We start from the raw sequence: 57,671 nt of genomic DNA, 5'->3' as shown, positions 1-57,671 counted from the left end.
ACATCCAACTACTGCCATTCACCCAAAAGCAGGAGGGATTACCTTTCGCACGATGGAATTATTTCGAGAATTAGGTTTAGAAAAGGATATTCGTGCTGCTGGAAAGGTGCTGGAGAACTGTCGTGGAAGGATTAGTGTAAATACAATCGCTGAAGCAGACTATGAAGAATTAACAAGGATAAAGATGGTTCAAAATGAAAATGATGAAAGTTTGTCCGAGCTGATTAGAAAGATTAGTCCATCAAAGACGACTGCTTGTTACCAAATTACTTTAGAACCGATGTTACTGCTAGAGGCTAGGCGATTAGGTGGAAAGATGTGGTTTAATCATGAACTTGTTTCTTACAAGCAGGACGAAAAGGGAGTAACGGCTATTGTGCGAAATCATGAGACGGAACAGGAACAAATTATTCATAGTAATTATTTAATTGGAGCAGATGGAGCGAAAAGTTCGATACGTAAACATTCAGGTATTCCAACGACTGGTCGTGGTACGATAGGAGGCCATTATATAAACATCTACTTTAAAGCAGATTTGAGTGATTTCATAAAAGGGGATGCCTTTGGTTTCACGATGATTTCACACCCTGAGGTTTTAGGTGCGCTTATTCCAGTCAATAATGGGGATCGTTGGATTTATCATGTAGCCTATAATCCTTCAAAAGGGAAGACACCTGAAGACTTTTCTATAGAGCATTGCCAACAAATTATTCAAACAGCCATTGGGAAGTCAAATCTTGATGTGAAAATATTAAGTATTTCACCTTGGGAAGCGACAGAAAGTACAGCTGAACGTTTTCAAGATAATCGTGTTTTCTTAGTTGGTGATGCAGCTCATCTTATGCCGCCCACAGGAGGCTATGGTTCAAATACAGGTGTTCAGGATGCTCATAATTTAGCTTGGAAATTAGCGGCTGTTATACATGGTCAAGCGAATCCAAGATTACTGGATACTTATCATGAGGAGAGGCATCCAGTTGTACAATTAACCACGGGTTACGCAAGCAGCATATTACTCCGTGCTATGAATAAACAAGCAGATTTGAATAATAAGGATAGTTTAGCTGTTACTGTAGGGTATAAGTACCGTTCTGCAGCAGTAATAGATCAAGATGGGACTCCACACAGAATGGACATTTTAGAGCTCAAGGGAAGACCGGGAACACGCGCTCCGCATATGTGGGGGACTTATAAAGGAAAGCGAATTTCGATACTTGATTTATTGGGTAGAGGTTTTGTGTTATTTACTGGGTCAGAACATGATTCTTGGTCAAGTGCTGCACGTACGGCTGCATCTCATTTAGGGATCAGCATTGAAGTGTATCGGGTTTCTCAAAAAGGGGATTTTATTGATCAGGATAACACTTTTGTAACACTATATGGAATTAATCCAGAAGGGGCAATATTAGTAAGGCCAGATGGATTTATTGGCTGGCAGACAAAAGAGGTTGTTTTAACACCGGATCTCGTACTTGAAGAGGTATTAAATTGCATACTATGTAACACATCTTTGAATACAAAATAATTTTAAATGCGTATTATACCAATTTTAGCATATATAAAAGGGAAAGATAGATAATGGATCATCTATTTAATACGTTTCATAATTGTAGTAAGGAAGATAAAAATAAATAAGCGGATAGTAACTGATGAGTTGTTATAATTTTCTATCTGTTTTTATTTGTAGTTCATATTAATTACTATAATAGAATATCATTTTATTATAATTAATATAACAAAAAATATTCACAAAGTTTATAAGATTTGTTATGATTAAATCCAGCAAGTTAATAGAAGGCCGGAGATATTTGAGACAAGCCATAAAACTGTTTGTGAATACAAATGTATTCTGAAACGTTTTATGGCTTTTTTGTTGAAGTACGGGAACACAGTAGAGAATGCTTCATAATTGGTTAGTTATACAATGAGGAAGGGAATGACAGATAGAAACATAGATTACATTTTATTTGTAAGATTGCAATTTTATTAGAGGCTTATAATAATATTTAGGGTATTCTTCTATTTCGTGTAAATCTCATTAACTTGTTGAAATTTACAACTCGGGAGAAGGATTTAAAATCATGAAAAAGATAATAAGTTTCTTGTTTATTTTCTTTACAGTAGGTAGTTTTTTTTACGGGGGAACAGTTGATGCGAAAACAGAAAAGAAGCATGAATTCAATACGAATAAGTTTTTTAATATTGCTCATCGAGGAGCAAGTGGACATGCTCCTGAGCATACTTTTGCTTCGTATGATCTTGTGAAAAAAATGAAAGCGGATTATTTAGAATTAGATATCCAATTAACAAAAGATGGTCAATTGATTGCAATGCATGATACTTCAGTCGACCGAACTACAAATGGGACAGGTGAAGTGCGGGACAAAACGTTAAGTGAGATAAAAAGTTTAGATGCGGGATCTTGGTTCAATGAGGCTTACCCCGAGAAGGCGAAGCAAGAATATGTAGGACAAAAAGTTCCAACACTTGAAGAAATATTTCAAAAGTATGGAAGAAGTATGAAATATTATATTGAAACAAAATCTCCCGATGTGTATCCGGGAATGGAAGAAAAACTATTAGGATTGCTTGAAAAATATAATTTAGTTGGTCAAAATATGTCTTCAAGTCGTGTTATGATTCAATCATTTAGTCAAGAAAGTTTAAAAAAGATTCATAGTATGAATCAAAATATTCCATTAGTGCAACTGCTTTGGTATTATCCAAATGAAAACAATGAGATTATTGAATGGTCAGGGGTTACTCATGCTCCTAAAAGCGTAACAAATCAAGATTTCCAAACTATTAAAGAGTACGCGATTGGTATTGGACCAAATTTACGTAATGATAATGGAGAATTAATTATTAATGAACCGTATATGAAAAAGGCGAGGGAGAATGGTTTGTTAATCCATCCTTATACAATCAATGAGAAAGAAGATATGAGACTTTTAATTGGATGGGGCGCTACAGGCATGTTTACAAATTATCCAGATCGATTACATAGTGTTCTAAAAGAAAAATAAAGAGAAATATGATTAAAAGGTATACCATTTATTTGGTATACCTTTTATCTTTATATTGGTTATTAAATTTGAGAAATGTATTAGGCTGAATTTTATTGATACTATTATATTCTTCCTTCTATCTACCTATCTCATAAAATAAAGATTTAGATTCACTATGTTCAATAAAAAATCCATCGAGCATCAATAATAGTCTTAAATCTAAAGGCAGTTTTGCTATAAAATCATCTATAGGATCTATATCTACAATAATTATAAAACATATCTAATCACTTCAATGCTGCAACTTGTTTATATACTGTTGTTTTTATCATTTTTTTCTGGTCCATTACTTATTCTGTTCTCATCCCTTTAGAACGTCTTAATTCACTACGCCTTTGTATAATGACTAAGAAGAGATTCCTAACTTTATCTTTCTTCTCTAGAACAAATATGGTAACGAAAAGGGGTACTGTTACTCCTACAATTGTATAGATTACATTTCCATAATCTATAAATTGAAGAAGAATTTTATTAACTCCTATGTGCATATACATGATAGCCATGCTTTTATTATTAATAAGAGAAAAAAGCGATAGAATTTTTTCGGATTTCATCAGCTGAAATATCCCGCAATATGCAAAAGTCATTACTAGTGGAATCACTATATCCAAACCATAGTGTTCATATGATACATATTTCATACTTAAATGATAATCCATCAGATTCAGTTCCTGAATCGTAATAAATCCAATTATCAATAGGATACAGAGCCCTGTAAGTGCAGAAGGAATTTGTTTTATATACGGTTTAACATAATAACCAATACTATAATATACAAGGGCAAGCATAGACACATCCATATTCCAAGGAATCCATACATGTAGAGAAGGCTCTAAGCCGCCTAATGTGTAGATATAACTTCCTTCAATATGTGACACTATATATAAGAAGATAATGAATAACAAGCGGGTTTTTGTTCTTTTAAAAATAAGAAATATAATAAGGAATAATACTTGTGTAAAGAACAGACAAGTTATAAACCAAAATACTCCGTAATAACTTGTAATAAATCTTCCGCCAAATAGTACCTTTCCAATGTCTTCTATATACCAACTTAAAGAAATATTCCCTTGGATTAGCTCTTCTGCATAGCGAATGATTGTGAAGAGACCTAAGTACGTTATATAAGGAATGAGAAGACCATGCGCTCTTCTTTTTAGATAAGGTCCAACTTGTGACCATTGTTCTGCCGGCTTAGATACATAACCGCTAAACAAAAAAAAGGCAGGCATATGAAACCAATAGATATAGGTTATAAGGCTATTATGATTGTAAGCATGTCCAGCAACAACAAGGATTAGCGCAAATCCTTTTGCTGAATCAAGCCACAATTCACGTTTTTTATCTATCATGTTTTCACCCCCTGGTTGTAATAACAATATCTATTTTAGAAGGAACGAAAGTGAATTTTCCAATATGTTATTAGGCTTTAAAACATTAGTAAAGAAATAGAAATACTAGTAATAATACAATTATTTTGTAATGAAATAGAAAGAGAAAAATGTACATGTATCGTGTTATACATTCAATGAAATAAAATGTGATTTTCTAATGGAATGATACACTTTATATGTGTCGTTCATATGTTCAAGAGGTGAATTAGATTTCATTACCAGTCGAGGAAGAAGAAGGAATAGATATGTATCAATCTAAATGATATCAGTAAACTCTAACTTTATACTTTCACCTTCTAACAAACAAAAAGGGAACCAAATCATCACCCCTCTTTTCTAGTTAACAGAATCGCGAATGGAAGAAATAGGTAAAAGGAGTACCTGTTTCAAGAAGTGTAAAATAAATTCAAATAAAAGGGAAAAAAGTATACGGTACAATTTTGGAGGCGTTTTTTCACTAGCTTGATGGATATATGATAGGAATCCTAGTAGTAGGATAAGCTCCCACTATAGTATTCTAGTATGTTTGCAAAGAATAAGGATAAGAGTTGATTAGAATCAAGTGAAATTAAATTATTTAAAAGTTGAAAATTAACAAGGTAAATTATAGATAGATGTAGAATATAAAATAAACTTTAAAGATTTATGCATATGGAGATTCATAACCTAAAAAATCCCAAAAAGGAGAGGATAGACATGTCAAAGTTCAAGTTAATCCCTTACAAATTGGAAGAGGTTAAGGATCGTACAAAAGAAGTTCCTCCCGGGGTCCGCTTAATCGAAGCTGAGTCTATTTGGGCAAAAGGGTATCAGGGGGAAGAGGTGGTTGTTGCAGTTATTGATACTGGCTGCCAAACTGACCACCCGGATTTACAAGAACGGATTATTGGAGGTTATAACTTTACAGAAGACTATGGGGGAGATCCTCATGTGTTCTTAGATAACAATGGTCATGGAACGCATGTCTGCGGTACGATTGCTGCCGCTGAAGATGATAAGGGTGTGGTAGGAGTCGCACCTAAAGCGAAATTACTTGTTCTGAAAGTACTGACTGGTACAGGGGAAGGAACCATAGAATCTATTACACAGGCCATTCAATATGCAACAACATGGAAAGGGGCTAAAGGAGAAAGTGTTCGAGTGATTTCTATGTCATTGGGAGGTCCAGAGGATAATCCCGAGTTGCATAAAGCCATTCAAAAGGCGGTTGAGAAGAATATTGTTGTAGTATGTGCAGCCGGAAATGAAGGAGATGGGGATGGTGGGACAAGTGAATATAGCTATCCCGGTGCTTATCAAGAGGTGGTAGAGGTTGGTTCGATAAATCTTGAAAAACGCTTATCCCGTTTTAGTAATACAAATGATGCCATTGATTTGTTAGCTCCAGGGGAAAAGATTCTTTCTACGTACCCGACAAATCAGTATGCTGTACTGTCCGGTACGTCTATGGCGGCACCACATGTATCCGGATCCATTGCTTTATTAATTCAACAATATGAAGCTGAGAATAATCAGACAATTACCGAGCCAGAATTATTTGAAGTTTTAATACAGCATACTGTGTCGCTGGGATACAGCAGACTAGAAGAAGGACATGGGCTATTGCAACTCGGAATGACAGTATCCCAAAAGGTTGAATCTAACTGACCTTGTAGCAAAGAACAGGAAGAAGTTCCTTAGAGGATACAACATATTGCTATCAAGCAAAAAAATAAATATCTCACAATGAGAAAAAACGCTATCCTTTCTGTAGAATTATAGGAAAGGATGGCGTTTTTATATATTTATTTCTGTAATTGATGAATTGCAACTATTTGCTTAAGAAATTCAAAGTTTCTTAGCCAAAAATATTAGGGGAGATTTTGCTATAGATGTTGTTTTTGTACAACAAAAGAGCAGCTAGCAAAAGCTAACTGCTCGGCTTTAAACTCCAAGGGGGCTGGAGAAAGATTATTGTATCTATAGTATTGACGGAATATTGAGATGTTTTTACAATATTAGTGATTAGTTTTGCCATTGGAAAAGCAGGTTAGTGATGATTAATATAAAAAATAGCTGAAAACTCAGCTGTTTTTCAGACTTTATCATTCTATGAAAACTAGTTTTGTCTGTAACAATGATTTGCCTACTTAAACCTTCTCGATAAGTTTGTAAAGAAGCCTTTTAGTTTCCGAGGTGGGCTGCAAGTAACAGCTTCATTAACCTTGCTAATCATCAGTGAGAAAAGGAAAAAATTCCTGTACGGATGGAAGGGTTATTTTATTATGTATGACGTACTTGCTATCATGTCGATGAGCTTGCGTAAGGCTCCTGAATAAAAAATATCTTTTTGGACGATAAAAGTAGTAGGGACTTTTGAAAAGCTTTTGGGTAAAGGAGTTAATACTAAGGAGTGTTCGTGATCTTGTACGATAGACTTTATCATGATCGCAGTACCCATACCTGACTTTACACAAGCAAGTATAGCTTCAATTGTTCCAAATTCTAATATTCGCTTTGGATAAATTCCTTTTTCATGAAGCCATTTTTCTAATAAGCTACGATAGTAACAGCCTTGGCTAAAGGCCAATAAATTCATTTTTCCTAAATCATCGAAAGAAGATAGAGGTAGTTTACTAATGAGTACTAATTCTTCCTCTTGAAACAAGATGGAATTGAGGTCAGGATGATGAATATTGCCAGCTATGAACGCACCTTCAAGCCTTCGTTCTAAAACAAGTTCAATTAATTTTTCTGTTGAATGAGTTTCTAAAATGAATTCTACTTCAGGATACATTTCATAATACGATGTCAGTATAGAAGGGAGACGGATTGCAGTTGTAGATTCTGTAGAGCCGATCTTTAATGTCCCCATTGGCTGTGCCCCGTTGTTTTGGACAGCTTTAATAGATTGTTCCATTAAATATATGATCTGTTTCGCATTAGTTAATAAAATTTCCCCATTTGAAGTTAAAGAAACACCTTTTCCGTTTCGGTAAAATAATGGTGCCCCTAGTTCGTTTTCTAATTGCTTAATCCGCATTGTCACGTTAGATTGTACATAATTTAAGTTTTGAGCCGCGCGCGAGATATTTCCTTCTTTAGCTACTTCATGAAAAACAGTTAGATCTTTTATATCCATCCGATTTCCTCCTAAAGATATCAATTATTTTGATGTCTTTTATCATTAATACTCATTTTACTTGATATCTGAATCTTCGTACAATAAAAATGTATGGAGGGGATGAAAATGTTAAGTCAAGAAGAAGTCATGAAGTGTAGTAGTTCGTATAAATGGATTGTGCTTATGCTAGCAACAGCAGTGCAAGCAAGTGCAACGCTAATAACATATGGAGTAGGACCTTTAGCATTTTTTTGGAAGGAGATATATCATCTTACTGATATGCAAATGGGATTGTTGTTAACCGCTGTTAATATTGGTCCGCTTTTTTGTATGCTTTTTGTAGGGAGATTGCTTGATCAATATAATGAAAGGTTACTAATCGGAGTTAGTTCTATATTGCTCGGTGGATCTCTTTTATTTATTCATGTAGTAGAAGGATTTACTGGATTGTTATTTGTGCTTGCAATAGTTGGAGTTTTTTATAGTACCGCACAACCAGGGGGGAGTAAGGTGATTTTAAAATGGTTCCCGAAAGAAAATCGTGGATTAGCTATGGGAATTAGGCAAGCTGGCATTCCTATAGGCGGTGCAGTGGCGGGAGCTCTGATTCCGATTCTTTCTGTAAAGTTTAGTTTGTCATTCGCGATATATATTCTTTCAAGTATATGCATTGCGGGAGGAGTACTGTTTTTAGTTCTTTATAGGGAGCCTGTTGTTCATCATGAACCTGCATTAAATAATAAAGGAATTTCTTTTTGGAAACAGTTAAAAGAGGTAATGAGTAACAAGGAATTATATCCTGTTTTATTTACAGGAGTTTGTATGATTTCATTACAAATGGTGTTGATTGGACATTTTATAAACTTTTTGATTACTGCTAAATCTATATCTTCTGTTTTGGCTGGAAAGATATTTGCGGTCACTTTATTTTTGGGGATGCTGGGGCGAATTGTCTTAGCTGCAGTCAGTGATTCTTTTTATAAAGGTAACCGCCAGAAACCACTATTTATTTCTGTAGTTGCTTCGTTTATTTTAATTTTTATTTTGATATTGAACATATATAATTTTTCGGTATGGGGATTGTTTTTGTTCAGTGGTTTATTAGGGTTCTTCGGCATTGGATGGTTTAGTCTTTTCATGGTTGAAGTTGCCGAAAAATCGAGGAATGGGTCAGCGGGAATTACGGTTAGCTTTGCACTTACGCTAAATCAAATTGCAATCATTTTAGCCCCGCCTATTTTTGGATTCATTGTGGATGTAAAAGGGTATATGTGGGCGTGGGGGAGTATGATAGTATTACTATTTGTTTTAGTAATAAGTTTATTGAAAAATTTTTTAAAAAAGAAATGTAAATGACAATTTTTTTCAAATATGATGTATAATGAGATGTGTTTTAGAAGAATGGTATTATGACATATAAATGAATTCAATACTTATCATTATTTTTCATTCGCTCATTTCCTCTTTTGAAATTTCCTGTTATCTTGGCCATAATGAGTTGTCTCTCTTTTTCATTGTCTGTTTGATGTACTTTACTTAAAAATTTTTCCGCTTCTTTCCCTTTTAAAATCATAATTTGTTTTCCGTAATATTTAATAAAAACTATGTTGTTTTTATTTGTTCGATAACTGAACATTTCGAGATCTGGTCGATTTCGTTTGTCAATATTTCCTAATAAATTTCCTCCTTTATATGCTAATCGTAATGAATGTTACATAAAAAAACGAAATTATAGTTAGACGAATCAGATTGTAGGTTGGAAATTTTATAAGAAAGTAAATACAATAAAAAGTGGTCAAAAATTCGAATATGGAAAGCTTTCCTTGAATAACTTTCCTATTGTGTAGACTTTGTAGGAAGATAGAAATTTCGTATGATGAACATGTAGATAGATATGCTTAAAATATATGCTAATTTCCAGTAATAAAATTAGTCCATCAATAGAATTAAGCAAAAATTAAGGTCTTCTTTTAGATGAATAGAGGTAGAATAACGACGAGAATGATAATCAATATAAAATGAATAAAAAGAGGGCTCCTGTATGTTTAAGAGATGTTTAATCGTTTGCTTTATTATCGCAATTTTTTGCTTAAGTGTATATATGTTAATGCAGACAAATAAAAATAAGACACAGACATTAAAAGCATTTTCAAATTCTAATAGTAAAATAGAAAATGATAAGCCAAAAGTAAATATAGAGCAGCGCACCCGTTATGAGGTTGCGGCAGAAAAATTAGACCAATATTTAAAAGAAAAAGGATTTAATGGAACGGTACTTGTGACGGATCAAAATCATGTGATTTTGCGAAAAGGGTATGGCTATGCAAATATGAAGGATAAAGTCTTAGCGACGCCAAGGACAAAATATCGTATTGGTTCGATTACAAAGACAGTGGTAGCGGTCTCTATATTGCAGTTAAAAGAAAAAGGGAAATTAAATATAGAAGATAATGTGAATAAATATATTCCTTCATTCCCAGCGGATAAGAATATTACTTTGAGGCACTTATTGACGCATACATCCGGACTACCAGAGCAAGGGAAAGGAAAGGTGGATGCGGCATCACACCAAAAATTAGTTACATGGATTGGTTCACAAAATCTTGAATTTCCTGCAGGGACAGGTTGGAAATATACAGACTATAATTATATGGTACTTGCTTATATTGTAGAACAAATCTCGAAGCAACCATTAGCTGAATATGTAAAAGAACATATTTTCACTCCAGTTGGAATGCATGAATCTGGTATGGGTGCAAAATTACCTGGAGATATATTTTTCGCAGAAGGTTATACAAAGAAAGATAGTGAATTCATATCTGCTCCTAAGTTAAGAATGAACTGGTTATACGGTTGTGGTGAAATGTATACAACTGTGGAAGATATGAAGAGATTAGATGAGGGGATTATGGATGGTAAGCTTCTTTCTAAACAAAGTTTATCAGATATGTTCACTGTATCACCTGTAAGGAAATATGGATTTAGTTTTTATATTTATCCAGATTATTACCACAATCACGGTGTATTAGCTGGATGGAATGTATTTAATAATTTCAATTGGGATAAGCGAATCTTTGTCATTCTTTTCTCGAATGTCCAAAACGGAATGACCGATGCCTTTAATCAGGAATTTCGGAAGATGGCAAAAGATTTATTGGAAGGAAAATGAATTTGAAAAAGCCTCTAGCGTGAGAGGCTTTTTTTATTACAGTGCCGAAAATTCTTCAACCAATTTACTGAAACGATCTAATGCACTTTCAATAGGTTGTGGTGTTGTTAAATCCACACCAGTTTTCTTTAAAAGATTGAGTGGATAATCTGAACTTCCGCCTTTTAAGAATTCGATATAATTTTGTTGAGCAATAGGATCGCCGCTTAACAGTTGTTCTGCAATTTGAATTGCGGAAGCAAACCCAGTAGCGTATTTGTAAACGTAAAATGGTCGGTAAAAATGAGGAATCCTAGCCCATCCATATTTTACTTCTTCATCGAATACGAGTGTATCCCCATTGTATTCTCTAAATAATTTTTCATAAACATCATTGAAGGCTTGGGCATTTAGCGGCTTACCCTGATGCGCCATTTCATGCGTAATCTTTTCAAATTCAGCAAACATAACTTGTGTAAAGAAAGTTCCTTTAAATTGATCAATAAAGTGATTGATTAAATGTTTGCGTACGTCTATATCTTTTGCTTCTTTTAATAGATGATGGATTAAGAGTATCTCATTCACTGTAGAAGCGACTTCTGCTACGAAGATTGAATAATGAGCAGAGATTCTCGGCTGAAACTTATGTGAATAATATGTATGCATACCATGCCCACACTCATGAGTAAGTGTAAAGAGACTATTTAAGTCGTCATTATGATTTAACAGGATAAAAGGGTGAACACCATATACGCCGAAATTATAAGCACCAGAACGTTTTCCAGGTAATTCTCTTACATCTATATAGCGTTTTTCTTTAAAATCTCGAAGCGTTTGAAGATATTCTTCACCGAGTGGAGAAAGGGAAGTAAGCATGATTTCAAATGCTTCATCATAGGGAATCTCTTGCTTTACACCTTTTACTAAATCAACATTTAGATCATATTGTCTTAATTCATCTAATTGTAATTTCTTTTTTCGTAAATGATTATATGTATGTAGAGATGCAATGTTCTTTTTAGTTGTATGAATTAAATTATCATATACTTCTTTTGGAACCATATCACCAAATAGAGATTTTTCTAAAGCTGATGGGTAATTTCTAATTTTTGAAATGGTAACATTGTTTTTTATAGCCGCTGCTAAAGTAGAAGCGATGGAGTTTTTTAGTTGCACATATGGTTGATAGTATGCTTTGTAAGCCTCTTTTCTCTTATCTCTGTTTTCATCTTTTATTAATTTTGAGTACATACCGCGTGTTAAATTTACTTTATTTCCATTATCGGTTGTAACTTCTCCAAATGTAATATCTGCGTTATTGAGCATTCCATATGTATGTTGAGGAGAAGAGAGGGCCTCACCCATTTGAGATAAGATTTCTTCTTTATCCTTATTTAAAACATGTTTCTTATATCGATATAATTCAAATAAGTCTTCTTTATAATATTGTAAGCCTTCATTCTCTTCTATATAAGAATGTAATGTTTTCTCGTCTACGCTAAGTAAAAAGGGTGAGAAGAAGGAACGAGCAGCACTTATTTTAACATGTAACTGCGACGCTTTATCTACAAGGGACTGAGCTTCTGTATCACGTGTATCAAGGTCTGATTGAAGTCTTGCATAAGCGTATACTAAATTAAACAAACTTGATATTTCTTCACTTTTCGTAAGATAGGCAAGTAGGCTTTGACCATCATGGATAGTCCCATTAAATTTTTTTAAATCCTCTGTTAATGTTTCGATTTTTTGATAATCGAGTTCCCAGTTTTCAATCGTTTTATAAATATCCGTTAAATCCCACTTTTCTTGATCAGGTATATCTGATCTATTTTTAAATTCTGTCATAATCATTTCCTTCCTAGATATGTATTTTATATATTCTCTATATAACTATGAAATACAACAAATTGCAAAGAATCCCTGCTACACGAAAAATAAAAAAGAGAGCATAGATGTAGTTACATAATATGTATTTCGTGAACTACACACCACTTAACACCCTTATGGGTTGTTTGAAGTGGGTGCTTCTTGGGAATTAGATACTTTTGTTAGCTATCTATATTTACCAAGCTATAAGGGTAGTCCCTACCCCTAAGGAAAATACCAATTACATGGATAATTTTAGTAAGTTGATACTTGCATTTACATCTCTGTCATGGTGGACGTGACACGCTGGACAAGTCCACTCACGAAGATTGAGGTTTTTGACTTTTTTGTTTCGGTAGCCACAACAGGAACATAATTGACTACTTGCATAATTCTTTGGTGCGATTATCAAATCACGACCTCTCCATATTGCTTTGTAGTTAAGGTATTCTCTGAATTTAGCCCAAGAAACTTCACTGATTGCTTTGGCTAACTTGTGGTTCTTTTGCATGTTCTTCACTTTCAAGTCCTCAATCACAATGACTTGGTTTTCGTTTGTGATTTCATTACTTATTTTGTGAAGAAAGTCATTCCGTTGATTCGCAATCTTTTCGTGAAGTTTAGCTACTTGTAGTCTGATTTTGTTTCTGTTGTTTGACCCTTTCTTTTTGCGTGACAAAGAACGTTGCAAAAAAGCTAGTCTTTTTTCAGCTTTTCTCAACCATTTCGGATTTTCGTATTTCGTACCATTAGATAATATTGCAAAGTCCTTCAAGCCCACATCAATACCTACTCTTGTATCAAGTTTTGGAAATGAGTGTTCTTTTTCCTCTACTAAAACAGAAGCAAAATATTTGTTGGTTGGTGTTTAGGAAATTGTCACAGACTTAATCAAGCCAGAAAATTGTCTATGTTGCTTCATGCGTACGAGTGTCTTTAATTTGGGTAGTTTGATATAGCCGTTCTCAATGTAGACTGTTCCCTTTTGATTATTCGTTGTATAACTACGGTAATTGTCCTTTTTACTTTTGAACTTAGGAAATCCAACAGATTTATCACGAAAAAAATTAGCGTATGCTTTATTTAGATTCATTTGTGCATTAACCAATGCAAGGCTATCCACTTCTTTTAGAAATAGGAATTCAGCTTTATACTGTGCAGGAGTAGGATACTCGATGGACTTATCAATGGTCTTTTGGGATTCTTGATAAGAATGGATTCTGTCAGCAAGCATCTTGTTATATACAAAACGTACACATCCAAATGTTTTCGCGAAAAACAACCGTTGTTCGTCGGTGGGATAGATACGATATTTGTATGCTTTCAACATTGTCTACACCTACTTTCTGCCTTGTTTTTCAATATACTGTTTGACTGTTTCAATTGAAGCACCACCAGTTGTAATCAAACAAAAGCTTCTTGACCAAAACAGTTCTTTCCAAAGTTTCTGACGAACAATAGGGAAATCACGTTTTATCAAGCGAGAACTGGCACTTTTATACGCATTTAGAAATTTTGACAATTCACTATTAGGATGTGCTTTGAACATTACATGTACATGGTCTTTGTCATGATTCCAGTCTTCAAGTGTAATGTTATATGACTGTCCTATTCTCACAAAAATGTCTTTTGCATAATTAGATATGTCATCATCAAATACTTGTCTGCGGTATTTTACTACCAGTACAAGATGATAATGCAGAAGAAAGACTGAATGTTTATTACTATCTAATTTCATTGTGTTATCAACCTTTCTATGTGTATAGACTGATTTTAACGAATTATCAGATAAATGCAAACACTTTGGCTTACGCCAACCGAAAATTCATCTCCCACTTATCGTTGAGCTACGCCCTTCACACGATTGAAGTGAGAGAATTCTTTTCGGAACCTAGTTAAATTCGAATATTTGTAAAGGGGATAGTGCATGTAATTATAAGAGAAAAATATATTTAATTAAGGAGGTGGAGGTATATTGATTCTAATTCCATTCATTATGTTAGGTTTACCGCTTGCGATTATAGTGTTCGTTTTCTTAGCAATTATGAAATGGAAAAAAGAGGGGGAGGAAGAAGTGTTTAGACAATTATATGTACATTTAGTATTATTTGCGACCCTGATGTTATCTATTGGAGGAGGAATCGGTATATTTATGGGACTATCAGATTATATCAGTCCACCTCCTTACTATGAATCTTATGATTCATTTAAAAAGATGAAATTAGTGGAAGAGAAAAATTCACAACAAACGGTAAGTGAAGAGCAAATTCGTGCAGAATATGATCGGAATGTAGAAGATAGAAAAGAAACAGTTAAGCAGGAAGCGAAAAATACAATGATTAAAAGCTTAGGTTTTATCGTTATTCCGCTGCCTATCTTTCTGTATTTTAACAATGGTAGAATTCGAGATAAAAAATCCGTGTGAACAGAATAAAATAAAGAGTCTTGCCACCAGTGGCAAGACTTTTTATCGTGTAGATTATAATTGTATACCAAATGTTTCCTGCAATAGGTCTACATATTGCTCTTTTGTAATCTCTTCTTTTCTCTTTTTCCCTTGCTTTGTTACTGTAAAACTATCTTTTGTTAAGGAAGCATGCCCGTCAGAAGTTAGTTTTACAATAAGGGGTACTTTATTAAAAGGAGAGTCTTTATGTTCTACAATTATCTTTTGAGCTGCATTTAATGTTCTTTCATCAACTTCTTCAAGATAAAATGCATAGCCTAATGTCCACTCTTCAGATGAAGCAACATCTGGAAATTCATTATTTTTTTTCATCTCTAACATATAGTTTCCTTTTGCAGTTGTTTCTTTTCGGATACGATAGTCTCCGGTAACAGAGTGAACAGTTTTATCTGAGAAAGGAATGGGGGAAAGGGACAGGGTTCCACATTACTGCAAGCCCGATATATGTAATAATAAAATAGAAACAAGCTTTCAGTACTGAGAGCTTGTTTCTATTTTTACGATTGTGAAAATAAGAATTCAGGAAATTTATCTGAGTTAGGTGAATTTCTTAAATGTTTTTGTATAGCGCCAACTGCTTTAAGAAAATAATAATTTGCACCTTCACCTTTAGCCGGTTCTAATTCTACAGATCTTTTTTCTAGTTTATTAAATTGAATTTTTCCTGCTTTTTTTTCATCTTCACAAGGAAAAAAACGATAAACGACTTCCTCTTTATTTTCATATTCTTTAAATAGGTCCACACATACTCCCATTTTATCAATCTCCTTACTAGTTAAAATTATTAATTAGGGGATGCGATACAGATCCTCGTCCGGAGGGTGCCAAGGTCTTCTTTACATTGTTTTTTATGAGCAGTCATAGTATCAGTTCCACTCATTGCTACTTTGGCAATTATTAAGCTCATGCTTAGGAATAATGATTTTAATGCGTTTTTATAATCTTTTATACAGTTGGAAACCTAAAATATGTGAAATTAAGTTAAACCTACTTTCTATGTAAAATTGGGTGTTTATATACCGAGTAATTTTTTTATTGGCATTAACTTCTTTTTATATGCAGTTCGATAAAAAAGTACTGTAGATTCCTCGATTGTTGGTAAACGTGTTGTTTGTAAGGTGGACAGTCTACGTTCTGTGATTATCCAGCGTGGTAGGATAAAGATATTGCCGGAACTGTAGATGCAGGATTAGGATTTACAATCGATGCGAAGGTTATGTTGGATGGTTCACCGCAATACAAAGTACATAACAGTAAAGGCAAAACATGCTATGTAATAGCCAATAAAGTCTATGTATATGTAAAGGTAATAGGAAAGCCGGTCGGTCCCTATTACAGAAGCCGACTTATACATTTGTTCATTTTATTATGCTTCATAAGTCATGCTATCAGGAAAGTCTTCTTTCCTTTTAATACATCGTACAATCCTAGTACATGCACAATTAAAATAATGTTTTCTCATTGTTTCTGAGTTTACTGGAGCTTGCTCTAAATCATAAAACATTCTTTCTTTTTTATTATAATACATTTTGCCTATTTTATCGGGTGATTCAGAAGGATAGTATTGATAAACAACAATCTCTTCATCTTCAAATTTTTTAGTCATTAATAAACATAGTGCCATATATAAAGGCCTCCTTATTTATTCTTCATCTATTTTTTGGAAATCCCATGGTTAACCAGATTTCACAGTGGCATCATGTACTTCTCTATACAGTGTTTGAAATATTTTTTAGATTTTTGTTACTCTCCACATATTGAATTCGTAATGATATTCAGTTCTTTCAATACATACCCCGAATTCTAAATCGTCACCAATTAATATAAAATTTAAGCAAATGAAATGTGATTTGGAAGATCAATATTTTTAAAATTTTTCATTCCACCATCATTTTCAATTTGTTTATGTATTTTAATAATACACTTATAGAACAATGAAATATGTTTTTTAGGTATGTCATCAAGTAAAACATAACCTTCTTCGACAGTAAGCTTATCTTTTAAGAGCTTAAAACGCCATCTTTCATACATTTCCGGATATTCATTACACATTTCAATGCTAGGGCCAAAACTATAAATGGCATAATCACTATTATCTGGCTCATTTATTATTACAATCGCAGGATATCTTCCCATTCCAATACACTCCTTGATTAATTAAATACTTTATCTAAAGGGATTTTTAAATGTTCATCAAGCGGACTCAAAGGTTTTGTATCAGGGGCATCCTAAAATCTTATCTTTTCTATATTTTTATGAACATAGTAAGAGGATTGAGTCACAAATATGTAAACTTCTTATCCTACTGTTCCATGTAGAATCGCCTCCTAAAAATATATTGCGAGTTTAATTATAACAGTGAATGGATAAATTCCCCTCGAAAAAGTACGGTATACGCCGTATATGTTTCTCGTAGTTTTCAACAGGCTAACAAGAGATAATGAGATATAGCGTAGAGATAAAGAAGGGAAAGGGGTATAATGGAAAAAATGTTAACAAGTTTGCGAACGAAATTGCTAGCACCTATACAAACTAGATATAAAATATCGCTGATTTATCTATACTAAAGCAGTTATGTTCTAGTAAAATAGCACAAAAATGAAACTAATAATAAACCATTAATACAATTTTGTATGATATATTTTTTATTGTTTGTTTAATCACTTTATCAAAGTCGTTATGTTTATTTACCCAGAAAGCTTGAAAGGTATCTAGCCCATAAAGGTTATCAAAAAATTATTCAAAGTCTTCAAACCAACAAGTGAAAAATCGTACTTTGTCATAAAAAAACACTGTACCTTCATTATTGATAGTAGAGCTAGCAGAAATTTCCCCCTTATCCCACAACCATTTATTTGATATCTTTTCAAGTATTTTTTCTGCTTCCTCAATATCAAGAATGCTTCTTGACGTTTCTATATTACACACAATCTTAAACCAACCGTCAAATTTCCAATAAGGTTCATTTGAGCTTACATCATGTGAAGTAATAATAGTGTCTATTTTTTTAAATAATTCATGCAATATTGTCAATGCTTCGTTCTTATTCTGACATTCTACAAATAAACTAAGTTGGAACATAGTACTCCTCCTAATCTGTTAGTGTGAAATTGTCCCATCGCTTAAATCCTTTCTATATTTTTATGAACGTACTAGAAGGGGGGGAGTGACAAGTATGTAATCTTATCTTACTGTTCCTCATAGACTCCTTTCTGAAGAAATACTTCGAATCTAATTATAACAATTAATGAATAAAATTTCCTTGAAAAAGTATAGTTTACATTGTACATGTTTCTCGTAGTTTTCAACAGGCTGACAAGAGATAATAGAGGTAAAGAGGGAGAAGAATATAATAGAAAAATAAAAAAGTGCTAACAAGTTTGCAAACGAACTTGCTAACACAGATACGGAATAGATATAAATTATCGCTGATTTGCCCTTTCATATATTGCTCTTTTTAATTTGTAGCTTATAATTGTATACCGAATGTCGAGTGTAATAGGTCTACATATTGCTCTTTAGTAATCTCTTCCTTACTCTTTTTTCCTTGCTTTGTTACTGTAAAACTATCTTTTGTTAAGGAAGCATGCCCGTCAGAAGTTAGTTTTACAATAAGGGGTACTTTATTAAAAGGAGAGTCTGTATGTTCTACAATTATCTTTTGAGTTGCATTTAATGTTCTTTCATCAACTTCTTCAAGATAAAATGCATAGCCTAATGTCCACTCTTCAGATGAAGCAACATCTAGAAATTCATTATTTTTTTTCATCTCTAACATATAGTTTCCTTTTGCAGTTGTTTCTTTTCGGATACGATAGTCTCCGGTAACAGAGTGAACAGTTTCACCAGAGAAAGGAACAGGTGAAAGGGGCAGGTATGAACCGAAGCCAACTTCAATTAAATAAAGTTCATTATTATGTTTTAAAACAGTTGCTACATGTCCTGAATCAACAGCCCAAGTATTAGAAGCGGCATTATAAACCGTTCCTGATACTAAGTCAACATCAAAACCGCAATCTTTAAGGAAGTAATACATCGTTGGATTTAATTCATAGCAAAGACCACCGCGATTATGAACTAAGATTTTTTCTTGGAGATGTTCTTTTGATATTTCTTTCACTGTACCTTGAATAATATCCAAATTCTCAAATGGAACTGCTTGAGCCATCGCATGAAGGATTTCGTTTAAATCTTCAAATGAAATGGACTCTCTTTCTTGTATATTTAATCTGGAGAAGAATTGCTTTTGTAGTTCTGTCATGTGAATCGCTCCTTATCCACTTTACTTATATATAATTGTATCGGATGTTGAATAAGAAAACATCCGTAATACGTTGAATTCGCAATCCATATATATACTTACGACTAAAGTATTAAAGGATGGCACCTTTACTTCTTTTAAAACATATAGTATGATGATTTCAATAAATTAGATTTCAATGAACATAATTATAAATTAATGAGAGGTGCTTTTTGTGAGTGCGGTAGGTTCTAAATAGGAAAAATTGAATGAAATAAATCTGATGAGAACAGGGGATTTTTATATAATTCATACCCCTAATTTTGTCATGGATTTATTTCAAATACCTATGAAGATACCTACAATACTTTATAAAGCGTGTAATGATTATGGGATAGCCATGTGTTTTTTGAGATGGCTTTATTTCCTTATATCATGCACAGGCCTTGTAAATGTAAAAAGCTGCGGTGTCTCCGCAGCTTTTTTGTGTTTATTTTTATCACGTGAAAATTATATTTATTTAAAGCTCATTGAAATCTAATGGGTAGGTATCTTCATATATGATGTGAGTAAATCATAGTGAGGAGAATAGAAATTGAATAAAATGACTTTTGAAAAGTTGCAATATAACGAGTTGAAGGAAATAGTTAAATCGTATTGTGTGAGTGGATTAGGAAAACAATTGTTAGATAAATTGGAGCCAAGCGCAAGTATCAAAGTAGTGAAAAATCGTTTGAATGAAACAACGGAAGCACGAGCTATATTAGATGCAGAAGGACATGTACCTTTTTTCGGAATTTCTAATATCGATAGTACAATTCAAAAACTGGAAAAGGGGATGATTCTAGATCCAACTGAGCTAGTTAGTGTATCAGACTTTTTACGAGGGTGCCGAAAAATTAAAAAGTTTATGCTGGATAAAGAGTTTTTTGCACCAGTATTAGCGTCTTATGCAAATTCAATGTCTGAGTTCAAAAGTGTGGAAGAAGAGATTAACTTTTCAATCAAAGGGAATAGTGTTGATTCAGCTGCAAGTAAAGAATTAAAAAGAATTCGAAATAGTATCGATTCAGTAGATGGAAAAATTAAAGAACGTTTAAATAAATTTTTAAATAGTAGTGTAAATAAGAAATATATTCAAGAGTTCTTTATTAGTAAAAAAGACGATCGATATACGATTCCAGTAAAATCTTCTTATAAAAATCAAGTTGCTGGAACAATTGTTGAAGTTTCTTCTAAAGGCTCTACCGTTTTTATAGAGCCAAATACAGTTACAAAATTAAACGTGGAACTAGCAAGTTTAAAAGCTGAAGAAGCGATGGAAGAATATCAAATATTAGCTACTTTATCAGGAATGATTTTAGAGGACATTTATAACATTAAGATTAATATGGAGTTGATTAGTCAATATGATATGGTGTTTGCAAAAGCGAAATTTAGTAAACATATTGGCGGGATAGAGCCGAAATTAAATGATTTTGGGTATGTAAAGTTAGTTCATTGCAAGCATCCGCTTTTATCAGGAAAAGTTGTACCGCTTAACTTTGAAGTCGGGCAAAATTATCGGGGCTTAATTATTACAGGACCAAATGCTGGTGGGAAAACGATTGTTCTCAAAACAATAGGTTTAGTAACATTAGCGACAATGTCAGGGTTTCATATTGCAGCAGATAAGGAAACGGAGATTGCTGTTTTTGAAAATATCTTTGTAGATATTGGTGATAATCAAAGTATAGAAAATGCATTGAGTACATTTTCATCTCATATGAAAAACCTTTCAGAAATTATGAGAGTATCAAATAATAACACGCTTCTATTATTTGATGAAATAGGAAGTGGTACGGAACCGAATGAAGGAGCAGCACTTGCGATTTCTATTTTAGAAGAGTTTTATCATATGGGTTGTATAACTGTTGCGACTACTCACTATGGTGAAATTAAACGCTTTTCAGAAATGCATAGTGACTTTATGAATGCAGCGATGCAGTTTAATAGTGAAACATTGGAACCGATGTATAAGTTAATGATAGGGAAATCGGGGGAGAGTAACGCCCTATGGATTTCTAGAAAAATGAACGTGCGAGAAAACGTACTACAAAGAGCGAAAGGCTATATGGAAAATAAAGAGTACCGTTTGGAGAGACTGAATGAAAGTAAAATAAGAAAACCTAAGGTTGTGAAAGAGGAAATAGAAGAGAAACATGAATATGAAAAGGGAGATCGTGTGAATTTATTAGACTATGATGATTTTGGAATTGTATATAAAGAAAAAGATAACTTCCAAAACGTTGTTGTGTTTTATTATGGAGAATTTATTGAAGTGAATGTTAAGCGAATTTCTTTAGAGCTAAAAGCAAAGGAACTATATCCAGAAGGGTATGATTTAGACACGTTGTTTGTGGATTATAAAGAGCGGAAAATGCAGCATGATATTGAGCGGGGATCGAAAAAGGCGCTTCGTAAAATTCAAAAAGAGATAAGAAAGAATAGAGGATAAGAGACTATGAATATAAAGATTAGACAAGAACTTGAGAAAGATTATAGCAGGGCAGAGGAGGTTGTAAAACAAGCATTTTTAAATGAAGTATTTAGCGATCAGAAAGAGCACGAACTTGTAAATCGTATCAGAAAATCTGATGCGTTTATTCCAGAGTTATCATTAGTGGCGGTGGATAAAGAAATTATTGGTCACGCCCTTTTATCTAAAGTTAAAATAGTAGATGGTGATAAATCTGTAGATTCGCTAGCACTTGCTCCAGTATCTGTTGCACCAGAATATCAGAAAAAAGGAATTGGAAGCTTGTTGATCTCGAATGTATTAAGAAAAGCAAAAGAGCTCGGATATCATTCTGTAATTGTGCTAGGACATAAAGATTATTATCCGAAATTTGGTTTTAAACCGGCTAGCCTATGGCATATACGTGCACCATTTGATGTACCAGATGAAGTATTTATGGTAATGGAGTTAACGGAAAATGCTCTTCAAAATGTGCAAGGAATTGTTCAATATTCGGAAGCCTTTTCTGAATAACATTGAAAAAAAGGTAACTAGGAGGAATTTTCTAGCCTTATTAAGTGGAGAAATATTTGTTTTACACGCAAGAAGAAATATAAATAATAGATGTTTTGAAAGAAGAGAAGACCGATATTTGTATAAAAAACAAATATCGGTTTTTTTCTATATATGTAAGGAAAGTCGTAATGTTAATTTTTATATGAAGAAACACAAATGTAAATATTTTCTCAAGTTTTCATTTCAAAGTGATAAGTAGAATTCTTCATATATTCCAATAATCTTAAGGTGATTTACATAGTCAAATCTGTTGTATAAGATTCCACTAGAAAGTGTGAAAGGAGGGACCTACATAAGTTTAAATTGTTTTTTTGCAAAAACAAAATGAGGGAGGAATCTAAAATGGTACGTAAATTTCAAAAGTTCATGAAGGTCTGTATGTTAAGTGCAGCTAGTGTGGCTGTGTTGTTTAGTTTTCAAGAGAGTACATTTGCCGCTTCTGATTTAAGTAGTTACTATGACGGAAAAAACCCTACGACAACGAAAGTTTATGGTGGAAGTGCGACATGTGATTCGGATGCATTCAACGCAAAGTCCGCTGCGGTTTATGAGAGCGGTAAGAAAGTTGGGACGGTTTATCTTCGTTATAGCAATAAATGTCATGCAGCATGGTCAAAGCTTGTTCTTGATAATCCTGCTCCATCTGTTTCCGGAGGCGTGTATGCGTATGCGGTTATAAACAAATATAAAAACGGGGTATTCCAAAAATCCGTTGATTCTAATAGTGGAAATGGAACAATTAAAACAGGACAAACAAGTACGTATACAGGAATGGTGTTTGATTTAACTGCTGGATTTGGATATACAGCAGATGCAGAAGGGGTTACGTTTAATAATGGTTATGGGAAAACAGCACGTTACTAATAAAGTATTTCAAAATAATGACTTTACTTGTGAAGGAGCTGAATTCTATGAAGCTTTTAAAGAAAGCTAGAGCCTGTCTTTGTTTAACTTTTCTTATTTTTACCGGCTTGTTTAGTACCTCTAGTATTATGAATAATAAAGCATATGCAGAAAATCATTCCTATGATGGGAAGAGCCCTTACTACAATAGTTGTGATAAATCAGCAGTAACGAAAGAAAAAAAGTGGATTGATTCAAACTCATATGTAGAATTAAAGTTTAGTACAACATGTAAAACAGCATGGGCGAAAGTAACTGTAACTCGTGCAGCTGTTTATAATAATGAAGCAGATGCAAGAATTGTTCGCAAAACAGATGGAAAATCATATACTTGCGGAAGTGCAGGAGGAAATGGTGTTGTGAACAAAGGGCAAACTTCTTGCTATACGCCTATGGTATATGACTTAGATCCAAGGAAAGCACAAGCTCAAGGAAAACATGCGATTCCAAATAGTGATGCCTATAATTATGCGGAGACGATTTGGTATTAGAAATTAGCATTCTTTAATAGAAAAGTAAAATGTAACAAGCCAACTTTCTAAATGGAAGTTGGCTTGTTTTTATGTTCTTTCAAATGTTTAAGCTGAGCGACAATCATGATGCTAATGACAACGAGTAAAAACTAGGAACTAACCTTTCCAATGTGCACAGGGCTCCACGTTTTTTGCTGATTCGGATATTGCCATGCGCCAAAGAGGGTAGCGATGTTTTCAGCAATCCAAATGAAAAATCCAATAAGGACAAACGACAATGAAAGCGGCATTTTGTATGTAACTTTTTGCAAAGAAAATTGAACAAACGTACGAAAGAACACAATAAATAAAAGAACCGTTAAAACCCAGCGAAAGTCATATAAGAAATGGTGTGTAAAAAAATTAAAATAAATTATGGCTCCTAGTGGTATAGTCTATATTGCCTTGGGCCAATTATGCATTTGTAAATGTAATCTTCTCCATGCTTGGAGGGCTTACAAAACCTATGCAAAAGAAAAAGGGATAGAACATTATCGAATTAAATCAAATGATGGGAAGCACGTGATCAAAGGTTTGTATCATATTCAAAATGTTAATGGTCTCCATTCTCGATTGAAGCAATGGATTGACCGTTTTAATGGTGTGGCTACAAAGTATCTAGACAATTATCTTGCTTGGTTCTTGTTTGTAGATAGCAGTAGTAACGAAAGCACTAAACACAATATTAAGGAATTCCTACTATCTTCATTTGTATTTGAAATGACGGATACTTATGATAGTTTAAGATTATCAAAATTCAATTTATGATTATGGAAAGGTGATAAGGATGTCTGATATTGAAAAAGTTGATGAGCAACTACTTGCGTTGATTAAAGAAATGCCAACCCTAAAAGACAACAAACATTTAATAGAAACCTTGCAAAAAGGTTCCCCTTCAATTTTATCTAAATATCAACATTAAAATTTAACAGAGCCAATTTGATAAAAAAGTTTTATCATTTCCCATATTTCTTCTTCAACTAATGCAACCTTTAGTTCAATTTTCGATTTGGCTTTCCATATCTCACTAAAACGTGCCACAATAGTTTTAGTTCCTGAAGCACCTCCTTATAAGTTCCGCGATCGCTCCAAGATACTGGATCGCGTTTCAAGTCCATTACAGCAGATCCAATTATGTTCGCATCGATAAAATTATTTCGTGCAATGTGTCTTGCCAAGGAAGGCATTGTTGAACCTCTAAAATCCGCAGGAACCTCGTCTACCATAAGTACAAAGCCCATGTGCCAATAAAGATCAATGGAATACTTAAGGCACATTTGTTCTAAGGTTCTCCCTACATGAGTGTCCTTGAATGAAGGATCTGCAACAAGCACTTCCACGTCTTCTTTAAGAGAAATATCCCCATGAACCTGGGCTTCAATATAGTGGTTAAGATTACGGTTTGGCTCTTTGTTTGCTAGGTCCGTAAACGGCTTTTCCAGATTAAACAGCAAATGATTAATTAATCTTGCTGGCGTCAGATTTCTTTCACCGATTGCAAAATCTCTTAAGAACGCCTCTTCCAAGAGAGCAGCCAAAATGATGTCAAACTCTTCATAAGTACCCTTTTCTTTTGGGTCTTGATGCGAATCTAAATACGTGTATGTGGAACGATAAGAGACCTTAGGAGATAGAAGAAAATAGCATGATCCAAAACGTGGAGCAGGCCCATCTGGATGTAACATCAAATTTAGTGCTCCATATTTAGGCCGTTGGTTATTGGTTGCGCCCTCTAGTTGATATGCTCCTCCAAAAATTCTCTTCTCCCAAAGGTCGCGTTCACCACCAGGGTAAGCGGATACGCTGCCGTTAGATAAAAATGTTTCAAACTGGCTCTTATATATTCCCTGTTCAAGCAGTGCTTCAGCAACGCTTTTCATAGTCGAATCTAGTCTATCTGGATGAAAATGTAGACCAATCCTTGCGTGAGACTTTAAATTAGCGACAGCATTTTCAAATATTTTATCCGAGATATTAGACATTTTAAGTATATGATTAATTGTTGCTTTAGCCTCATGTTTATGGTTCCTTGCATACTTTGTAATATGCTCTAAAGCAAATAGTTGAGACCTTGATAATTCCATGAACAATCTCTCCTTTCATTAAAATGACCCTAATAATTTCAATTAAAAGTTTGTTTTTTCCTTCTTGCGCAATTAACCTTCGTTGAACAAGAAAAAGGCAAAAATCAACATTGTACTTTAATAGAGCCAATCTTTAAAATAAAAAGTCAATAGTTAATAATATAAGGATAAAGTAGTGAATATTAGTCATACATCCATCCAGGGAGACTAAATAGTTAGTTGAATGAATAATCTGAAATATATATAATGAATGTAATCATATTCAAAGGAGATGTGCCAATGTCATCGCTTATTGTAAATATCTTATTTTTAGTGAAGATTATGGAACGAGGGGATAGATAGGCCTGATAAATTACAGAACTATCCCCATAATTGAAAAGGGGGATTTTTGAAATGAACACGACAGTGAATAATCTTTTTCTAGGTGAAAATATTAAATTATCAGCAATTAGAGCTGAGGACGTTGAAAGAATGGCTATTTGGCAAGAAGATAGTGAGTATTTAAGAAATGTAGATACGGATATAGCAGTTCCACAATCTTTACATGAAATAAAGGAATATGAGCTATTAAAAGGAAGAAAATCAAATGGTGTTTCTTTTATGCTAAGAACAATTCAAGATGATATTTTAATTGGTTTTGTGGCGCTTCATAGCATAGAGTGGAATAATAGAACGGGCTTGCTAGCAATTGGTATAGGTGATAAAAATTATAGAGGTAAGGGGTATGGTACGGAAGGATTACGCCTTATTTTGAAATATGCTTTCCATGAATTAAACTTACATCGTGTAGGACTCGATGTTATTTCATATAATAAACCAGCAATTGAAGTGTATAAAAGGGTTGGATTTAAGGTAGAGGGATGTATGAGAAAAGCTGTCCAGCGAGATGGAAAGAGCTTTGATCGTATCATAATGGGGATATTGCGAAGTGAATGGGTAAAGACTCGAAATTAATTTATATAAATAATAGAGGGTAATCGCCAATAATGTTGTAACATATTAAATTAAAATATGAATATTTATTAAAAGTGAAAACTTTACTATGCGCATATTCAATAATGTATATGTAATTTGCAGGAAAAAGAATAATGACTGGCGAAATTTTACAACATATGAATTGAAATAAGGAGTCATGTCATATGAATTTAGAAAAACCAAAACCAGTAAATGAAGAGATAGTCGAGTTAAAAGAGCTTGTAAAAGAATTGCATGGCAGTGTGCATCAACTACAGAGTGAGGTTCAACAGCTAAGGCATGAAAGGCCAGTTGTTGAAGTTAAAAAAGGCGTTCAATTGTCACCAACAATCGTTGGACAAATTGGTGGCATTATTTTGGGGGCACTTGCGATTATTGGAATATTTTTTCAGTAAAAAAGGTTTGCAGCAATATGCTGCAAACCTTTTTTACATTAAATAACGTAAATATATATAAGCATGTGATAATAATAATGCAATGAGTGTTAACGGTAATCCGATTTTTAAGAAATCGAGATAGGAGAATCCATGTCCTTCTCGGTTTGCAATCCCTGCAACAACTACGTTTGCTGATGCCCCGATTAGTGTTCCGTTTCCTCCTAAGCAAGCACCGAGTGATAAGGCCCACCATAGCACTTCAATTTGAGGAGAATCAACAGAAAGTCCAAGTCCGGATGCTAAATCTTGAATAAGTGGAATCATCGTTGCGACAAATGGAATATTATCAATAGTAGCTGACGCTACCCCTGATACCCATAAGATAAGAATCGCTGCAAAACCGATATCGCCATTTGTTACATCAATTACTTCTTTCGCAAGAGATGAAATAAGTCCAATATCAATTAAACCGCCAACAAGAATAAATAATCCAGCGAAGAAGAATATAGTTACCCATTCTACATGAGCAAATACATCTTCTAATTCATGTTGTTTTACACCAATTAACATGAGAAGTGTGGCACCTGTCATCGCGATAACTGCTGCATCTACATGAATCATCGAATGAAGAACAAACCCGAGAATTGTCAAACCTAAAATGGAAAGGGATTTTAAGAGTAAGCTTCGGTCACGAATATAGTCTTTTTCATTTAGTGCCATCAGCTTGGCGATCTGTTCAGAAGTTGTTTTCAATTTTTTACGATACATAAGATAAATAATGCCTAATGTAACAATAGAAATAATAAGTACAATTGGTGTTAAATTGAGTAAAAAGGCATTAAAATCTAAGTGTTTATTGGCAGATCCAATCATGATGTTGGGAGGATCTCCAATTAACGTTGCGGTACCACCAATATTTGAAAATAATACTTCTGAGATCAAATAGGGAACTGGTTGTACCTTTAAAATTCGAGTAATAGAAAGTGTAACAGGAACGATTAATAAAACGGTTGTTACGTTATCTAAAAATGCAGAACCGACAGCGGTTAATAGCGATAAAAATAATAAAATTCGAATGGGTTTTCCGCCGGCTGCTTTTGCTGCTTTTATGGCTACATATTCGAATACACCAGATTGACTCGTAATATGTACGAGAATCATCATTCCAATTAAAAGGGTAATGGTTTCCCATTGAATATGTGATGTAAAGGCAGTATGTAAATCTACAATTCCAAAAATAATCATAATGGCAGCACCGAACAGTGCAATTACAGCACGGTTCAATTTCTCAGAAATAATAAATCCGTATGTCACTAAAAATACGGCGATTGCAAAATAATATTGCAGGTTTGCTACTTCATGTGCTGAATGTTCCAACATGTCACCTTCTTTAAAATATGTATTAAATTGTCGAAAAATATCCCTCCGCATAAATTCTATTGTAGCAAATTCAAAAAAGAAAGAAAACTATTTACGGCCGGTGAGGGAACAGTGAAACTTCATATATCATATAAAAAATAAAAAACAAAGTGCAAATTATTATGCAAAGTGAACTTTGTCCTCTAATATAGAGATAGCAATTTACATTATTTTTGCGTAAAATGGTTTAAAGAGGTGAATTCCGATGGAAATAGTAAAAGATAGTGCTGTTATTCAACATGAAATTGAACGTTTTGTAAATAAAGATGTATATATTCATTTAGAAACGACAAACGGAGCATACGCTTCACACTTTAATGAAAAAATGATGACAGTCGGAGCATTCATTCGAAATGCAATTATTCGTTTTGAACGCGGGAAAATAACAGGAACAAATCCATACCGAGTTGGTCTTAAAATGGACCATGGATGGGTATATGCAGAAGGTATTACGCATTGGGAAGTAGACGAACAAGATCGTCTATTACTAGCAGGACATGATAATAAAGGGCGCTTAGCGGTCGCGCTTGAGTTGAGCTTAACGCCATTTAAATAAGAAAGAGGGAAAAGTATGGAAAGACATGTGCTCGTTGTATTTCCGCACCCAGATGATGAATCATTTGCAGCGGGAGGAACAATTAGTTTATTAAGACAGCAAGGTGTACCTGTAACATATGCATGCGGAACACTTGGACAAATGGGCCGTAACATGGGGAAAAATGTTTTCGCTAACCGTGAAACGATTCCAAATATCCGTGAAAAAGAATTAAAAGACGCATGTGAAGCGATGGGCGTTGAAGATTTAAGAATGCTTGGTTTCCATGATAAAACATTAGAATTCGAAGATGTAGATTTTGTAGCTGATAAAATTGAAGCTGTTATTCGCGATGTACAGCCATCACGAATTATTACATTCTATCCAGAACATGGCGTTCATCCAGATCACGATGCATTTGGCCGTGCTACAGTTCGCGCTGTATCACGTATGCCAAAAGAAACACGTCCAGTCATTCATGCAGTAGCGATTACGAAAAATCGTGAAGAAGTATTAGGTGAGCCAGACGTTGTGAATAATATAAGTGAAGCATTTGAACAAAAATTGGCAGCTTTACGTGCACATCGTTCACAAACAGAAGCGATGTTAGAAGAGACGGAAGTAAAACTGCAAAACAAAGATGCAGCAACATTAAAATGGTTACAAATTGAACAATTTTGGACTTATAAATGGAAGTAGACTAGAAGGGTTCCTTCTAGTAGTCCTTCTATATAAAAGCGATGTCACATTGTGGCGTCGCTTTTTCTGTTAGATAGGCACTTCTTATATGTACGACACATACACTACAGCAAATCTTGAAAAGAGGGGCAACTTATGTATTATTCCTATGAAGACGTGTTCGGTTATTTTCGAGATGGTTATGAGATAAGTGGTGAAGTGATTGCATTAGTCGATCCATATGTTGTACAAACATTGCAATCTATAGTGGGAAAAAAGATTGTGGTTGAAACAATTCGGGGAAGGGTAAATGGGACATTGCGAAGTGTAAAGCCAGATTATATTGTATTAGAAGAAAAAGAAATACCTACGTTTGTTCGAGTGCAGCAAATTGTATAGTTTACGCCTGAAAAATGAAAGTGTTTTATAGACGAATTGCTAGAGTAAAGCTAAGAACCTACTATTAAATTAGTAGGTTCATTATATACAAAAACTTATAATATATGTTAATCTTTGTAAAGAGAAGTAATAAAAAATAAATGTTAATTCATACCCTCCTATAGGTATTAACATGAAGTAATCGAGGTGTTTTTTGTGTTGTTTTATGATCGAATTTCGATAATGGCCCCTCCAGTTCCGTAGCGAAGGAAAGCTCTAAATATCTGAGATTTTCTAAGTTATAGGAGGGTATTAGAAATGAAAAAAGTCTCAGTACCATCGTTATGGTTAATGATTATTCTTGTGGCATTCCCGCAAATTAGTGAAACAATTTACACACCATCTTTACCGGATATTTCGAAAGCGTTACATGTCAGTAATAATGCTACGCAGCTAACGCTTAGCATTTACTTTGCTGGATTTGCGTTAGGTGTATTCTGCTGGGGATGGTTGTCTGATATAATTGGGCGTCGTCCTGCGATGATTTGGGGAATTGTAACGTATGGTATCGGTAGTTTATTATGCTATTTAGCTAATTCAATTGAATTATTGCTGATCAGTCGTTTTGTACAAGCGTTTGGAGCAAGTACAGGATCAGTGGTTACGCAAACCATTCTTCGTGAAAGTGTAAATGGGCATAAACGGCATGTAATGTTTGCGCAAATTTCAGCAGTCATTGCATTCACACCAGCTATTGGCCCATTAATCGGTGGATGGATGGATCAAATATTTGGATTTAGAAGTGTGTTTCTTACTTTAGTTGTTATGAGTGTTGGGATAGTATTATGTACATTTATAAAATTACCAGAAACTCGAACTAATGTAACAACTAGGATAGACGTCTTTTCTGTTATAAAGCGTATGATTCGCAATCCAAAAGTAATGACATTTGGAGTACTGATTGGAGGAACGAACGGTATATTATTTAGCTATTACGCTGAAGCACCGTTTATCTTCATTGCGTATTTTAAGCTATCACCTGGTGTATTTGGTTTTTTAGGTATAGTAGTAGCCTTTGCTTCCGTAATTGGGGCGCAAATTTCAAAGCGATTACTTTCCATGTATAAACCAGAGAAAATTATTTATATAGGTTGCATTGTCATGACGGGAGGAGCAATTATTTTATTAGTTGTTGCCCTCAGTGGAACGATTGCAAATATGATATATATGATTCTATTTCTTGTAGCTGTATTTGTTTTGCTTTTAGGAATAGGAATTGCTTTGCCGAATTGTTTAAGCCTAGCATTAGTAGATTTTCAAGATGTTATTGGAACAGCAGGTGCCTTATTTAGCTTAGGATATTATATCATCGTTACTGTCACAATTTGGGGAATGAGTCAGCTGCATACAGGCTCTTTACTTGTCATGCCCCTATATTTTCTCATTCTTGTAGTTGTCATGACGGTTCTAAGTCGGATGTTTATTTATAATGCTAAGGTTATAGAATCTGTTTAAGTATATAAAATAAAAAAATATTTTTTATTCGTCTAATAGTTTTTTAGGAAAGTTAAAGGAGGGCTTTGAAACCTCCTTTAACTTTAAGAATGTTAAATAGGAACGCAAATAATAAATCAATTTTATTTGATTTATTATTTGCATTTATAATAAAGCGGCGCATATAATATAAATATCAAAAAAAGTTGATGAAGGGAGGGGAATGCATGAAAGAAAACTTCGGACAGTTTGAAAAGAAATTTAAAGCGCTTGCGGATAAAAAAAGATTAGAGATCATGTATGAATTATGTCAACGTGGGCAGACATGTGTATGTGATTTAACTGAAGTTTTTGGGATTTCGCAGTCTAAACTTTCGTATCACTTAAAAATATTACTTGATGCAAATTTAATTGTAAAAGAAACAAAGGGAACATGGAGTTATTATGACTTAAATGATGAAGAAGTGAATAATTTGTTGTCGGATGAACTTTGTTGTGTGTTCCGAAAAACTGGCAGAGGAAGTTGCTGCTAAGTTTTTTGCACTAAATAAATCAAAAAAATTTGATTAATAAAATTGAGAGGGGAATAAGATATGCAATATGTACATGTTGGGATAAATGTGACGAATCTGGAAAAATCTATCGAGTTTTACAGCAAGGTATTTGGAATGACACCAGTGAAAGTAAAAGAGGATTATGCGAAATTCTTATTAGAAAGTCCAGGACTAAATTTCACTTTAAATGTAAGAGATGAAGTTAAAGGAAACCAGGTAAATCATTTCGGTTTTCAAGTAGAAAATCATGAAGAAATTGTTATGCATAAAGAACGTTTAGAAAAAGAAGGATTCTTTGCTCGTGAGGAAACGGATACGACTTGTTGCTATGCGGTGCAAGATAAGTTTTGGGTGACGGACCCTGATGGGAATGAATGGGAGTTTTTCTATACGAAGGCTGATAGTGAAATTCATAAAGTAGAAACGTCCTGTGTAAGTTCTGATGAAAAGAGTATAAATTCAACTTCATGTTGTTAAAACAAAAAGGAGAAAAAATGAAACGATTATCATTTTTAGATCGATATTTAACCCTTTGGATTTTTCTTGCGATGGCGGTGGGAATTGGAATAGGGTATCTATCACCTGGGTTTGTGGATGGACTGAATCGTTTACAGGTGGGAACAACCTCTATTCCGCTTGCAATTGGTTTAATTCTGATGATGTATCCGCCACTTGCAAAAGTTCGTTATGAAGAGATGGGGCGCGTTTTTACAGATGTAAAAATATTAATAGTATCACTCGTACAAAACTGGATTATTGGACCTGTCCTCATGTTTGCTTTAGCTATTATATTTTTACAGGATAAACCAGAATATATGGTAGGACTAATCATGATCGGCTTAGCACGTTGTATTGCAATGGTTATTGTCTGGAATGACCTTGCAAAAGGTGATACAGAGTATGCAGCGGGATTGGTTGCTTTTAACTCTGTATTTCAAATGTTATTTTTCTCAGTATATGCCTATGTGTTTGTAACAGTTATTCCAGAATGGCTAGGAATTGAAGGGGCTGTCGTTAACATTACAATGATAGAAGTTGCAAAATCAGTCTTTATTTACTTAGGAATTCCGTTCATCGCTGGAATACTAACACGCTTGATCTTTGTAAAAGTAAAAGGGAGAGAGTGGTATGAAAAAGTATTCATTCCAAAGATCAGTCCAATTACATTAATCGCATTATTATTTACAATCATTGTGATGTTCTCGTTAAAAGGAGAGGTCATTGTTAGCGTACCGATGGATGTTGTACGCATTGCGATTCCATTACTCATTTATTTTATAGTGATGTTCTTTGTTTCTTTCTTCATGGGTAAGAAAGTTGGTGCAAGTTATGGGGTAACAACAACATTAGCGTTTACCGCAGGAAGTAACAACTTTGAGTTAGCAATCGCTGTAGCTGTCGGTGTATTTGGAATTCAATCTGGAGCAGCGTTCGCGGCAGTTATTGGGCCTTTAGTTGAGGTACCCGTTATGATAGCACTTGTAAATGTAGCGCTATGGTTTCAGCGTAAATATTTTCAAACAGAACCGAAATAAACATTTATAATAAAAGGTGGAATTTACATGGAAAACAAAAAAATAATTTACTTCTTATGCACAGGAAACTCTTGCCGTAGTCAAATTGCTGAAGGGTTTGGAAAAAAATATTTAGGTAACAAATGGAATGTATATTCTGCAGGAATTGAAGCTCATGGTGTGAATCCAAATGCGATTCAAGCGATGAAAGAAGTAGACATCGATATTACCAATCAAACATCTGATATGATTGATCGCGATATTTTAGATCGTGCAGACCTTGTTGTTACACTTTGTGGTCATGCAAATGATGTATGTCCATCGACACCTCCGCATGTAAAACGTGTTCACTGGGGATTTGATGATCCAGCAGGGCAAGAATGGTCAGTATTCCAACGTGTTCGTGATGAGATTGGTGAACGAATTAAGAAGTTTGCTGAAACGGGGGAATAATCCATATCGTATCAGTATAAAAAAGAGGCTGCTCGAAAAGGTTGTTTTTAAAGACCTTTTCGGGCAGCCTTTTCCTATTTTTTGCTTTTGTTGATGTTTTGTTACACACTACATTTTGAATGATTTTTTTAATAGAACCATAAACCAAACAAGTGTAAGACCAATAAGAGAATGAGAGAGTCCGATTATATAGGTTAATCCCTTGAAATCAGCTCCATTTAGTTGAAGAAGTCCTCGAGTTGCCAGTGAAGAAAGTGTTAAAATTAATCCAATATTATGGACGATGAACCACATATTAAAACCCTTCACTTTATGAAATGAAAATGATTTTGCTAATGCTAAGGCAATTAAAAAAAATAAAAATCCAAGTACTAGCGTATGTGTATGTAAAAGGTTCAGCAGAGTAGATCCTAGAATGCCCTTTGATTTTGCATATTCTCTAGCGAATACACCTGAGAATAAACCGATAACTAAATATACGAACGATGCATAATATAATTTTTTCATCAATATACCTCCTGAAGCAGAATCTGTAATGTTGATTTTTGATTAGTAAATTCTTATTGTATTTTCAAATCATGGTAGTTACATAACAAAAACTCCTAGTTTTCTAGGAGTCATGGTATAACAGATTAAAAATTTAAAAACTCAATCATAATTATAGGATATTTGATTATATAAAACAATTGAAATTTATGTGAACAAAGAGAGTGTGTCAGAGCCTTTTCTCGAAATTCATCACCCACTTCTAAACGTGAAGGTGCGATAGCATCAATGAAAGTGGGTGATGAATTTTTGTTAGACGAAGCCTATTTTTCAAGTGATTTTGGTCATCATGGGCAGCAAGGGTTAGAAAACTACTGGTAGAGTTGCAAGAGAACGGAATTTGCTATAATTATAAACCAGTTGCTCGGGTTTAGTTGCTAGGCGCAGATTAGGTAGACGTTGCAGCAATGTGCCAAATGCAATTTGACCTTCCAGGCGTGCCAATGGAGCACCCAAACAGCGATGGATACCATTGCCGAAAGCTAGATGATCATTTTCCTCGCGTGTAATATCTAATGCTTCGGGATTAGAAAATTTCTGCGGATCAATGTTGGCAGCTGCCAGGGAGAACAGTATCATTTCGCCTTTGTGGATCATTTTGCCATGCATTGTGATATCTTCACCCGCAAAACGGTTACCAATCATGATTGGACCAGCATAGCGTAACAGCTCGTCGACAGCAGAGGAAAGCATGGAAGGATTGTCCCGTAGCAGGTCCATTTGTTTGGGATGTTGCAGTAACGCCAGTACGCCATTACCAATGAGATTAACTGTTGTTTCATGTCCAGCGATAATGAGAAGCCAAATCGTCGAAAGAAGCTCGTTCTTACTCAGCTTGTCTTCTTTCTCTTGTGCTTGGACGAGAGCGCTCATCAGATCATCGCTAGGATTTACGCGCTTTTCGGCTAGTAATGTTTCGATGTAATGAATAAACTTTTCGAGTGTTGCAGTAACTGCAGCCCCCTGACGAGGATCCATAGCAGCGTTCATGAGCGTATGTGTCCAGTCACGAAATTGGTTTCGATCAGCAGTGGGAATCCCAAGCATCTCTGAAATAACAATAATGGGCAGAGGATAGGCAAAATCCGTAATAATATCCATCTTTCCTTTTTCCTTCACAGCATCCAACAATTCGTCGGCAATTTGCTGAATACGGGGACGAAGGTTCTCAATCATACGCGGGGTAAAGGCTTTAGAGACCAACCGGCGTAAGCGGGTATGATCAGGTGGATCGACCGTAAGCATATTCGGCATATTCATCATCCATTCAAATAGCTTGCTCACAGATGTATTTTCCTCAATAAATTCCTGTTTATCTTGGGGCGGTTCGAATTTCCGTAAATCTTTGAGAAAACGAGGATCTTTCAATATGGTAACAACATCGTCATAGCGCAATGCGATCCACGCTCCCCCCATACCGTAAAAGTCATCAATACGAAAGAGGGGCTCTTGTTGTTCGAAGAGAGGCTTATAGAACATAATGGGATCACGCATAGTTTCCGGTGAGTTTAAATCACCAAGAGTAATTTTTTTCATTCGTTTGCTCCTTTCATTATAACTGGTGAGTGAAATGGCTTATACATCCTCTTTATTGGACAATTCCATAATGGGTTATGTTACAAAAAACATTCATCTGATTCTTAGAAGCAATCACATGACGATCTTTCTCTTCAAGAGGAAAGGCAGGAATTCCTTCTTTTTTTATTCAATCTTAAATGGATTGCTCCACATCACCATCAAGCTAGCAAACACAAATGGAACAGTTCCTTCAACTGATGAAACAGAAAAACATCTAAATATAGCGAAACAATTGATATGCCTAAAGGATTCAATGCAATTCCTGTACATGAATGTATTTTGTAAGAAACATCTCCGAAATTTAGGTTGTATGTAAAATAGGATGGAGACTTCTTAGCTAAAGTTAGTTAAAGAAAGGCTGGTAAAAGACCAGCCTTTCTTATATACGTATTTAAACAATTTTGTTTTTTAACAACATTTCTCTTTCATTGCTTTCATCATAGACATAGTAGAATTCATCATTGCATCGCATTCTTGCATTTTATTCATCATAGCTTTATCCATTTCTACATCCATTTGCATCATATTGTTCATCATCATTTTCATACATTTCATTTCACACATCATTTTTTCCATAGACATCATCATGTTTGTTGTTCCTACCATCATTGTTTTTTCCATTTTAACATCCTCCTAAAATTTTTATATCTTGCAAATATAGGAATTCGTTTCCGTTTTACAAATACCTCTAGATGTAGTGTTGTTAAATATTTAGAAAGAATTTTCTTGAAAATAAGAAAATGAGTTTTTAAGAGATGATGTTCAAATTAGAGATGAACGAATTGAGGAACTTGAGAAGAAATTACATGAACTAAAAAGAGCAGCTAGCAATAGCTAACTGCTCATCTCCAAGGGGGAGGAGAAAGATTATTGTATCTATATTATTGACGGAATATTGAGGTTTATTCTGGATTTGAGTCAATATTTTGGACACAAAAAAATTAGATCTAAGCGACTTCTTTAGCTAGGTTTTCTATTGCTTGAGGAGTTTTATAACCAATGCTACTATGAATTCGCTTGCGGTTATAAAATCCCTCGATGTATGCGTTTTTTTATAGTAAAACAAGAAATTTTAATATCTTTTTGAATTTCTAGTGAGGGGAATTTTTTCAGCAGATATAGATGCAGAATAAAAATGGAGGAAGGAGATGATATGTTGTTAAAAAACGTATAAAGGATATGCAAAATAAAGACTATATTTTGCTAACATAAAATCAAAGTACCACAAAACCTTTCAAAGTTCCTTCAGAAGTACAGAAGGAGCTTTCCATTCACATAATCAGCGTTCTAGGAATAAAACAAATTCTCAAAAAAGTCTTTCTTTCTATCTACCTCTTTATGTAAAATTATAGTTGTTCTTTAAGTAAAGAGCTTGTTCGTAATTAAGACATTATAGAGAATGCAACTATTTTATCTATAATAAGGCATAATAAAAAATCAGTAAGGGGAACAAAAAATTGCAGAAACTAAAGAGAATATCTAATCGAGTTTTATACTTACCACCGTATCAAGAAACAGATCGTCCTATTCTAGCTGCTGTTAAAGGGGAAGAAAAGACACTATTAATTGATGCTGGAAATTCTTCGAAACATGCTAGATTATTTTTGGAACAATTAGATACATATGATGTTAAAGGAGAATGGCTTATACTTACACATTCCGACTGGGATCATATATTTGGAATGCATGAGATGCAAATGCCAATTATTTCTCATTATAAAACTTATAACAAAATTAAACAGTTACAGAATTTATCGTGGGAAGATAAATATTTAGACCAACGTGTTCAAGAGGGTCTAGAAATTCCATTTTGTGCGGATGCAATAAAGAAAGAGCTAGGAAATCAGAGGGAGATTATCCTCCCATTACCTGATATTACATTCGATAAGAAAATGACTTTGAATCTAGGAGGGGTCACGTGTGTAATTGAACATGTAGGTGGAGATCACGCTGATGATTCTACTGTCATTTATATTCAGGAAGAAAAAGTTCTTTTTCTAGGAGATTGTATGTATGCAAATCTCTACTCAAAGAAGTGGAGTTATACGATAAAGAATACACTCCAGTTAATTGAACAAATTGAGAAATACGATGCAGAAATTTTTGTTTTATCCCATCATGAAGCTCCATTAACTAAAGAAGAGTTTCAATTAGAACTTAAATTCTTAAAAACTACAGCATTGCTTACAAAAAAGTATGAAGGAAGCTCAGAGGCAATAGTTAAAGAAATGTCTAAGTCTTTACAGAGAAGTTTAACTGAAGATGAAATTGAGACCATCACTTTTTTTGTTAATGGATTTTCGGAATAACAAAGTTAATAATGTTTCAAGAGGGGAACTATAGATTAGTACCTATTTTTATATTGCTGTATTAAATTGGGGATTTAAGGTGAATCGAAATGTTATAAAGTAAAATATGTTTACCATCATACGTAAATTTAAAGTTATCAGGCTTAAGTGCAAAAAGAAGTAAGTATTATGCTGCTAGGGGATGCATATCAGTGTTATGAACGCTGGTATTGCAGCCCTTTTTTGTTTTGCTAAATTACAGATAAGTGTTCTCTGTCCTAGCCGTTGTTTTTACCGCTCATCCCGGGATGAAGTACAATACTGAGGTCAATACGTTTATAATTACCTTTAAATAAACAAGGCTTGTTTTATATAATACCCCTAAGGTTTATTCTTATTTTTTTTGTTTCTTTTCGCCTTCTTCTATATTCCATTCATCGCCCCAGTAAATTGAAATACCATCGCCATCCTGCATGTTTACATCTTCCGTGGCGTTCAGCTCATTCGTGTGTTGAATTTTTTTTGGTGCTAATTCTTTTTTTGAACTATTTGGCTTATTAGTAGACATATGTATCTCTCCTCATTAAATTAATAGTTACTACATACTGGTAGTATTTCTATTTTGCGAAGGTTTATACCGTTCTTGTTTCTGGATGTTTGACCGTACAAGTTGATAATTACACTTTATTGATTATTTGTAAAAAAGAGGATAATTAGAATTGAAAGGTTTAAATCTTTTATTTTCCAGTTTATAGAAAATAACTGGTGTGCTAAAATGTTATAAAAAAGTCAGAAAAATCTAAAAATAAGAAAGGTGAATGCGCTGTATGTCTATATTAGAGAAAATTAAAGAAAATGTTTCAAAAGTCATTGTAGGAAAGGAAGAGGTAATTGATTTAGCGATGATTGCGCTAGTTGCAAATGGACATGTCCTATTAGAAGACGTGCCAGGAACAGGAAAAACAACGCTTGCAAAAACACTTGCGAAAAGTATTGATGGAGCTTTTCAGCGTATACAGTTTACTTCTGATACATTGCCTGGTGATGTAGTAGGATTAGAATATTTTGATATGAAAGAAAGTGATTTTAAAACAAGAAAGGGTCCTATTTTTGCAAATCTAGTGTTAGTAGATGAAATTAACAGGGCTGTTCCACGGACGCAATCAGCGTTGTTGGAGGTAATGGAGGAACGGACAGTAACAATTGCAGGGGTAACACATGTATTACCAAGCCCATTTATTGTATTGGCGACGCAGAATCCGTTAGAGTCGGCAGGGACATTTACGCTTCCAGATGCGCAATTAGATCGTTTTCTATTAACGATTCGCCAAGGGTACCCAAATCGTACATATGAAAAAGAAATGTTAAAACGATTTAAAGAGAACAATCCATTTAACGATTTACAAAGTGTCGTAACTCTCTCTGACATATTGGAGTTACAAGAGCAATCGAAAAAGATTCATATACATGATGAGGTGGAAGAATATTTGCTTGATATTGTAGAAGCGACGCGAAAGCATGATCTAGTAGAAATAGGGGTGAGTCCACGGGGGTCTTTAGCTTTTATGAGGGTAGTTCAAGCAAGGGCTTTATTAAAGGGGCGGGAATATGTAACTCCTGATGATTTGAAAGCTTTGGCATCTCCGGTTTGTGCACACAGATTAACATTAACAATTGAAGGGGATATGAAAACAACAAAAGTAGATGTACTGCAAGGGATTTTAGAAAAAATTGCAGTTCCAGTGGAAAGTGTATGAACGAAATCATAAAAAGGAAACATCCGTTGTTGGAGCCTCTCTTTATAGGCGGAATTGGCGTTATTTGTCTTATACTTGTCGTATTTACAAATCAATTTTTCATTGCGGCGATTTTTTTGTTTTATTTGTTGCTAGTTGGATTTATATACACGTATATGAAAGCAATCATAAAAGTGAGATGGGAGATTTATCAAAATCAAAAGAGACTATTTATGAACGAAAGAGGAGAGTGTGTGGTGCAAATTATAAATGAAGCACGTTTTCCAATTTTTAAAGCAGCTCTTCAGTTTCGTTCTGATGAACAAATAGAGTGGGAAACGAATCAGAAGATGCAGCGTTCGCATCACTCTTATCAAATCCCTCTCCAATTAGAAGGAAGAGATATGATAACAATTACGTTAGAAGGGAATGCACATGAAAGAGGAAGGCAAGGGTGGCAAGCGGCGGATCTGATGATATCAGATCCATTCGGCCTTTTAACTTATTACTTGCCTATTGAACAAAAGAAACTCCCTGAATTTCATATTCTTCCGCAAATGTCTAAAGTAACGCTACCGGAAATGACAACATGGAAACATGGGTTTCGAAGGGCGGCTGTTTCTCCGTTATATGATGAAACGAAAATAGTAGGTGTGAAAGAGTATGAAGGGGAATCTTTTCGTTCTATTCATTGGGGAGCTACTGCGAAAACTGGGGTAATAAGTGCGAAAAAGTATGAATATACACAAGGCGATCGGTATGCGTTGTATGTAAATTTATTAGGTAAAACAGGATATACGCTTCGTACGGATATGGAATATTTAATTCAAGTTGCTGCTGGTGTATGTCGGGAATTAATTTCACAAGATTGCTCGTTCGAATTATGGATAAATGGAGTACGGGAACAAGGCGTTATTCACTTAAATGGCGGAAAGCACCGAAAACAACTTTATAAAGCAATGGATCTTTTGTCCTCGTTAACCGAAAAGGATACACCGCTTAATACTCATTTCTTCTATCAAACAGGATTCCGAAGACAAGAAGCAGGATGTATTCCATTAATTATTGGATACCCACCTGAAAAACAAAAAGGCTGGGTGCAAATTGTGAAGTAAAGGAAGGGGACTATGGAAAAATTGAAATGGGGATCGCGTGTTATATTTTGTTTCTTGGCTATTGGTCTTTGCTTTATATTAGCAATTGGAATAATGAAGGGCGCTTTTTTCGTAAAGGAAAAGGTAATAGATTCTTCTCAATCAAAGGTAGGAGAGGATGGACCACAAACACCGAAAAAAGGAAAATTTATAGGAGGAGAAAAGGTAATTCCACCAGAGAGGGATTCAGAAGTATTATATGAAATTGAAGATTCGCTAGATTTTAAGAAAGATGGATATTATCAGAAAGGGGATTTCAAAAGAACCCCTCGAGATAGAAAGGTGCCAAATGGTGGCGAAGAGTTTTTAGGAGTTAACAATGGAAATATATTTATACAAATTGGCATTTTTGTTTTAGTAATTTTATTCGTGTTTTTCATCTTTCACCGTATGCGGAATAAGAAGCAGATGGTTCATAATATCGATTTGAAACAAAAAAAAATACGAAAAGTTGAGGGGAATGCAGAACAAGAAGAGCAAGACAGTTTCATACTTCCAGCAGAAGAGGTAAGAGCAATGCTAATCAAATGGGAAATGACATTACCGAAGTTTGAAAAGAGAAGATTACAAGAGACGGTTCAACAATGGTTTTCTCGTATTCGTAAAAACGATAATATTATTCCAATTTATGAGAAAGTGAGATATGGGGAAGGAACTGCTTCAAATGAGGAATTACAGATGATGCGGAGATGGATAAGTGAACATGTAAAGAAAAGTTTATAGTGAAAAAAGAGATAGAAGGAGAAAGTTTGTTATTAGCGGAAGTATTACTGTATTGTTTCATCCAAACTGATATGAGAAGGTGGATATAGAATGACCGTTAAAAAACTTTACTTTTTACCAGCTGGCCGCTGTATGTTGGACCATTCTTCTGTTAATAGTACGCTTACTCCTGGTAAACTTTTGAATTTACCGGTATGGTGCTATCTGCTGGAAACGACAGAAGGTCCAATTTTAATAGATACAGGGATGCCAGAAAGCGCAGTAGATAATGAAGATCTTTTTAAGGGAACGTTTGTTGAAGGGCAAATTCTTCCTAAAATGAAGCCGGATGATAGAATTGTAAATATTTTAAAACGAATAGGTTATGCGCCAGAAAATCTTCTTTGTGTTATTAGCTCTCATTTGCATTTTGACCATGCTGGAGGGAATGGAAGCTTTGCCCATACACCTATTATTGTGCAACGAACTGAACATGATGCTGCTTTACATAGAGAAGAGTATTTAACGGAATGCATATTACCAGGGTTGAACTATCAAATAATTGAGGGAGATTATGAAGTAATGCCAGGTGTTCAGTTGCTCTATACGCCGGGACATTCCCCAGGGCATCAATCAGTATTCGTTAAAACGGAAAAGTCAGGTTCGATTTTGCTAACAATTGATGCATCTTACACACAGGAAAACTTTGAGCAGGGTGTTCCATTTGCAGGATTTGATTCAGAAATGGCCACAAGGTCTATCAAACGATTAAAAGAAATTGTTTTGGATGAAAAACCAATCGTTTTCTTTGGGCATGATATGGAACAAGAGAAAAGTTGTAAAACATTCCCTGAATTTTTATAATGTACTCATTTTGTAGAAATAAAAATAATATAATTACACCTTTTTTCATATTGATTTATGGAGATATAATATCCTAATAAAATCTAAAAAAGGTGGAAGGTATGAAGAAAATCATAATGCTGTTTAGTATAATGATATGTTTTTTGGCGTTAAGTGGGTGTGATCGCACATATTCATATGCTGGAGAAAGTAAGCATTGGAAAGGAAAATATGTTATCTCACAAACAGATGATAGCGAATTTGGAGAAGGTTCAATTACTTATAAAGGAAAAGAAAGGGAAAACATCAATGAAGCAAAATGGAAAGTTGAGAATAGTAGTGGCAAACAAGAAGGAACAGGATTTATTGATAGAGGCATAATTCTATTGAAATCATCATGTTCAGGTTGTGCAGTACAGGATAAGGAAGAAGTGTTTTTGATTACAATTGAATGGGATGGAAAGAAAGAGACTTTTGAAATGAGATACAAGTAGTTACATTCCCCTGCATAAGGAGGGAAATGTCGGTTAAAAAGAGATGAATCGGGATTTCTTATCTAATAAACCGCTTTAATCCAGATGATTAATTATTATTTTTCAAATTTGATGGTACGCTCTGTTTGCTATTTTTCATTATTCGTAATCTATAATAATCAAACTTTGTTTTAAACTAACATTTCAATAAAGTGAAACTTTAATCAGTGGGGGCATCCCCCACTTAACTTCTGTGCTTTCACTGAATTTTGAGGTGGGAATCTTACTGCCCATAAATAGCGAGGTAAATTACTTTAGTTGTTGAGAAGGGGTGATTGGATGAGTAAGAATTTTATTATATTTGGAGCAAGCCAAGGGTTAGGCGATGCATTTGTAAAAGGCTTGCCCGCCAAGGGAGATACAGTATGGGTGGTGTCACGCACACGACCGAGTAGTTTAGATATAAATGATGGTGTAAATCGTAAATGGCTCACTATTGATTTATCTAGTCAACAACAAATTCCTTCTTTAAAAGAAACGTTAAAAGATATTGCTATTGATGTATTAATTTACAATGTCGGAGTGTGGGAAAAGCGTGGCTTCGAAGATGACTATACGTTTGATAAGGATGAAGTTGAAGATATTTCGAACTTAATCAATATTAATTTAACGTCCACAATTACTTATATACAGGCGCTTTTACCTAATTTAAGACAGGCGAAAAACGGAAAGATTATTTTAATTGGTTCAACAGCAGGTTTAGATCATACGAATAATGCACAAGTTTCGTTTGTCACATCTAAATTTGGCTTACGTGGTATTACAAATGCTTTGCGTGAGCATGTAAGAAAAGATAAAATCTCTGTAACGTGTATTAATCCAGGAGAGCTTGCTGCTGAAGTACCTTATGAAGAAGGTGCAGAAAAGGCAATTATGTTGTATGGAGGGACACGTATCCCTGTACAAGACATTGTAGCCATTGTCCAATGCGTTATGAATTTATCGCCTGTTTCATGTGTAAAGGAAATTAATATTCCTGCTATAACAGACTTAAATGCATGAATCTGAAAACTATTTATCTATAATTGGTGTACCGCCACTTAGCTTTCAAGCTCGTAAATATAAATTTTTAAAGCAGCTTTGAGACTTACTATGGACTATAATAAGAATGATGTAAATGGAAAAATCTCTTCAGACTTTTTGATATTAGGGAGTTAGTTGGATTTCACATTCAAAAAAATTTTTGTACAATTCCTTAGAATTAATTGTTGCTTAAGTTGAACTAGAAACTTCTTTTAAAGGGTTTGTGGAGAGTTGTTGAAAAACAAATGTTTGACATAGCAAAAAAATACAGTTATTGTAGATATATAAAGTCTTTAATAGGGGGGTCACACATTATGAAGTATTCTAAAGCTACAAATTATGCCCTTCACACAATGCTTTTTCTTGCAAAAGCTACACCAAATAAACTTGTTAGCGTTCACCAATTAGCAGAGATGCAAAAAGTTTCACCTACGTATTTATCCAAAATATTAACTAAGTTGACGAAGGAAGGAATGATTCATTCATCTTCAGGCCCAAATGGAGGATATTCACTGAGTAATAAATGGGAAGATATCTCATTTTTAGATATTATACATGCAATTGAAGGTAAAACATCACTGTTTGAATGCTGTTTACACCATGAACCGGGATGTTTGATAAATGAAGTAATGCTTTTAGCAGAGAAAAAAATGGAAGAAGAGCTAAGAAATCAAAAAATATCAGATCTTGCTAAGAGAATAACTGCGGATTTTTGATCCGCTGTTATTTTTTAAGATAATTAAAGATAATGAAACTCTTTAATATCTCTGATGGAAGGGAGAGATACCTATTTTGTTGTAATATGCTTAACACTATAAATCGGTATAATGATAACTTAATAATGGGAGGCTAATAACATGCAAAATATATGGAATGAGCGATTTAATTCGGAGGGATATTGGTATGGAGAAGAACCTAATATGTTTATTCAACAACAAGCATTCCGCTTAGAGAAATCTCAAAAAGTGATAGCATTTGCAGAAGGAGAAGGTAGAAATGCCGTTTTTTTAGCAAAGAGAGGACATGAAGTTATGGCAATTGACTATGCGGAGAGTGGTTTACAAAAAACAAAAAGGTTAGCTCAAAAGTATAACGTTGACGTGCATACAAAAAAGGTAGATTTACTGGTAGATAGTGTACCAGCCGAAAAATATGATGCTGCAATAATGATATTTGGACATTTTCATACCGATCATCAAAAAATGGTATTTGATAAAATAAAAAATACAATAAAGCCTGGCGGGATTATTGTGATTGAAGTCTACTCTAAAAATCAACTGAATTACGGTACGGGCGGGCCAAAAGAGATTGATATGCTTTATGAACCAATTGATATCCTTACTTGGTGTGAAGGGCATGAGGTCATTCACTTCTTCTATGGAGAACAAGAGCGAGTAGAAGGGAATGCGCACACTGGTTTAGCACATGTCATTCAACTTGTATTTAGAAAATAAGATAACGGAAATAGTTTTGGGGAAAAGATTACGTTACTATTGTCAGTTATAGGCATTAACGAGCGAAGTAAAAAGAGTAAAATTTGAAATTTTAGTTCAATAAAACAATATAAGAAAGTCGGTTCCTTAGCGTACAAGAATCCGACTTTTTTATGGTAAAAATATGCTTAGTGTACAAAATTCCCGAAATGTTGGTGCTACCCCATGCCCATCAACCTAAGATTATATAAGTTTAATTTCACGTGAGATTTCTTCTTTTTTCTAAAGATCTAGTATAAGTTTTTTAAAGATTTGCATACCAAATAAACCCTATCGGGTTTCAATTTTTTGGATTACGCTACATGATTGTAAGACATAGAAAAGTTATATACGACGCCTAAGATATCAAAGACTGTTTTTTTCTCATACCTATGGGATTTTCGTCCGTTTTTTTGTAAGAGATTGAATAGACGAAACAATATCTTTGTTAATTCTTGGGTTTCTTTTTGTAAAGATTGATAAATAAGTAGGAAATAATCTTTTATGATATAAATCTCAGGAATTTCATATGTTTCACCTGACTGTAATTGGTCAATAAATTGCGCCATATCTAATTGGATGTACTCAGAATGCTTTTTTATTGTTCCATTTTGAAAGTATTCAGGTTCTTTATTCTTCTGATATATACGTGTATTTTTCGTTTAACAAATCCTACATTTCTAGCTAATTGCTCTAAAGCATCAGGTGACATATATCGTTGCAACTCTTTAGAAAACAATTCTAGTTCATCAAAAATTGATAAGTTCATATCAAAAACACCATCCTTTCCTATGATTCTACAAAAAGAATAGCGTATTCTTTCATTTGATGGAAAGTTTGATTTGTTTTTTGACAGACTTTGCAAGGAGAGAAGTCTGTCAAAAAACAAATCAAGTTAATCAATCAACTTTTCGGTCTTACCGCATAGTAATAGATTCCGTTAGGAATACACTGATATTTCGAATCTACATATTATTTGCACCAGAACCCATATTACCATTATGATCTTAATACCATTACTATTTGGGTCCGTCCTCGGTCCCAAACCCTTATTGTAGAAAGAAAACCACCGGCATTAGACCGGTGGTTCTGACTTAGAAAGCAAAGCAAGTACAACCAATACCCCATTTAGTTCCATCTTTTCCTATTACGGTATGAGTGTGTTGATGGAGAGGGTTACTGCAACTATGTAACTTGTGATCATGGGCATCGTGAGAAAGTATATTGTGGGCTAGGTTAGCGCCACCATAACCATAAACTCCCGTCGGTGCCCAATCAGGTGATGCTGGCGGCAATTCAGGTGATAAATTTTTAAATTCATCATTTCCATAAACAACCTGCCCACCCATAATGGTGAGTAATGATTCAAGGTCTTTGATTTCTTCTTCTGGCACAGTAAAGTAGTCAGAAGACAATACAGCAATATCAGCAAACTGACCTACTGCAAGGGTTCCCTTTTTACCTTCATCACCAGAGAACCACGCACTTCCTTTGGAATATAGTTCCAGAGCTACTTTTCTGTCAAGTTTATTCTTTTCATCGTATATCGAAAGACCACCAATGGTTTTTCCGGCAACCATCCAGTAAAGAGCAACCCAAGGGTTATAGCTGGAAACCCTGGTTGCATCACTACCGGCGCCAACAGGTATACCCAGGTCTAGCATACGATAAATCGGAGGAGTACGCTTTGCAGCTTCCTTTCCGTATAAATCAACAAAGTATTCACCTTGGAAAGCCATGCGGTCTTGGATGGCAATACCGCCATTTAAAGCCTTAACACGTTCCATACTACGATCTGAGATTGTTTCTGCATGATCAAACCACCAGCGTAGACCATTAAAAGGAATTTCTCTGTTGACTTCCTCAAAAACATTTAAGAAACGTGTTATTGACTCGTCATAAGTTGCATGTAAACGGAATGGCCAACGGTTTTCCACCAATAGAGAAATTACTTTCTTTAAGTCAGCTTCCATCACCGTAGCTAGTTCGGGCCGCGGTATTTGAAATTTTTCAAAATCGGCTGCCGAGAATACTAACATTTCTCCGGCACCATTCATTTTATACTTATCATTTCCTTGACCCGGAGAAACAATTTTTGCCCATGAAGCAAAGTCTTCATATTCATGATTTGGATTTTGCGTAAATAGATTATACGCAATACGCAAAGTTAATTGATCCTTCTCGGCTAAATGTTCAACAACTTTGTAATCATCAGGATAATTTTGGAATCCACCACCTGCATCAATGGCACTTGTGATACCTAATCTATTTAATTCGCGCATAAAATGGCGAGTTGAGTTAATCTGGTCGTCAAAATTAAGTACTGGAGCTCTCCCCAAACTTGAATAAAGAATAGAAGCGTTAGGATTAGCAATTAAAAGACCCGTTGGATTACCTCGTTTATCCCGCTCAATTAAACAGCCTGGAGGGTCTGGGGTATCTTTTGTGTATCCCAGTGCACGCAGCCCTGCACGATTTACAAGTGCTCTATCGTAAAGATGTAGCACAAAGACAGGCGTGTCTTCAGAAACGGCATTAATCTCTTCCAAAGTTGGCATCCGTCTCTCTTTAAATTGAAATTCAGACCAACCTCCAACTACTCTTACCCACTGAGGAGCAGGTGTACGCCTTGCCTGCTCTTTAAGCATTTCCAAAGCAATAGCAAGTGATGGCACACCTTCCCAGCGTAATTCCATATTATAATGAAGACCTCCACGAATAACGTGTATATGAGAGTCATTCAGGCCTGGAATAGCTCTCTTTCTTTTAAGGTCTATTTTTTTTGTTTTTTCTGTGGCACTATCAAGAAGCTCATCTCCACCTACTGCAGTGACTAAACCATCAGTTATGGCGATAGCAGATACCTCAGGTTGAGATGGGTCAAGGGTAGTAATTTTTCCGTTATATAAGATCATATCCGGTAAATTCATGTTCACACCTCGTCTACTTCCTATTATTTTGTAACCATGGATGAAATATTTTACCGAAAATCGGCATGACTACCCATGATAGCAAGGACACTATACATACAGAAACAAAAAAAGCTGACATAATAGGATTCATATTTTTTATAATAGGTCCTATCACTTTAGGAACCAACATGCTAAGAGGCCATACACCAAGAACGGTAACAATAGACATTTTCCATTTTGGCGGTGGAACTGGCGTTTTCGGAGTAACAAACCAATAAGCCAAACTGCTTTCAGTTTTGTAAGTTGGATTAGTAGCTTGAAATTGTTCTGCCTTTTTTAACAAATCTCGACGAACATCTGATTCTTGCCAAGCACGTAGATGCTCATACGTATCAAAGCGAAAAATAACAGTATACTCTCTGGATCCGTTATTGGGGACTATTAGATTTACGCCTAAATGCCCTGGGAATTTAGTAGCGGCAGCTTCGATTTCATGTCTCCATGTTTCAAACTGTTTTTCTCTACCTTCTTGAATATCCCATGTAACAATCGTTGTTACTGGACCGCCAGCATCAATCGTGTTCCCTGTATGAGTTTCTCCGACAGCTACTCTTTCTTGTTTCATATTTTCCTGCTTGGAAGCGCGCCATGTACCATAGTATATGCGTATTCTACGCCTTGACCATAAGCGCCAGTATGTTCTTTTACAATTTCCATTACAGCATCATAAGTGTCTTTGCGTGCCCAGTCACGTTGGTATTCAAGTAAAACTTGAATTGCTGTCACTGGAATTGCTCCAGCTTGTTCTACACGACGCATAGCAGCGTTATGTGCTGTCAAACTAGTACCACCTGAAGCATCATCAACTGCATAAACTTCATAGCCAGCTTTAATTGCTTCAAGCACAGGGAATGCAAGGCAAACTTCAGTCCAAAGTGCTGCAAATATCAATTTCTTTCTACCTGTTGCTTTAACTGCCTCAACAAATTTTGAATCTTCCCAAGAGTTCATTGAACTACGTTCTATAATTTCATGGTTTGGGAATATGTCAAGAATTTGTGGCCAAAAATAACCAGAAAAGCTGCGTGTTTCAACTGTAGTAAGAATAGTAGGTACGTTAAAAGCTTTTGCTGATTTAGCAAGCAGCATAACGTTATTAATCAATGTTTGTCTGTCAATGCTTGCAACCCCAAAAGTCATTTGAGGCTGAAAATCGATCAAAATTAATGCACTGTTCTCCGGGGTTAACAATTCTAAATTACTCATAATAAAACACTCCTTTTTTTAAATTGTTTCAAATATATTTTTTTGAAAAAAATATATTTTCTGTTAATTTAAGCTGTAATCGTAAAAATAAAAGCTTTGCTATACTTCTTAATTTAAAAGGGAGCGCTGATTTAATCAGCGCTAAATTTATACTATCCACTTTTTAAAAAAGTGATTTATAGCTATTTCTTAGGAATAAATTTATGCATTTTGTTTACTAAGATCTCGCTGAGCTCCCATATAGCTTCCAATAATATTTTGATAACCTGGAAGATTACTAGCAAGTAAATTGCCAAAACCTTCGACATCGTTGCGCCAATCGCGTTGTAATTCGCACGCTACGCTAAACCAGTTCATAAGTTGCACGCCACTATGTGCCATACGCGTATTGGCAGCATCTGCAACTTGTTTACTGAAAGTTCCTGAAGCATCAGTAACAGCAAATACTTCATACCCAGCTTTTATAGCGGAAAGTGCTGGGAAAGCAACGCAAACATCCGTAACTACGCCTGCGATGATAAGTTGTTTTTTTCCAGTTTCTTCGATTGCTTTTACAAAATCATCATTATCCCATGCGTTAATTTGTCCAGGTCGAGCTATTTTTGGTGCGTGAGGAAAGAGATCAACCAATTCTTGCATTAAAGGTCCGTTAGGTCCGTGTTCAAAGCTTGTTGTTAAAATAACTGGTAAATCAAAAAACTTAGCAGTGTGAGCAAGAGCTAAAACATTGTTCTTGAATTCATCAACACCATAGTCGCGTACTAGTCCGGACATAAGGCCAGTTTGATGATCCACTAAAAGAACGACAGCATCATCTTTGTTAATACGAGAATAGAGATCAGACATTATGTATTCCTCCTAAAAATTAAGTAATCGAAGAAAGTTTAAACAGTGGAATATTATCATAAATTTCTTCGTTTGTTACAATCAATTTATGACTAAACTGATCGTTAATATTAATTTATCTATAAACTTATGACACGTCAATAATTTTCTTAAAAATCAGAAAAAGGATGCAAGGCTCATTTTTAAAAATTCTTGATCTTCTTTTATTAATCTAAAATAGGAGTTTTATCTATCCAATTTATAAATTGTTGTAAATAACGCTGAAGATAACGTTTTGTTTGTTCGTCAGTAAGAACTTTCTGATCGGAATCAATCTTTTCATGTACTTGGGAAATCAGAACTTTTTGAAATGGAAGAACATGGGCTTGCATGGCTTCTAGTATTTCTCTAATTTGCATTTGAGCATAAGCAGTACCTAATCCCCCAGGAGTTGCACCAATTAAACCAACCGGTTTTCTGCTAAGAACAGCAGATTCCCGAGGTCTTGATGCCCAGTCCAATGCATTCTTTAATACGCCTGGAATTCCATTATTGTACTCTGGACTTACAATAATGATACCGTCAACGTCCTGGATAGCAGATTTAAATGATGTCACTGTTTCTGGAACACTTATTTCTAAGTCTTCATTAAACAAAGGTAGATCATTTATCTCGATCCAATGAAATTGATGGGAATCATCCATCCCTGTTAATGATTGAGCAATGATTCGATTATAAGAGTTTTTTCGTAAACTACCACAAATAAGGCCTATGGTCTTAGTCATATATTTCCTCCTTTTTTATAAAATCAACCAATTATACCATGGTATACCAAACTAGTAGAAGTAGTTTTATGTATAATTTTCAAACTATTCAATTTAATGAAGTATTTACTACAAAAGGCCTAGGATGTAAGGATTTCTCATTAGTTTTCTTATTATTGGCTCGAGTGTTACAAGCTATGACAAATGGTCTTTGTCTATATTATTTTCTCTTCCAATTACTATATATTTTTAGCATACTATTAACTATAAGGAGGGAGTGCAGAAATGGAAGAAAAGAAAGTGACGTGGTTAGAACTCTTTTATGATTTGTTATTTGTGGCCGCGGTGACAGCTGCGACTCATGTTTTACTTCATGTTGAAGATGGTCAAATCCATGCAGAGTATTTAGTAAAGTTTGTCTTAATTTTTATTCCGATCTGGTGGGCTTGGGTAGGGCAAACCATATTTGTTAACCGGTTTGGAAAAGATTTATTTCATCAACGAATATTTTTGATCCTGCAAATGTTTTTTGTCCTAATAATGACATCAAGCTTATCAGCTGATTTTGATCCTTATTATCTCTCATTTTTAATTGGCTATATTGGCTTAAGGGCCGTGACTGCAATCCAATATCTTGTTGTCCAGCGTATAGAAGAGGGAGCTCGAAAAAAGGTGGCACTTTTTTTAGGAAGATATTTTTGGATTGGAATCGTTATTTCATTATTATCCATCTTTTTTGATTCTTGGATTCGATATGCTGCGTTGTATTTGGGAATTCTTATCGATATTATTGTTCCACTGCTTGGAAGAAAGTGTTTAGAAAAGGTTCCTACAAATACAGCCCACTTGTTAGAGAGATTTGGTCTATTTTCTATTATTCTCTTTGGGGAAGCTCTTATAAGCACTCTTGTGGTCATCCAACCTAAACAAGGAAATTGGGATTCAATAAGCTTTGCAATCATTTCATTTATACTCATTATTTCGATGTGGTGGCAATATTTCGATAACATGGAAAAGAAACTTGACAAGTCTATACAAACTTCTGGTCAAATTATTATTTACGGTCATCTGTTTATTTTAATGTCTTTGAGTATGGTTGCAGGATCCATCAGATTATTATTTTTACATGAGGTCTATTATTCTTTTATCTTATATTTTGTTTTTGGTTCTGCATTGCTCTATTTCCTATCAACTACAATTGTTTTTCATCAATACAGGTTTGAACAACACCGTTTAAAAATTTATCATTTATGCTTGTTTTTAGGGATTTTAGCAATCTTTTTTGTTTTTAATTTGATTGTAGTAGTACCAAATATTGTGATAATAGGACAATTAACCTTATTTTTTATCATCTATGCTAAATTAACAACTACATAAATAAAAGCATCAAACTATAATACTGGTTTACATGTATATATTGGTAACTTTTACATTTGGCATTAAATCTGTTTGTCCATAAATTGATTGTAACAAAATAAGAATGAGGTGATAATCATGAAGGAAAACATAACGGATCGCTCTTCAACTAAAAAAGAGGAACAACTAAGCTTATTGTTATGGTTCGGAATAACACGAGTATATAACCAAGGTAATCGAGAATCCAATCAACATTTAAAAAAATGGAATCTAACTGCAGCACAATTCGATATTTTAGTTCAAGTGGGTGCTCATGAACGATTGTCACAACAAGAACTAGCAAACAGGCTTTTTGTTACGAAAGGCAATATTACTCAACTGTTAAGTAAAATGGAAGAGTTGGGATTGATAAATCGGGAACAGGACTGGAAAACAAAATATCTTTCATTGACTGAGGAAGGAAAAGAGTTTTTTTATGAAGTTATTTGGAAACAAGAACAATTTCAAGCATCACAATTTTCCAACTTGACTTACAAGGAAAAAAAACAGCTTCTATGTTTACTTAGGAAAATTCAAAAACCATAGTAGGTAATCACATATTAGCACTAATGGTAAAAGCGCCTGTAAACTTAAAAGCATTTTTCAATTTCAGTTAATTGGCAAAAAGTAGTTTTGTTGCCAATTTATCTACTTCTCTGATTGAATAAAGGTGATTCTTTTTGCTACTTCCAATAGCAATACCTAATTCAAAATGGCTCCCTGGTAAAAAGCACAATAATCCGCCTCAACTATAGCTTTTTTCTCCTTCTGACCTATTTCAAATAAACAATCGGAAAGCATATACCATTAATACTCATTTTGATATCTAAAATGCTGGGCGATCCCCCTTTATTATCTTAATGTTTTTCGAAAGGCTAATAACCAACTTAATAATGGATATTGTCAATAATTTTCATGATTATGTTTTTAATAAAATTAGAGCTCCAATATTAATAGAAAATAATAAACTTCAGAAAAAGGAAATAACACCCTTTAAGTCGTATATACAATTAGCGACAATTTGGCGATGCTTTTTTTAGGTTAAATGTCTAACCAGAAATAAAAATAGGAGTGAAAATAAAATATTTTAAATGTTTTAGAGTAAAGAGTTTTTTTGATCAGAGAGGCAAGAATATAGGTTTAATAATTAAAATTCATGGGGAGGAAATTTATATGGCAAAAGTTACTGTAGGTAATGAAAATCAAGATCCAGTTGAACTCTATTATGAGGACCACGGTTCAGGGAAACCCGTTGTCTTAATACATGGTTGGCCTTTAAGTGGGCGCTCTTGGGAATATCAAGTACCAGCTCTTATTGAAGCAGGTTACAGAGTCATAACATATGATCGTCGAGGCTTTGGAAAATCATCTCAGCCGTGGGAAGGATATGAATATGATACCTTTACTTCTGATTTACATCAACTATTAGAACATTTAGATCTTCAGAATGTCACACTTGTTGGTTTTTCTATGGGTGGAGGTGAGGTAGCTCGATATATTAGTACGTATGGAACAGATCGTATTGAAAAGGCTGTTTTTGCTGGAGCAGTTCCTCCTTATTTATACAAATCAGAGGATCATCCTGAAGGGGCATTAGATGATGCAGCAATTGAAGAATTCAAAAGTGGCGTGATAAATGACCGCCTTGCATTTCTTGATGAATTTACTAAGGGATTTTTCGCGGCTGGTAATCGAACAGATTTAGTTAGTGAGCCATTTCGTTTATATAATCGGGATATTGCAGCTAGTGCATCACCTAAAGGAACGCTCGATTGTATTACTGCCTTTAGTAAGACAGATTTTAGAAATGACTTGGAAAAGTTCAATATACCTACTCTTATTATTCACGGTGACTCGGATGCAACTGTACCTTTTGAGTTAAGTGGAAAACGCACATATGATTCCATTCCTGGTAGTAAACTCGCTCTAATACAGGGTGGTCCTCATGGATTAAACGCAACTCATGCAAAAGAATTTAATGAAGCATTATTAACATTTTTAAAAGACTAATCTTTGAGGAACTACCGGAGGCGGTTCAACAGCAATATCAAGAATAATAACACGAATTTATCGATTAGGGTTTTCCAAAAAGAGTAGCGCTATGCTTAATCTTTGGGAAAACCTTCTTTACAGAGGGTTTTTTAGGTCTCTTAGGGGTATCGCCACAGCGCTATCAAGTTAAGAAATACATTCTTCCCCAAAACGAAAAAAATGAACTGAACTTCTATGGACAACTATGAAAGGATGAAATTTTCGTTTTGGGGATAATTCAAAATCTTAGGTTGATGGGCATGGGGTAGCACTACATCACCATCAAGCTAAGAAAAGCAAATACCCCCAAAGTGAAAATTTTATATCTCTATGGTTAATTAGATCTTAGTTATTTTAGAAACCCTAAGTTTCTTCAGTTCAAGATAGAAGCCCTTCTCAAAAAAAACAGAGAGTTCTTAAGATAAGCATCTTAAGAACTCTGTTTTTTAATTCAGCATGGAGAGCATAATTTTTTCTAATTCAGTTTTGTTTAAAATACTGCTGAAGATTACAATTTGATACGCGCTTTTCCCATCTTTTATCGAAACAATCATCTTCATTCCTTTTACATTACTATCACTGGACTTACCAAAGATCACTTGGTTCCCCCACAGCCTCTCCATACCTTTTACAAACTCTAGTTCATACTCTTCAAACATATGGAAACCTTTTCTATTCTAAGGATCTGCTTTCGTTCCTAGGACTTCTGATTGTTCGATGACGATTTGACCAGCGGCCCCATCTTCATATTCAGTTCTAACTACAGGTTTTGGTTTTCCTATTGTAATGTTTGAGTCAACCTGTTCTTTCATTGGATGGTATATTCTGGAATATAATTTGGTTTTTTTTATCGGAAAATCAACTAATTTTTGCACTTCTTCTATGGTAAATGTAAAATGTTTATAAATTTTCTTATAAAGAGAATTTGTTTCATTAACAAGCTCATCTACTCTTTTCTTATCCTCCGTACTCCAAAGGTTGTAGTAATCGTAACGTTTTTTATCTCCTTCTTGAATCACTGCTTTTTTCGCCATAGAAAGTTCCTCTTGTTTCAACTGTACAAACAGCTTAAATTCTTCTTTTGTTAAATATTTTTGAGCTACTGTAAATTCCTCATAGACTGTATCATATTCACCTACTAAGCTCTTGAAAATTGGATCATATTCATCTTTTAATTTTAGGTTTTCAGAGTATGATCCAGAACCATATGAAAGTACAAAATATGAAATTCTAAAAGGGGACCGTATTGCGCAAGGCGTTATAGCAGCTCATTTTGAAGAGGGGGACGAGTTATCGGAGAGTGAAAGAGGAAGAGGTGGGTTTGGATCAACTGGAGTGAAATATGTCCAAATTTGAGTTTTATTAAGAAATAAAAGGAGCCTATACTTCAATAGAGTATAGGCAGAGAGACTAAAATCAATCAGTTATTAATTTTGAATAGATATTTAAATCGATAAATTTCCCATTTGATTTTTCACTTTTTCTTAGAGTCCCTTCAAAAGCGAATTGTAATTTTTGTAACACTTTTATGGAGTTCACATTTTCAGGTTCAACTTTTGCTTCGACACGACATAGTTTCAGATGTGTAAAAGCATAATTTAATAAAGCGGAAATCGCTTCAGGGGCATATCCTTTGCCCCAAAATGCTTTCGAAATATCATAGCCAATCTCGGTCTTTGAGTTCTCGAAATCTAAGGAATTATAACCGCATGAGCCGATAATTTGATTAGATTCTTTTTCAATAATAGTAAAACGTAGAGCTTTATTACTTTGAGCGAGTTCATTGAGAAAATGAATCATATCTTTTGCTTGATTTTCATCAGTGAAATTACTTATATTCATGAATTTAGTAACATCAGGATCAGACCATATTTTAAACAAGCTTAATGAATCAGATTCTTTTATTTGTCTTAAATGCAATCTTTGTGTGTGTAGTTCTGTAATCAATACCTTTACCTCCATTATGTCGTTGTGATGGGTAGATTAAAAATATTGATATCTGCGCATAATTCAGTCCCTTCTTGCTTAGTTACCTTTTAGTATACAAGAAATAGAATGAGTAGCACATAGATAAAGTGGGACAAGAGGTAAACAATTAATTTATAAAGATATTAACGATTAAACAAAAGCGTTATTTGTGCGACACGTTTCCTCATAAGTGTGCAAACACGAAATAGGAGGGTTATCAATTTGATAACAACAACTGTTTGACTGAAAGTAGGAATGAAAGCCGTCAGGTTGAGCTGAAACTACTTATCTGATACTCCTACATGCAAGGCGTGATAGTAGTTACAAATTGTATGAAGCTAGGTGAAGTCGGCTGAACAAAACCTAAGTGAGAAATCATATGGTAATGGATAGGTCGGGA

57 protein-coding genes and 9 pseudogenes (1 of these 66 running past the window's edge) are annotated in these 57,671 nt (G+C 34.5%); 37 read left to right on the top strand and 29 right to left on the bottom strand.

From position 1 onward, the window contains the following. Together J4P91_RS23075 and J4P91_RS23070 are read left to right on the top strand one after the other, a co-directional pair. Nucleotides 1–1,525 carry the 3' portion of an FAD-dependent oxidoreductase gene (locus J4P91_RS23075; protein WP_207995972.1) on the top strand. 107 nt of this gene lie to the left of the window's left edge, so only the last 1,525 of its 1,632 coding nucleotides appear in the window; its start codon lies beyond the left edge, outside the window; it ends in the stop codon at nt 1,523–1,525. Nucleotides 1,526–2,081: 556 nt separating this feature from the next. Further along, nucleotides 2,082–3,026 (top strand): glycerophosphodiester phosphodiesterase, encoded by a 945-nt coding sequence (locus J4P91_RS23070; protein WP_207995971.1) that lies wholly within the window; start codon nt 2,082–2,084, stop codon nt 3,024–3,026. 332 nt (nt 3,027–3,358) lie between these two features. Here J4P91_RS23070 and J4P91_RS23065 read toward each other — a convergent pair whose 3' ends face one another. Then, complete coding sequence (locus tag J4P91_RS23065; protein ID WP_207995970.1) at nt 3,359–4,420, bottom strand: acyltransferase family protein; 1,062 nt, start codon at nt 4,418–4,420, stop codon at nt 3,359–3,361. A 738-nt stretch (nt 4,421–5,158) separates the two neighbouring features. Between J4P91_RS23065 and J4P91_RS23060 the strand changes: the two genes are divergently transcribed. Beyond that, nucleotides 5,159–6,109, top strand: coding sequence for a S8 family peptidase (locus J4P91_RS23060; protein ID WP_017151565.1), 951 nt, complete (start codon nt 5,159–5,161; stop codon nt 6,107–6,109). Between the two features lie 607 nt (nt 6,110–6,716). Here the strand turns inward: J4P91_RS23060 and J4P91_RS23055 are convergent. Then, complete coding sequence (locus J4P91_RS23055; protein ID WP_207995969.1) at nt 6,717–7,583, bottom strand: LysR family transcriptional regulator; 867 nt, start codon at nt 7,581–7,583, stop codon at nt 6,717–6,719. A 108-nt stretch (nt 7,584–7,691) separates the two neighbouring features. On the opposite strand from J4P91_RS23055, the gene J4P91_RS23050 reads away from it, so the two are divergent. Beyond that, nucleotides 7,692–8,921 (top strand): MFS transporter, encoded by a 1,230-nt coding sequence (locus J4P91_RS23050; protein WP_207995968.1) that lies wholly within the window; start codon nt 7,692–7,694, stop codon nt 8,919–8,921. 70 nt (nt 8,922–8,991) lie between these two features. Here the strand turns inward: J4P91_RS23050 and J4P91_RS23045 are convergent, their stop codons facing one another. Further along, nucleotides 8,992–9,201 carry a hypothetical protein gene (locus J4P91_RS23045; protein WP_207995967.1) on the bottom strand — a complete coding sequence of 70 codons (210 nt, stop codon included), beginning with the start codon at nt 9,199–9,201 and terminating at the stop codon, nt 8,992–8,994. Nucleotides 9,202–9,606: 405 nt separating this feature from the next. On the opposite strand from J4P91_RS23045, the gene J4P91_RS23040 reads away from it, so the two are divergent. Next, on the top strand, nt 9,607–10,734 hold the full coding sequence (locus J4P91_RS23040; protein WP_207995966.1) for a serine hydrolase domain-containing protein: 1,128 nt from the start codon (nt 9,607–9,609) through the stop codon (nt 10,732–10,734). 36 nt (nt 10,735–10,770) lie between these two features. On the opposite strand, the gene pepF is transcribed toward J4P91_RS23040, so the two are convergent. The 3 genes and pseudogenes from pepF to tnpA all read right to left on the bottom strand — a co-directional run bounded on the left by pepF (nt 10,771) and on the right by tnpA (nt 14,317). Next, a complete protein-coding gene (pepF, locus tag J4P91_RS23035; RefSeq protein ID WP_207995965.1) occupies nt 10,771–12,558 on the bottom strand; it encodes an oligoendopeptidase F in 1,788 nt (595 codons plus the stop codon). Nucleotides 12,559–12,820: 262 nt separating this feature from the next. Then, nucleotides 12,821–13,909: pseudogene (tnpB, locus tag J4P91_RS23030) on the bottom strand (IS200/IS605 family element RNA-guided endonuclease TnpB). 9 nt (nt 13,910–13,918) lie between these two features. After that, entirely contained in the window at nt 13,919–14,317 is a 399-nt protein-coding gene (tnpA, locus tag J4P91_RS23025; RefSeq protein ID WP_207995964.1) for an IS200/IS605 family transposase, read from the bottom strand. Between the two features lie 237 nt (nt 14,318–14,554). Between tnpA and J4P91_RS23020 the strand changes: the two genes are divergently transcribed. After that, the gene (locus J4P91_RS23020) at nt 14,555–15,004 is read left to right on the top strand and encodes a hypothetical protein (protein WP_207995963.1); all 450 of its coding nucleotides are present in this window, start codon (nt 14,555–14,557) and stop codon (nt 15,002–15,004) included. 54 nt (nt 15,005–15,058) lie between these two features. Here the strand turns inward: J4P91_RS23020 and J4P91_RS23015 are convergent. Together J4P91_RS23015 and J4P91_RS23010 are read right to left on the bottom strand one after the other, a co-directional pair. Beyond that, nucleotides 15,059–15,463, bottom strand: a pseudogene (locus J4P91_RS23015) (arylamine N-acetyltransferase); the annotation flags it as partial. Between the two features lie 80 nt (nt 15,464–15,543). Next, nucleotides 15,544–15,801, bottom strand: coding sequence for a hypothetical protein (locus J4P91_RS23010; protein WP_243763978.1), 258 nt, complete (start codon nt 15,799–15,801; stop codon nt 15,544–15,546). Between the two features lie 315 nt (nt 15,802–16,116). Here J4P91_RS23010 and J4P91_RS29090 point away from each other — a divergent pair. Beyond that, a pseudogene (locus J4P91_RS29090) lies at nt 16,117–16,352 on the top strand (N-acetylmuramoyl-L-alanine amidase); the annotation flags it as partial. 60 nt (nt 16,353–16,412) lie between these two features. Here the strand turns inward: J4P91_RS29090 and J4P91_RS23005 are convergent. The 5 genes and pseudogenes from J4P91_RS23005 to J4P91_RS22990 all read right to left on the bottom strand — a co-directional run bounded on the left by J4P91_RS23005 (nt 16,413) and on the right by J4P91_RS22990 (nt 19,307). Further along, complete coding sequence (locus tag J4P91_RS23005) at nt 16,413–16,670, bottom strand: hypothetical protein (RefSeq protein WP_207995962.1); 258 nt, start codon at nt 16,668–16,670, stop codon at nt 16,413–16,415. Between the two features lie 108 nt (nt 16,671–16,778). Continuing rightward, nucleotides 16,779–16,877, bottom strand: a pseudogene (locus J4P91_RS29925) (YxiF family protein); the annotation flags it as partial. Beyond that, nucleotides 16,877–17,182, bottom strand: a complete 306-nt coding sequence (locus J4P91_RS23000) for a hypothetical protein (RefSeq protein ID WP_207995961.1) — start codon at nt 17,180–17,182, stop codon at nt 16,877–16,879. The pseudogene J4P91_RS29925 and the gene J4P91_RS23000, both read right to left, overlap by 1 nt. Before the next feature lie 600 nt (nt 17,183–17,782). Next, the gene (locus tag J4P91_RS29085) at nt 17,783–18,127 is read right to left on the bottom strand and encodes a hypothetical protein (RefSeq protein WP_243763977.1); all 345 of its coding nucleotides are present in this window, start codon (nt 18,125–18,127) and stop codon (nt 17,783–17,785) included. 388 nt (nt 18,128–18,515) lie between these two features. After that, on the bottom strand, nt 18,516–19,307 hold the full coding sequence (locus J4P91_RS22990; RefSeq protein WP_207995960.1) for an arylamine N-acetyltransferase family protein: 792 nt from the start codon (nt 19,305–19,307) through the stop codon (nt 18,516–18,518). Between the two features lie 574 nt (nt 19,308–19,881). On the opposite strand from J4P91_RS22990, the gene J4P91_RS22985 reads away from it, so the two are divergent. The 4 genes from J4P91_RS22985 to J4P91_RS22970 all read left to right on the top strand — a co-directional run bounded on the left by J4P91_RS22985 (nt 19,882) and on the right by J4P91_RS22970 (nt 23,753). Beyond that, a complete protein-coding gene (locus J4P91_RS22985) occupies nt 19,882–21,783 on the top strand; it encodes an endonuclease MutS2 (RefSeq protein ID WP_207995959.1) in 1,902 nt (633 codons plus the stop codon). Nucleotides 21,784–21,789: 6 nt separating this feature from the next. Then, nucleotides 21,790–22,317, top strand: coding sequence for a GNAT family N-acetyltransferase (locus J4P91_RS22980; protein ID WP_207995958.1), 528 nt, complete (start codon nt 21,790–21,792; stop codon nt 22,315–22,317). A 384-nt stretch (nt 22,318–22,701) separates the two neighbouring features. Further along, nucleotides 22,702–23,223 carry a DUF2690 domain-containing protein gene (locus tag J4P91_RS22975; protein ID WP_207995957.1) on the top strand — a complete coding sequence of 174 codons (522 nt, stop codon included), beginning with the start codon at nt 22,702–22,704 and terminating at the stop codon, nt 23,221–23,223. Nucleotides 23,224–23,270: 47 nt separating this feature from the next. After that, nucleotides 23,271–23,753 carry a DUF2690 domain-containing protein gene (locus J4P91_RS22970; RefSeq protein ID WP_207995956.1) on the top strand — a complete coding sequence of 161 codons (483 nt, stop codon included), beginning with the start codon at nt 23,271–23,273 and terminating at the stop codon, nt 23,751–23,753. Between the two features lie 47 nt (nt 23,754–23,800). Here the strand turns inward: J4P91_RS22970 and J4P91_RS22965 are convergent. Next, a pseudogene (locus J4P91_RS22965) lies at nt 23,801–24,223 on the bottom strand (DUF817 family protein); the annotation flags it as partial. Here J4P91_RS22965 and J4P91_RS22960 point away from each other — a divergent pair. Both J4P91_RS22960 and J4P91_RS29455 read left to right on the top strand, forming a co-directional pair. Continuing rightward, a pseudogene (locus J4P91_RS22960) lies at nt 24,219–24,542 on the top strand (IS1595 family transposase); the annotation flags it as partial. The pseudogenes J4P91_RS22965 and J4P91_RS22960 overlap by 5 nt on opposite strands. 19 nt (nt 24,543–24,561) lie before the next feature. Next, complete coding sequence (locus tag J4P91_RS29455) at nt 24,562–24,696, top strand: hypothetical protein (protein WP_017151580.1); 135 nt, start codon at nt 24,562–24,564, stop codon at nt 24,694–24,696. 70 nt (nt 24,697–24,766) lie between these two features. On the opposite strand, the gene J4P91_RS22955 is transcribed toward J4P91_RS29455, so the two are convergent. Further along, the gene (locus J4P91_RS22955; protein WP_207995955.1) at nt 24,767–25,858 is read right to left on the bottom strand and encodes a DUF3626 domain-containing protein; all 1,092 of its coding nucleotides are present in this window, start codon (nt 25,856–25,858) and stop codon (nt 24,767–24,769) included. 393 nt (nt 25,859–26,251) lie between these two features. Here J4P91_RS22955 and J4P91_RS22950 point away from each other — a divergent pair, with 393 nt between their 5' ends. Then, entirely contained in the window at nt 26,252–26,812 is a 561-nt protein-coding gene (locus J4P91_RS22950; protein ID WP_207995954.1) for a GNAT family N-acetyltransferase, read from the top strand. Nucleotides 26,813–26,997: 185 nt separating this feature from the next. After that, entirely contained in the window at nt 26,998–27,228 is a 231-nt protein-coding gene (locus tag J4P91_RS22945) for a hypothetical protein (RefSeq protein ID WP_017151607.1), read from the top strand. Nucleotides 27,229–27,261: 33 nt separating this feature from the next. On the opposite strand, the gene J4P91_RS22940 is transcribed toward J4P91_RS22945, so the two are convergent. Further along, nucleotides 27,262–28,587, bottom strand: a complete 1,326-nt coding sequence (locus J4P91_RS22940; protein ID WP_207995953.1) for an ArsB/NhaD family transporter — start codon at nt 28,585–28,587, stop codon at nt 27,262–27,264. Nucleotides 28,588–28,834: 247 nt separating this feature from the next. Here J4P91_RS22940 and J4P91_RS22935 point away from each other — a divergent pair, with 247 nt between their 5' ends. From J4P91_RS22935 to arsC, 8 genes are all read left to right on the top strand, one after another. Continuing rightward, nucleotides 28,835–29,185 (top strand): YojF family protein, encoded by a 351-nt coding sequence (locus J4P91_RS22935; protein ID WP_000407035.1) that lies wholly within the window; start codon nt 28,835–28,837, stop codon nt 29,183–29,185. A 15-nt stretch (nt 29,186–29,200) separates the two neighbouring features. Then, nucleotides 29,201–29,863 (top strand): bacillithiol biosynthesis deacetylase BshB2, encoded by a 663-nt coding sequence (gene bshB2, locus J4P91_RS22930; RefSeq protein WP_207995952.1) that lies wholly within the window; start codon nt 29,201–29,203, stop codon nt 29,861–29,863. Between the two features lie 135 nt (nt 29,864–29,998). Next, nucleotides 29,999–30,241, top strand: coding sequence for a DUF2642 domain-containing protein (locus J4P91_RS22925; RefSeq protein WP_207995951.1), 243 nt, complete (start codon nt 29,999–30,001; stop codon nt 30,239–30,241). 297 nt (nt 30,242–30,538) lie between these two features. Then, entirely contained in the window at nt 30,539–31,735 is a 1,197-nt protein-coding gene (locus tag J4P91_RS22920) for a multidrug effflux MFS transporter (protein WP_207995950.1), read from the top strand. A 206-nt stretch (nt 31,736–31,941) separates the two neighbouring features. After that, nucleotides 31,942–32,247: an ArsR/SmtB family transcription factor gene (locus tag J4P91_RS22915; protein ID WP_207995949.1), complete on the top strand. Its 306-nt coding sequence runs from the start codon at nt 31,942–31,944 to the stop codon at nt 32,245–32,247. 60 nt (nt 32,248–32,307) lie between these two features. After that, entirely contained in the window at nt 32,308–32,745 is a 438-nt protein-coding gene (locus tag J4P91_RS22910) for an ArsI/CadI family heavy metal resistance metalloenzyme (protein ID WP_207995948.1), read from the top strand. A gap of 17 nt (nt 32,746–32,762) precedes the next feature. Beyond that, nucleotides 32,763–33,803 carry an ACR3 family arsenite efflux transporter gene (gene arsB / locus J4P91_RS22905; RefSeq protein ID WP_207995947.1) on the top strand — a complete coding sequence of 347 codons (1,041 nt, stop codon included), beginning with the start codon at nt 32,763–32,765 and terminating at the stop codon, nt 33,801–33,803. 27 nt (nt 33,804–33,830) lie between these two features. Next, complete coding sequence (gene arsC / locus J4P91_RS22900; protein WP_207995946.1) at nt 33,831–34,235, top strand: arsenate reductase (thioredoxin); 405 nt, start codon at nt 33,831–33,833, stop codon at nt 34,233–34,235. Between the two features lie 108 nt (nt 34,236–34,343). On the opposite strand, the gene J4P91_RS22895 is transcribed toward arsC, so the two are convergent. The 3 genes from J4P91_RS22895 to J4P91_RS22885 all read right to left on the bottom strand — a co-directional run bounded on the left by J4P91_RS22895 (nt 34,344) and on the right by J4P91_RS22885 (nt 36,980). Further along, a complete protein-coding gene (locus tag J4P91_RS22895) occupies nt 34,344–34,742 on the bottom strand; it encodes a DUF2871 family protein (RefSeq protein ID WP_207995945.1) in 399 nt (132 codons plus the stop codon). A gap of 342 nt (nt 34,743–35,084) precedes the next feature. Beyond that, the gene (locus J4P91_RS22890; RefSeq protein ID WP_207995944.1) at nt 35,085–36,317 is read right to left on the bottom strand and encodes a cytochrome P450 family protein; all 1,233 of its coding nucleotides are present in this window, start codon (nt 36,315–36,317) and stop codon (nt 35,085–35,087) included. Between the two features lie 450 nt (nt 36,318–36,767). Continuing rightward, complete coding sequence (locus J4P91_RS22885; protein WP_017151619.1) at nt 36,768–36,980, bottom strand: hypothetical protein; 213 nt, start codon at nt 36,978–36,980, stop codon at nt 36,768–36,770. A gap of 836 nt (nt 36,981–37,816) precedes the next feature. Here J4P91_RS22885 and J4P91_RS22880 point away from each other — a divergent pair. After that, nucleotides 37,817–38,668, top strand: a complete 852-nt coding sequence (locus J4P91_RS22880; RefSeq protein ID WP_207995943.1) for an MBL fold metallo-hydrolase — start codon at nt 37,817–37,819, stop codon at nt 38,666–38,668. A gap of 373 nt (nt 38,669–39,041) precedes the next feature. On the opposite strand, the gene J4P91_RS22875 is transcribed toward J4P91_RS22880, so the two are convergent. Beyond that, nucleotides 39,042–39,215: a hypothetical protein gene (locus J4P91_RS22875; RefSeq protein WP_207995942.1), complete on the bottom strand. Its 174-nt coding sequence runs from the start codon at nt 39,213–39,215 to the stop codon at nt 39,042–39,044. A 259-nt stretch (nt 39,216–39,474) separates the two neighbouring features. On the opposite strand from J4P91_RS22875, the gene J4P91_RS22870 reads away from it, so the two are divergent. The 8 genes from J4P91_RS22870 (at nt 39,475) to J4P91_RS22835 (ending at nt 46,092) form a co-directional block, all read left to right on the top strand. After that, nucleotides 39,475–40,404, top strand: coding sequence for an AAA family ATPase (locus J4P91_RS22870; RefSeq protein WP_207995941.1), 930 nt, complete (start codon nt 39,475–39,477; stop codon nt 40,402–40,404). Then, nucleotides 40,401–41,498 carry a DUF58 domain-containing protein gene (locus tag J4P91_RS22865; protein WP_207995940.1) on the top strand — a complete coding sequence of 366 codons (1,098 nt, stop codon included), beginning with the start codon at nt 40,401–40,403 and terminating at the stop codon, nt 41,496–41,498. Before J4P91_RS22870 ends, J4P91_RS22865 begins: the two co-directional genes overlap by 4 nt. 12 nt (nt 41,499–41,510) lie before the next feature. Next, entirely contained in the window at nt 41,511–42,260 is a 750-nt protein-coding gene (locus tag J4P91_RS22860) for a hypothetical protein (protein ID WP_207995939.1), read from the top strand. Nucleotides 42,261–42,350: 90 nt separating this feature from the next. Next, the gene (gene aiiA, locus J4P91_RS22855; protein WP_207995938.1) at nt 42,351–43,103 is read left to right on the top strand and encodes a quorum-quenching N-acyl homoserine lactonase AiiA; all 753 of its coding nucleotides are present in this window, start codon (nt 42,351–42,353) and stop codon (nt 43,101–43,103) included. Between the two features lie 101 nt (nt 43,104–43,204). Next, nucleotides 43,205–43,576 (top strand): hypothetical protein, encoded by a 372-nt coding sequence (locus J4P91_RS22850; RefSeq protein ID WP_207995937.1) that lies wholly within the window; start codon nt 43,205–43,207, stop codon nt 43,574–43,576. 318 nt (nt 43,577–43,894) lie between these two features. Further along, on the top strand, nt 43,895–44,617 hold the full coding sequence (locus J4P91_RS22845; protein WP_207995936.1) for an SDR family NAD(P)-dependent oxidoreductase: 723 nt from the start codon (nt 43,895–43,897) through the stop codon (nt 44,615–44,617). Between the two features lie 335 nt (nt 44,618–44,952). Beyond that, nucleotides 44,953–45,354 carry an Rrf2 family transcriptional regulator gene (locus tag J4P91_RS22840; protein WP_017151631.1) on the top strand — a complete coding sequence of 134 codons (402 nt, stop codon included), beginning with the start codon at nt 44,953–44,955 and terminating at the stop codon, nt 45,352–45,354. Between the two features lie 141 nt (nt 45,355–45,495). Further along, complete coding sequence (locus tag J4P91_RS22835; RefSeq protein ID WP_207995935.1) at nt 45,496–46,092, top strand: class I SAM-dependent methyltransferase; 597 nt, start codon at nt 45,496–45,498, stop codon at nt 46,090–46,092. 332 nt (nt 46,093–46,424) lie between these two features. Here J4P91_RS22835 and J4P91_RS22830 read toward each other — a convergent pair. Further along, a pseudogene (locus J4P91_RS22830) lies at nt 46,425–46,631 on the bottom strand (IS4 family transposase); the annotation flags it as partial. Nucleotides 46,632–46,963: 332 nt separating this feature from the next. On the opposite strand from J4P91_RS22830, the pseudogene J4P91_RS29920 reads away from it, so the two are divergent. Beyond that, a pseudogene (locus J4P91_RS29920) lies at nt 46,964–47,038 on the top strand (IS6 family transposase); the annotation flags it as partial. Nucleotides 47,039–47,204: 166 nt separating this feature from the next. Here the strand turns inward: J4P91_RS29920 and J4P91_RS22825 are convergent. The 5 genes from J4P91_RS22825 to J4P91_RS22805 form a co-directional block, all read right to left on the bottom strand. Next, entirely contained in the window at nt 47,205–49,040 is a 1,836-nt protein-coding gene (locus J4P91_RS22825) for an amidohydrolase (protein ID WP_207995934.1), read from the bottom strand. A gap of 13 nt (nt 49,041–49,053) precedes the next feature. After that, nucleotides 49,054–49,647, bottom strand: coding sequence for an antibiotic biosynthesis monooxygenase (locus tag J4P91_RS22820; RefSeq protein ID WP_207995933.1), 594 nt, complete (start codon nt 49,645–49,647; stop codon nt 49,054–49,056). Then, nucleotides 49,644–50,288, bottom strand: a complete 645-nt coding sequence (locus tag J4P91_RS22815) for a hydrolase (RefSeq protein WP_017151636.1) — start codon at nt 50,286–50,288, stop codon at nt 49,644–49,646. The genes J4P91_RS22820 and J4P91_RS22815 overlap by 4 nt, the downstream gene beginning before the upstream one ends. Nucleotides 50,289–50,489: 201 nt before the next feature. Then, the gene (gene ycaC / locus J4P91_RS22810) at nt 50,490–51,134 is read right to left on the bottom strand and encodes an isochorismate family cysteine hydrolase YcaC (protein WP_017151637.1); all 645 of its coding nucleotides are present in this window, start codon (nt 51,132–51,134) and stop codon (nt 50,490–50,492) included. Between the two features lie 206 nt (nt 51,135–51,340). Beyond that, nucleotides 51,341–51,898 (bottom strand): NADPH-dependent FMN reductase, encoded by a 558-nt coding sequence (locus tag J4P91_RS22805; RefSeq protein ID WP_017151638.1) that lies wholly within the window; start codon nt 51,896–51,898, stop codon nt 51,341–51,343. A 264-nt stretch (nt 51,899–52,162) separates the two neighbouring features. Between J4P91_RS22805 and J4P91_RS22800 the strand changes: the two genes are divergently transcribed. From J4P91_RS22800 to J4P91_RS22790, 3 genes are all read left to right on the top strand, one after another. Next, nucleotides 52,163–53,254 (top strand): low temperature requirement protein A, encoded by a 1,092-nt coding sequence (locus J4P91_RS22800; protein ID WP_207995932.1) that lies wholly within the window; start codon nt 52,163–52,165, stop codon nt 53,252–53,254. Nucleotides 53,255–53,371: 117 nt separating this feature from the next. Then, nucleotides 53,372–53,818, top strand: coding sequence for a MarR family winged helix-turn-helix transcriptional regulator (locus tag J4P91_RS22795; protein WP_017151640.1), 447 nt, complete (start codon nt 53,372–53,374; stop codon nt 53,816–53,818). A gap of 627 nt (nt 53,819–54,445) precedes the next feature. Beyond that, complete coding sequence (locus J4P91_RS22790; RefSeq protein ID WP_017151641.1) at nt 54,446–55,282, top strand: alpha/beta fold hydrolase; 837 nt, start codon at nt 54,446–54,448, stop codon at nt 55,280–55,282. Between the two features lie 467 nt (nt 55,283–55,749). On the opposite strand, the gene J4P91_RS29080 is transcribed toward J4P91_RS22790, so the two are convergent. Further along, entirely contained in the window at nt 55,750–55,962 is a 213-nt protein-coding gene (locus J4P91_RS29080; protein ID WP_243763976.1) for a hypothetical protein, read from the bottom strand. Nucleotides 55,963–55,980: 18 nt separating this feature from the next. Next, the gene (locus tag J4P91_RS29075) at nt 55,981–56,337 is read right to left on the bottom strand and encodes a hypothetical protein (RefSeq protein WP_243763975.1); all 357 of its coding nucleotides are present in this window, start codon (nt 56,335–56,337) and stop codon (nt 55,981–55,983) included. 193 nt (nt 56,338–56,530) lie between these two features. On the opposite strand from J4P91_RS29075, the pseudogene J4P91_RS29070 reads away from it, so the two are divergent. Then, a pseudogene (locus J4P91_RS29070) lies at nt 56,531–56,659 on the top strand (dUTP diphosphatase); the annotation flags it as partial. Nucleotides 56,660–56,719: 60 nt separating this feature from the next. Here J4P91_RS29070 and J4P91_RS22780 read toward each other — a convergent pair. Further along, nucleotides 56,720–57,250, bottom strand: a complete 531-nt coding sequence (locus tag J4P91_RS22780) for a GNAT family N-acetyltransferase (protein WP_207995931.1) — start codon at nt 57,248–57,250, stop codon at nt 56,720–56,722. Between the last annotated feature and the right edge of the window lie 421 nt (nt 57,251–57,671).

Source organism: Bacillus sp. XF8 (assembly GCF_017498755.1).
Classification (GTDB): domain Bacteria; phylum Bacillota; class Bacilli; order Bacillales; family Bacillaceae_G; genus Bacillus_A; species Bacillus_A bingmayongensis.
Note: the sequence above shows the minus strand (reverse complement) of the source record. Positions and strands in the feature narration are given on the sequence as shown.

Bases quoted from the DNA above. Each gene is read 5' to 3' on its own strand.
- J4P91_RS23070 (WP_207995971.1), top strand. From the start codon at position 2,082: ATGAAAAAGATAATAAGTTTCTTGTTTATTTTCTTTACAGTAGGTAGT.
- J4P91_RS23065 (WP_207995970.1), bottom strand. From the start codon at position 4,420: ATGATAGATAAAAAACGTGAATTGTGGCTTGATTCAGCAAAAGGATTT.
- J4P91_RS23060 (WP_017151565.1), top strand. From the start codon at position 5,159: ATGTCAAAGTTCAAGTTAATCCCTTACAAATTGGAAGAGGTTAAGGAT.
- J4P91_RS23055 (WP_207995969.1), bottom strand. From the start codon at position 7,583: ATGGATATAAAAGATCTAACTGTTTTTCATGAAGTAGCTAAAGAAGGA.
- J4P91_RS23050 (WP_207995968.1), top strand. From the start codon at position 7,692: ATGTTAAGTCAAGAAGAAGTCATGAAGTGTAGTAGTTCGTATAAATGG.
- J4P91_RS23045 (WP_207995967.1), bottom strand. From the start codon at position 9,201: ATGTTCAGTTATCGAACAAATAAAAACAACATAGTTTTTATTAAATAT.
- J4P91_RS23040 (WP_207995966.1), top strand. From the start codon at position 9,607: ATGTTTAAGAGATGTTTAATCGTTTGCTTTATTATCGCAATTTTTTGC.
- pepF (WP_207995965.1), bottom strand. From the start codon at position 12,558: ATGACAGAATTTAAAAATAGATCAGATATACCTGATCAAGAAAAGTGG.
- tnpA (WP_207995964.1), bottom strand. From the start codon at position 14,317: ATGAAATTAGATAGTAATAAACATTCAGTCTTTCTTCTGCATTATCAT.
- J4P91_RS23010 (WP_243763978.1), bottom strand. From the start codon at position 15,801: ATGGGAGTATGTGTGGACCTATTTAAAGAATATGAAAATAAAGAGGAA.
- J4P91_RS23005 (WP_207995962.1), bottom strand. From the start codon at position 16,670: ATGGCACTATGTTTATTAATGACTAAAAAATTTGAAGATGAAGAGATT.
- J4P91_RS23000 (WP_207995961.1), bottom strand. From the start codon at position 17,182: ATGGGAAGATATCCTGCGATTGTAATAATAAATGAGCCAGATAATAGT.
- J4P91_RS29085 (WP_243763977.1), bottom strand. From the start codon at position 18,127: ATGTTCCAACTTAGTTTATTTGTAGAATGTCAGAATAAGAACGAAGCA.
- J4P91_RS22990 (WP_207995960.1), bottom strand. From the start codon at position 19,307: ATGACAGAACTACAAAAGCAATTCTTCTCCAGATTAAATATACAAGAA.
- J4P91_RS22980 (WP_207995958.1), top strand. From the start codon at position 21,790: ATGAATATAAAGATTAGACAAGAACTTGAGAAAGATTATAGCAGGGCA.
- J4P91_RS22975 (WP_207995957.1), top strand. From the start codon at position 22,702: ATGGTACGTAAATTTCAAAAGTTCATGAAGGTCTGTATGTTAAGTGCA.
- J4P91_RS22970 (WP_207995956.1), top strand. From the start codon at position 23,271: ATGAAGCTTTTAAAGAAAGCTAGAGCCTGTCTTTGTTTAACTTTTCTT.
- J4P91_RS29455 (WP_017151580.1), top strand. From the start codon at position 24,562: ATGTCTGATATTGAAAAAGTTGATGAGCAACTACTTGCGTTGATTAAA.
- J4P91_RS22955 (WP_207995955.1), bottom strand. From the start codon at position 25,858: ATGGAATTATCAAGGTCTCAACTATTTGCTTTAGAGCATATTACAAAG.
- J4P91_RS22950 (WP_207995954.1), top strand. From the start codon at position 26,252: ATGAACACGACAGTGAATAATCTTTTTCTAGGTGAAAATATTAAATTA.
- J4P91_RS22945 (WP_017151607.1), top strand. From the start codon at position 26,998: ATGAATTTAGAAAAACCAAAACCAGTAAATGAAGAGATAGTCGAGTTA.
- J4P91_RS22935 (WP_000407035.1), top strand. From the start codon at position 28,835: ATGGAAATAGTAAAAGATAGTGCTGTTATTCAACATGAAATTGAACGT.
- bshB2 (WP_207995952.1), top strand. From the start codon at position 29,201: ATGGAAAGACATGTGCTCGTTGTATTTCCGCACCCAGATGATGAATCA.
- J4P91_RS22925 (WP_207995951.1), top strand. From the start codon at position 29,999: ATGTATTATTCCTATGAAGACGTGTTCGGTTATTTTCGAGATGGTTAT.
- J4P91_RS22920 (WP_207995950.1), top strand. From the start codon at position 30,539: ATGAAAAAAGTCTCAGTACCATCGTTATGGTTAATGATTATTCTTGTG.
- J4P91_RS22915 (WP_207995949.1), top strand. From the start codon at position 31,942: ATGAAAGAAAACTTCGGACAGTTTGAAAAGAAATTTAAAGCGCTTGCG.
- J4P91_RS22910 (WP_207995948.1), top strand. From the start codon at position 32,308: ATGCAATATGTACATGTTGGGATAAATGTGACGAATCTGGAAAAATCT.
- arsB (WP_207995947.1), top strand. From the start codon at position 32,763: ATGAAACGATTATCATTTTTAGATCGATATTTAACCCTTTGGATTTTT.
- arsC (WP_207995946.1), top strand. From the start codon at position 33,831: ATGGAAAACAAAAAAATAATTTACTTCTTATGCACAGGAAACTCTTGC.
- J4P91_RS22895 (WP_207995945.1), bottom strand. From the start codon at position 34,742: ATGAAAAAATTATATTATGCATCGTTCGTATATTTAGTTATCGGTTTA.
- J4P91_RS22890 (WP_207995944.1), bottom strand. From the start codon at position 36,317: ATGAAAAAAATTACTCTTGGTGATTTAAACTCACCGGAAACTATGCGT.
- J4P91_RS22885 (WP_017151619.1), bottom strand. From the start codon at position 36,980: ATGGAAAAAACAATGATGGTAGGAACAACAAACATGATGATGTCTATG.
- J4P91_RS22875 (WP_207995942.1), bottom strand. From the start codon at position 39,215: ATGTCTACTAATAAGCCAAATAGTTCAAAAAAAGAATTAGCACCAAAA.
- J4P91_RS22870 (WP_207995941.1), top strand. From the start codon at position 39,475: ATGTCTATATTAGAGAAAATTAAAGAAAATGTTTCAAAAGTCATTGTA.
- J4P91_RS22865 (WP_207995940.1), top strand. From the start codon at position 40,401: ATGAACGAAATCATAAAAAGGAAACATCCGTTGTTGGAGCCTCTCTTT.
- J4P91_RS22860 (WP_207995939.1), top strand. From the start codon at position 41,511: ATGGAAAAATTGAAATGGGGATCGCGTGTTATATTTTGTTTCTTGGCT.
- aiiA (WP_207995938.1), top strand. From the start codon at position 42,351: ATGACCGTTAAAAAACTTTACTTTTTACCAGCTGGCCGCTGTATGTTG.
- J4P91_RS22850 (WP_207995937.1), top strand. From the start codon at position 43,205: ATGAAGAAAATCATAATGCTGTTTAGTATAATGATATGTTTTTTGGCG.
- J4P91_RS22845 (WP_207995936.1), top strand. From the start codon at position 43,895: ATGAGTAAGAATTTTATTATATTTGGAGCAAGCCAAGGGTTAGGCGAT.
- J4P91_RS22840 (WP_017151631.1), top strand. From the start codon at position 44,953: ATGAAGTATTCTAAAGCTACAAATTATGCCCTTCACACAATGCTTTTT.
- J4P91_RS22835 (WP_207995935.1), top strand. From the start codon at position 45,496: ATGCAAAATATATGGAATGAGCGATTTAATTCGGAGGGATATTGGTAT.
- J4P91_RS22825 (WP_207995934.1), bottom strand. From the start codon at position 49,040: ATGAATTTACCGGATATGATCTTATATAACGGAAAAATTACTACCCTT.
- J4P91_RS22820 (WP_207995933.1), bottom strand. From the start codon at position 49,647: ATGAAACAAGAAAGAGTAGCTGTCGGAGAAACTCATACAGGGAACACG.
- J4P91_RS22815 (WP_017151636.1), bottom strand. From the start codon at position 50,288: ATGAGTAATTTAGAATTGTTAACCCCGGAGAACAGTGCATTAATTTTG.
- ycaC (WP_017151637.1), bottom strand. From the start codon at position 51,134: ATGTCTGATCTCTATTCTCGTATTAACAAAGATGATGCTGTCGTTCTT.
- J4P91_RS22805 (WP_017151638.1), bottom strand. From the start codon at position 51,898: ATGACTAAGACCATAGGCCTTATTTGTGGTAGTTTACGAAAAAACTCT.
- J4P91_RS22800 (WP_207995932.1), top strand. From the start codon at position 52,163: ATGGAAGAAAAGAAAGTGACGTGGTTAGAACTCTTTTATGATTTGTTA.
- J4P91_RS22795 (WP_017151640.1), top strand. From the start codon at position 53,372: ATGAAGGAAAACATAACGGATCGCTCTTCAACTAAAAAAGAGGAACAA.
- J4P91_RS22790 (WP_017151641.1), top strand. From the start codon at position 54,446: ATGGCAAAAGTTACTGTAGGTAATGAAAATCAAGATCCAGTTGAACTC.
- J4P91_RS29080 (WP_243763976.1), bottom strand. From the start codon at position 55,962: ATGTTTGAAGAGTATGAACTAGAGTTTGTAAAAGGTATGGAGAGGCTG.
- J4P91_RS29075 (WP_243763975.1), bottom strand. From the start codon at position 56,337: ATGGCGAAAAAAGCAGTGATTCAAGAAGGAGATAAAAAACGTTACGAT.